Annotated in this window: 62 protein-coding genes and 1 riboswitch (2 of these 63 cut by a window edge); of the genes, 28 read left to right on the top strand and 34 right to left on the bottom strand. The window is 38.6% G+C overall.

Features of this window, described 5'->3' with window-relative positions:
* On the top strand, positions 1–515 hold the 3' portion of the coding sequence (locus ACFS5O_RS01020) for an amino acid ABC transporter permease (protein WP_205724595.1). The gene continues 139 nt to the left of window position 1, outside the view; only the last 515 of its 654 coding nucleotides appear in the window; its start codon lies off the left edge, out of view; the stop codon is at positions 513–515.
* Positions 516–549: 34 nt separating this feature from the next.
* Here ACFS5O_RS01020 and ACFS5O_RS01015 read toward each other — a convergent pair whose 3' ends face one another.
* Together ACFS5O_RS01015 and ACFS5O_RS01010 are read right to left on the bottom strand one after the other, a co-directional pair.
* Entirely contained in the window at positions 550–798 is a 249-nt protein-coding gene (locus ACFS5O_RS01015; RefSeq protein ID WP_153239418.1) for a hypothetical protein, read from the bottom strand.
* Positions 799–870: 72 nt separating this feature from the next.
* Positions 871–1,065 carry an alpha/beta-type small acid-soluble spore protein gene (locus ACFS5O_RS01010; protein WP_066239924.1) on the bottom strand — a complete coding sequence of 65 codons (195 nt, stop codon included), beginning with the start codon at positions 1,063–1,065 and terminating at the stop codon, positions 871–873.
* A 188-nt stretch (positions 1,066–1,253) separates the two neighbouring features.
* On the opposite strand from ACFS5O_RS01010, the gene ACFS5O_RS01005 reads away from it, so the two are divergent.
* Positions 1,254–1,562, top strand: coding sequence for an ArsR/SmtB family transcription factor (locus ACFS5O_RS01005; RefSeq protein ID WP_066391336.1), 309 nt, complete (start codon positions 1,254–1,256; stop codon positions 1,560–1,562).
* Positions 1,563–2,051: 489 nt separating this feature from the next.
* Here the strand turns inward: ACFS5O_RS01005 and ACFS5O_RS01000 are convergent, their stop codons facing one another.
* Entirely contained in the window at positions 2,052–3,413 is a 1,362-nt protein-coding gene (locus ACFS5O_RS01000) for an aldehyde dehydrogenase family protein (RefSeq protein WP_318300089.1), read from the bottom strand.
* A 15-nt stretch (positions 3,414–3,428) separates the two neighbouring features.
* Positions 3,429–3,569: a hypothetical protein gene (locus ACFS5O_RS00995; RefSeq protein ID WP_318300074.1), complete on the bottom strand. Its 141-nt coding sequence runs from the start codon at positions 3,567–3,569 to the stop codon at positions 3,429–3,431.
* A 142-nt stretch (positions 3,570–3,711) separates the two neighbouring features.
* Here ACFS5O_RS00995 and ACFS5O_RS00990 point away from each other — a divergent pair, with 142 nt between their 5' ends.
* The 4 genes from ACFS5O_RS00990 (at position 3,712) to ymzB (ending at position 7,133) form a co-directional block, all read left to right on the top strand.
* The gene (locus ACFS5O_RS00990; protein WP_318300073.1) at positions 3,712–4,494 is read left to right on the top strand and encodes an SDR family NAD(P)-dependent oxidoreductase; all 783 of its coding nucleotides are present in this window, start codon (positions 3,712–3,714) and stop codon (positions 4,492–4,494) included.
* Positions 4,495–4,692: 198 nt separating this feature from the next.
* Positions 4,693–5,931, top strand: coding sequence for a DUF2157 domain-containing protein (locus ACFS5O_RS00985; RefSeq protein WP_205724593.1), 1,239 nt, complete (start codon positions 4,693–4,695; stop codon positions 5,929–5,931).
* Positions 5,924–6,445 carry a GDYXXLXY domain-containing protein gene (locus ACFS5O_RS00980; protein ID WP_205724592.1) on the top strand — a complete coding sequence of 174 codons (522 nt, stop codon included), beginning with the start codon at positions 5,924–5,926 and terminating at the stop codon, positions 6,443–6,445. Before ACFS5O_RS00985 ends, ACFS5O_RS00980 begins: the two co-directional genes overlap by 8 nt.
* A gap of 355 nt (positions 6,446–6,800) precedes the next feature.
* A complete protein-coding gene (gene ymzB, locus ACFS5O_RS00975) occupies positions 6,801–7,133 on the top strand; it encodes a protein YmzB (protein ID WP_205724591.1) in 333 nt (110 codons plus the stop codon).
* 26 nt (positions 7,134–7,159) lie between these two features.
* Here the strand turns inward: ymzB and ACFS5O_RS00970 are convergent, their stop codons facing one another.
* Positions 7,160–8,482, bottom strand: coding sequence for a protoglobin domain-containing protein (locus ACFS5O_RS00970; RefSeq protein ID WP_205724590.1), 1,323 nt, complete (start codon positions 8,480–8,482; stop codon positions 7,160–7,162).
* Between the two features lie 164 nt (positions 8,483–8,646).
* On the opposite strand from ACFS5O_RS00970, the gene ACFS5O_RS00965 reads away from it, so the two are divergent.
* Positions 8,647–8,799 (top strand): hypothetical protein, encoded by a 153-nt coding sequence (locus ACFS5O_RS00965; RefSeq protein WP_194270893.1) that lies wholly within the window; start codon positions 8,647–8,649, stop codon positions 8,797–8,799.
* 51 nt (positions 8,800–8,850) lie between these two features.
* Here the strand turns inward: ACFS5O_RS00965 and ACFS5O_RS00960 are convergent, their stop codons facing one another.
* The 8 genes from ACFS5O_RS00960 to ACFS5O_RS00925 all read right to left on the bottom strand — a co-directional run bounded on the left by ACFS5O_RS00960 (position 8,851) and on the right by ACFS5O_RS00925 (position 19,475).
* Complete coding sequence (locus ACFS5O_RS00960) at positions 8,851–10,875, bottom strand: ABC transporter ATP-binding protein (protein WP_205724589.1); 2,025 nt, start codon at positions 10,873–10,875, stop codon at positions 8,851–8,853.
* Positions 10,876–10,877: 2 nt separating this feature from the next.
* Entirely contained in the window at positions 10,878–12,635 is a 1,758-nt protein-coding gene (locus ACFS5O_RS00955; protein WP_205724588.1) for an ABC transporter ATP-binding protein, read from the bottom strand.
* Between the two features lie 760 nt (positions 12,636–13,395).
* Entirely contained in the window at positions 13,396–13,863 is a 468-nt protein-coding gene (gene ribH, locus ACFS5O_RS00950; protein WP_066239884.1) for a 6,7-dimethyl-8-ribityllumazine synthase, read from the bottom strand.
* Between the two features lie 15 nt (positions 13,864–13,878).
* Complete coding sequence (locus ACFS5O_RS00945) at positions 13,879–15,072, bottom strand: bifunctional 3,4-dihydroxy-2-butanone-4-phosphate synthase/GTP cyclohydrolase II (RefSeq protein ID WP_205724587.1); 1,194 nt, start codon at positions 15,070–15,072, stop codon at positions 13,879–13,881.
* 11 nt (positions 15,073–15,083) lie between these two features.
* Positions 15,084–15,731, bottom strand: coding sequence for a riboflavin synthase (ribE, locus tag ACFS5O_RS00940; RefSeq protein WP_205724586.1), 648 nt, complete (start codon positions 15,729–15,731; stop codon positions 15,084–15,086).
* A 178-nt stretch (positions 15,732–15,909) separates the two neighbouring features.
* Positions 15,910–16,057: riboswitch (FMN riboswitch) on the bottom strand.
* A 54-nt stretch (positions 16,058–16,111) separates the two neighbouring features.
* Positions 16,112–17,479, bottom strand: a complete 1,368-nt coding sequence (locus ACFS5O_RS00935) for a TrkH family potassium uptake protein (protein WP_205724585.1) — start codon at positions 17,477–17,479, stop codon at positions 16,112–16,114.
* Positions 17,480–17,582: 103 nt separating this feature from the next.
* Positions 17,583–18,659: a hypothetical protein gene (locus ACFS5O_RS00930; RefSeq protein ID WP_205724584.1), complete on the bottom strand. Its 1,077-nt coding sequence runs from the start codon at positions 18,657–18,659 to the stop codon at positions 17,583–17,585.
* Between the two features lie 87 nt (positions 18,660–18,746).
* The gene (locus tag ACFS5O_RS00925) at positions 18,747–19,475 is read right to left on the bottom strand and encodes a YwaF family protein (protein WP_205724583.1); all 729 of its coding nucleotides are present in this window, start codon (positions 19,473–19,475) and stop codon (positions 18,747–18,749) included.
* 123 nt (positions 19,476–19,598) lie between these two features.
* Here ACFS5O_RS00925 and ACFS5O_RS00920 point away from each other — a divergent pair, with 123 nt between their 5' ends.
* From ACFS5O_RS00920 to ACFS5O_RS00895, 6 genes are all read left to right on the top strand, one after another.
* Positions 19,599–20,219 carry a YhbD family protein gene (locus ACFS5O_RS00920; RefSeq protein WP_205724582.1) on the top strand — a complete coding sequence of 207 codons (621 nt, stop codon included), beginning with the start codon at positions 19,599–19,601 and terminating at the stop codon, positions 20,217–20,219.
* A 20-nt stretch (positions 20,220–20,239) separates the two neighbouring features.
* Complete coding sequence (locus tag ACFS5O_RS00915; RefSeq protein WP_205724581.1) at positions 20,240–21,025, top strand: polymer-forming cytoskeletal protein; 786 nt, start codon at positions 20,240–20,242, stop codon at positions 21,023–21,025.
* 184 nt (positions 21,026–21,209) lie between these two features.
* A complete protein-coding gene (locus ACFS5O_RS00910; protein ID WP_205724580.1) occupies positions 21,210–22,697 on the top strand; it encodes a spore germination protein in 1,488 nt (495 codons plus the stop codon).
* 30 nt (positions 22,698–22,727) lie between these two features.
* A complete protein-coding gene (locus ACFS5O_RS00905) occupies positions 22,728–23,873 on the top strand; it encodes a Ger(x)C family spore germination protein (RefSeq protein WP_205724579.1) in 1,146 nt (381 codons plus the stop codon).
* Positions 23,874–23,890: 17 nt separating this feature from the next.
* A complete protein-coding gene (locus tag ACFS5O_RS00900) occupies positions 23,891–24,121 on the top strand; it encodes a hypothetical protein (RefSeq protein WP_205724578.1) in 231 nt (76 codons plus the stop codon).
* A 14-nt stretch (positions 24,122–24,135) separates the two neighbouring features.
* A complete protein-coding gene (locus ACFS5O_RS00895; protein ID WP_205724577.1) occupies positions 24,136–25,230 on the top strand; it encodes a GerAB/ArcD/ProY family transporter in 1,095 nt (364 codons plus the stop codon).
* Positions 25,231–25,268: 38 nt separating this feature from the next.
* Here the strand turns inward: ACFS5O_RS00895 and ACFS5O_RS00890 are convergent, their stop codons facing one another.
* Entirely contained in the window at positions 25,269–26,477 is a 1,209-nt protein-coding gene (locus ACFS5O_RS00890; protein WP_205724576.1) for an MFS transporter, read from the bottom strand.
* A 155-nt stretch (positions 26,478–26,632) separates the two neighbouring features.
* Between ACFS5O_RS00890 and ACFS5O_RS00885 the strand changes: the two genes are divergently transcribed.
* On the top strand, positions 26,633–26,989 hold the full coding sequence (locus tag ACFS5O_RS00885; protein WP_066391295.1) for a winged helix-turn-helix transcriptional regulator: 357 nt from the start codon (positions 26,633–26,635) through the stop codon (positions 26,987–26,989).
* 120 nt (positions 26,990–27,109) lie between these two features.
* Complete coding sequence (locus tag ACFS5O_RS00880) at positions 27,110–28,570, top strand: flavin monoamine oxidase family protein (RefSeq protein WP_205724575.1); 1,461 nt, start codon at positions 27,110–27,112, stop codon at positions 28,568–28,570.
* A gap of 66 nt (positions 28,571–28,636) precedes the next feature.
* Here ACFS5O_RS00880 and ACFS5O_RS00875 read toward each other — a convergent pair whose 3' ends face one another.
* Complete coding sequence (locus ACFS5O_RS00875) at positions 28,637–29,158, bottom strand: DinB family protein (protein ID WP_205724574.1); 522 nt, start codon at positions 29,156–29,158, stop codon at positions 28,637–28,639.
* Between the two features lie 233 nt (positions 29,159–29,391).
* Here ACFS5O_RS00875 and ACFS5O_RS00870 point away from each other — a divergent pair, with 233 nt between their 5' ends.
* From ACFS5O_RS00870 to ACFS5O_RS00835, 8 genes are all read left to right on the top strand, one after another.
* Positions 29,392–30,858 carry a SulP family inorganic anion transporter gene (locus ACFS5O_RS00870; protein ID WP_205724573.1) on the top strand — a complete coding sequence of 489 codons (1,467 nt, stop codon included), beginning with the start codon at positions 29,392–29,394 and terminating at the stop codon, positions 30,856–30,858.
* Positions 30,859–31,190: 332 nt separating this feature from the next.
* Positions 31,191–31,946 (top strand): GTP cyclohydrolase II, encoded by a 756-nt coding sequence (locus ACFS5O_RS00865; RefSeq protein WP_066391291.1) that lies wholly within the window; start codon positions 31,191–31,193, stop codon positions 31,944–31,946.
* Positions 31,939–33,027 (top strand): bifunctional diaminohydroxyphosphoribosylaminopyrimidine deaminase/5-amino-6-(5-phosphoribosylamino)uracil reductase RibD, encoded by a 1,089-nt coding sequence (gene ribD / locus ACFS5O_RS00860; protein WP_205724572.1) that lies wholly within the window; start codon positions 31,939–31,941, stop codon positions 33,025–33,027. Before ACFS5O_RS00865 ends, ribD begins: the two co-directional genes overlap by 8 nt.
* 13 nt (positions 33,028–33,040) lie before the next feature.
* The gene (locus ACFS5O_RS00855) at positions 33,041–33,619 is read left to right on the top strand and encodes a 5' nucleotidase, NT5C type (protein WP_205724571.1); all 579 of its coding nucleotides are present in this window, start codon (positions 33,041–33,043) and stop codon (positions 33,617–33,619) included.
* 107 nt (positions 33,620–33,726) lie between these two features.
* Complete coding sequence (locus ACFS5O_RS00850) at positions 33,727–34,011, top strand: hypothetical protein (RefSeq protein ID WP_205724570.1); 285 nt, start codon at positions 33,727–33,729, stop codon at positions 34,009–34,011.
* A gap of 231 nt (positions 34,012–34,242) precedes the next feature.
* Entirely contained in the window at positions 34,243–35,307 is a 1,065-nt protein-coding gene (locus ACFS5O_RS00845) for a GerAB/ArcD/ProY family transporter (RefSeq protein ID WP_205724569.1), read from the top strand.
* Between the two features lie 10 nt (positions 35,308–35,317).
* The gene (locus tag ACFS5O_RS00840) at positions 35,318–36,790 is read left to right on the top strand and encodes a spore germination protein (RefSeq protein WP_205724568.1); all 1,473 of its coding nucleotides are present in this window, start codon (positions 35,318–35,320) and stop codon (positions 36,788–36,790) included.
* Positions 36,780–37,904 carry a Ger(x)C family spore germination protein gene (locus tag ACFS5O_RS00835; protein WP_205724567.1) on the top strand — a complete coding sequence of 375 codons (1,125 nt, stop codon included), beginning with the start codon at positions 36,780–36,782 and terminating at the stop codon, positions 37,902–37,904. The genes ACFS5O_RS00840 and ACFS5O_RS00835 overlap by 11 nt, the downstream gene beginning before the upstream one ends.
* A 20-nt stretch (positions 37,905–37,924) precedes the next feature.
* Here the strand turns inward: ACFS5O_RS00835 and ACFS5O_RS00830 are convergent, their stop codons facing one another.
* Complete coding sequence (locus ACFS5O_RS00830) at positions 37,925–38,749, bottom strand: STAS domain-containing protein (RefSeq protein WP_205724566.1); 825 nt, start codon at positions 38,747–38,749, stop codon at positions 37,925–37,927.
* A 510-nt stretch (positions 38,750–39,259) separates the two neighbouring features.
* Here ACFS5O_RS00830 and ACFS5O_RS00825 point away from each other — a divergent pair.
* From ACFS5O_RS00825 to ACFS5O_RS00815, 3 genes are all read left to right on the top strand, one after another.
* Complete coding sequence (locus ACFS5O_RS00825) at positions 39,260–39,568, top strand: PadR family transcriptional regulator (RefSeq protein WP_205724565.1); 309 nt, start codon at positions 39,260–39,262, stop codon at positions 39,566–39,568.
* 13 nt (positions 39,569–39,581) lie between these two features.
* Positions 39,582–40,769: a chromate transporter gene (locus tag ACFS5O_RS00820; protein ID WP_205724564.1), complete on the top strand. Its 1,188-nt coding sequence runs from the start codon at positions 39,582–39,584 to the stop codon at positions 40,767–40,769.
* Between the two features lie 193 nt (positions 40,770–40,962).
* Positions 40,963–41,523 carry a YdhK family protein gene (locus ACFS5O_RS00815; protein WP_205724563.1) on the top strand — a complete coding sequence of 187 codons (561 nt, stop codon included), beginning with the start codon at positions 40,963–40,965 and terminating at the stop codon, positions 41,521–41,523.
* A 154-nt stretch (positions 41,524–41,677) separates the two neighbouring features.
* Here the strand turns inward: ACFS5O_RS00815 and ACFS5O_RS00810 are convergent, their stop codons facing one another.
* The 18 genes from ACFS5O_RS00810 to arsC form a co-directional block, all read right to left on the bottom strand.
* Positions 41,678–42,748, bottom strand: a complete 1,071-nt coding sequence (locus tag ACFS5O_RS00810) for a HAMP domain-containing sensor histidine kinase (protein WP_205724562.1) — start codon at positions 42,746–42,748, stop codon at positions 41,678–41,680.
* Positions 42,741–43,436 (bottom strand): response regulator transcription factor, encoded by a 696-nt coding sequence (locus ACFS5O_RS00805; protein ID WP_205724561.1) that lies wholly within the window; start codon positions 43,434–43,436, stop codon positions 42,741–42,743. The genes ACFS5O_RS00810 and ACFS5O_RS00805 overlap by 8 nt, the downstream gene beginning before the upstream one ends.
* 93 nt (positions 43,437–43,529) lie before the next feature.
* The gene (locus tag ACFS5O_RS00800; protein WP_205724560.1) at positions 43,530–44,345 is read right to left on the bottom strand and encodes an SDR family NAD(P)-dependent oxidoreductase; all 816 of its coding nucleotides are present in this window, start codon (positions 44,343–44,345) and stop codon (positions 43,530–43,532) included.
* A gap of 37 nt (positions 44,346–44,382) precedes the next feature.
* The gene (locus tag ACFS5O_RS00795; protein ID WP_205724559.1) at positions 44,383–45,078 is read right to left on the bottom strand and encodes an SGNH/GDSL hydrolase family protein; all 696 of its coding nucleotides are present in this window, start codon (positions 45,076–45,078) and stop codon (positions 44,383–44,385) included.
* Between the two features lie 12 nt (positions 45,079–45,090).
* Positions 45,091–45,678 carry a TetR/AcrR family transcriptional regulator gene (locus tag ACFS5O_RS00790; RefSeq protein WP_205724558.1) on the bottom strand — a complete coding sequence of 196 codons (588 nt, stop codon included), beginning with the start codon at positions 45,676–45,678 and terminating at the stop codon, positions 45,091–45,093.
* 333 nt (positions 45,679–46,011) lie between these two features.
* Entirely contained in the window at positions 46,012–46,623 is a 612-nt protein-coding gene (locus tag ACFS5O_RS00785) for a DedA family protein (RefSeq protein WP_198766160.1), read from the bottom strand.
* An 88-nt stretch (positions 46,624–46,711) separates the two neighbouring features.
* A complete protein-coding gene (locus tag ACFS5O_RS00780; protein WP_205724557.1) occupies positions 46,712–48,019 on the bottom strand; it encodes a hemolysin family protein in 1,308 nt (435 codons plus the stop codon).
* A 99-nt stretch (positions 48,020–48,118) separates the two neighbouring features.
* Positions 48,119–48,520 (bottom strand): MerR family transcriptional regulator, encoded by a 402-nt coding sequence (locus ACFS5O_RS00775; RefSeq protein WP_269148790.1) that lies wholly within the window; start codon positions 48,518–48,520, stop codon positions 48,119–48,121.
* 360 nt (positions 48,521–48,880) lie between these two features.
* Positions 48,881–49,882, bottom strand: a complete 1,002-nt coding sequence (locus ACFS5O_RS00770) for an ABC transporter permease (protein ID WP_205724556.1) — start codon at positions 49,880–49,882, stop codon at positions 48,881–48,883.
* Positions 49,882–50,748, bottom strand: a complete 867-nt coding sequence (locus tag ACFS5O_RS00765) for an ABC transporter permease subunit (RefSeq protein ID WP_205724555.1) — start codon at positions 50,746–50,748, stop codon at positions 49,882–49,884. Before ACFS5O_RS00765 ends, ACFS5O_RS00770 begins: the two co-directional genes overlap by 1 nt.
* Positions 50,749–50,871: 123 nt before the next feature.
* Complete coding sequence (locus ACFS5O_RS00760) at positions 50,872–51,018, bottom strand: hypothetical protein (RefSeq protein WP_171005538.1); 147 nt, start codon at positions 51,016–51,018, stop codon at positions 50,872–50,874.
* A gap of 34 nt (positions 51,019–51,052) precedes the next feature.
* A complete protein-coding gene (locus ACFS5O_RS00755) occupies positions 51,053–51,919 on the bottom strand; it encodes a permease (RefSeq protein ID WP_205724554.1) in 867 nt (288 codons plus the stop codon).
* A gap of 21 nt (positions 51,920–51,940) precedes the next feature.
* On the bottom strand, positions 51,941–52,105 hold the full coding sequence (locus ACFS5O_RS00750; RefSeq protein WP_205724553.1) for a hypothetical protein: 165 nt from the start codon (positions 52,103–52,105) through the stop codon (positions 51,941–51,943).
* Between the two features lie 97 nt (positions 52,106–52,202).
* Positions 52,203–52,538, bottom strand: coding sequence for an ArsR/SmtB family transcription factor (locus ACFS5O_RS00745; RefSeq protein WP_144703056.1), 336 nt, complete (start codon positions 52,536–52,538; stop codon positions 52,203–52,205).
* Positions 52,539–52,631: 93 nt separating this feature from the next.
* Positions 52,632–53,132 carry a GNAT family N-acetyltransferase gene (locus ACFS5O_RS00740; RefSeq protein WP_205724552.1) on the bottom strand — a complete coding sequence of 167 codons (501 nt, stop codon included), beginning with the start codon at positions 53,130–53,132 and terminating at the stop codon, positions 52,632–52,634.
* Positions 53,133–53,275: 143 nt separating this feature from the next.
* Positions 53,276–54,685, bottom strand: a complete 1,410-nt coding sequence (locus tag ACFS5O_RS00735) for a SpoVR family protein (RefSeq protein ID WP_198766153.1) — start codon at positions 54,683–54,685, stop codon at positions 53,276–53,278.
* 154 nt (positions 54,686–54,839) lie between these two features.
* Entirely contained in the window at positions 54,840–56,060 is a 1,221-nt protein-coding gene (locus ACFS5O_RS00730; protein WP_205724551.1) for a TolB family protein, read from the bottom strand.
* Between the two features lie 89 nt (positions 56,061–56,149).
* Positions 56,150–56,551: an arsenate reductase (thioredoxin) gene (gene arsC, locus ACFS5O_RS00725; RefSeq protein WP_205724550.1), complete on the bottom strand. Its 402-nt coding sequence runs from the start codon at positions 56,549–56,551 to the stop codon at positions 56,150–56,152.
* Between the two features lie 138 nt (positions 56,552–56,689).
* On the opposite strand from arsC, the gene ACFS5O_RS00720 reads away from it, so the two are divergent.
* Complete coding sequence (locus ACFS5O_RS00720) at positions 56,690–57,010, top strand: ArsR/SmtB family transcription factor (RefSeq protein WP_205724549.1); 321 nt, start codon at positions 56,690–56,692, stop codon at positions 57,008–57,010.
* A 38-nt stretch (positions 57,011–57,048) separates the two neighbouring features.
* Positions 57,049–57,671, top strand: partial view of an arsenic transporter gene (locus ACFS5O_RS00715; protein ID WP_379838569.1) — the beginning only. It continues 670 nt past the right edge of the window; 623 of the gene's 1,293 nt are visible here — the first part of the coding sequence; the start codon lies at positions 57,049–57,051; its stop codon lies off the right edge, out of view.

The raw sequence follows: 57,671 nt of genomic DNA, 5'->3' as shown, positions 1-57,671 counted from the left end.
CGAATAAATTCTTGTCAGGGATTGCTAAGGGGTATATTTCTTTCTTTAGAGGAACGCCATTATTAATTCAATTATTGATTCTCTACAACGGTTTCACGTTTATCTATGTACCAGAAGGATGGCAGGCAGCTCTCGCTGGACTCATTCTTCATTTTAGTGCCTATATTGCAGAATCCTATCGCGGAGCCATTCAATCGATCGAAAAAGGCCAATGGGAAGCCGCATTCTCACTTGGAATGAACAGATATCTTACCTATAAGGAAGTCATTCTTCCCCAAGCATGGAGAATCTCCATCCCATCCGTTTGGAATTCATTGATCGATATCGTTAAAGCCTCTTCATTAGCATCCGTCATTACAGTACCAGAGCTTACCTTGGCGGCAGATCAGATCAGTGCCTCACAATTGATCGTACTTCCTGTACTCTTAGAAGCTGCAGTGATCTATTGGATTTTAACGTCCCTTCTGGATGGCCTTCGCGTGCTGCTTGAAAAAAGAATCCGAATCAGCCATTAATCCTTCATGTCTCTTTTAGATATGAAGGTTTTTTTTATTCCCACTCACCTATAAAAAATAAAACTTCTTGGTGACAAGCATCACAATAAAACACATGTGGGCACTGACTTTCTGCAAAATTATCGGGATATCCATCCTCAAGCTTGAGTTCATCTACTTCCATATAAGGGCTGTAATCATCGAAAAAATCACTCACTCTTCCTTGATCTTGAACGGCTCTTCCGCATTCCGGACAGCGAACGTTTATGGTTTGAAAATTATTACAGATCGGACACATCGCCATCACTTTCAACTCCTGTATGATTTAAAAAGGGAGCGGATTCCTCCACCCCCTTTGTATCAACTTCATGTTAAATTAGCGATTACCGCCACTTAACTGTTGCTGACCCATTGCGACTAAACGTTTTGTCATTTCCCCACCAACCGAGCCATTCGCACGAGCAGTTGTATCTGGGCCAAGTGTAACACCGAACTCAGATGCGATCTCATATTTCATTTGATCAATTGCTTGCTGTGCTCCTGGGACAACCAATTTGTTTCTTCTTGCCATGTGTTTCACCCCCTTGTTCTTATTGTGTATCTCGGTGGTTTCTCTATTCGCTCTTATCACTGGCAATATATAGCGTTGTTCCCACTACAAATCGATGGATGTATTCAAAAAAGTTGTCTAGTTGGTTTATACTGAATTATAGTAAGGAAAAATCATGTGATGATTATGAATAAAGTTGGTGAAAGAAAATGTCAAATGAATATGCAGTAGAGATGTTTAGAAAAACAATACCTTTATTTCAAGCATTGGGTGATCCAGTCAGACAAGACCTTGTCCTGCTTTTAGCTGAAACCGATAAAATGAATGTTACCGATATTGCCAGTCAATCTCCAATGTCACGTCCAACCGTATCCCATCACTTAAAAATTTTACGAGAAGCTGGAATTGTTGGGACTGAGAAAAAAGGAAAAGAGATTTTTTATTTCTTAACGCTTGATCAAACCGTTGTTCAGCTCAAACAACTCATTCACATTATTGAAGAGGAATGTATTTTGTGATTTTTAGTATTCGCATGCAATGTTGCTCTTGTAAGTAGTTGATTTCCGTTCCAGGTTGCTCGCTTTCCGGGGGGTGTGCGGTGAGCCATCTTGCCGCTTTGCGCCATAAGATGTCTCACCTGTCACACTGATCCCCCAGGAGTCTCCCACCTTACACTACAATCACCCTTTCAAAGATGCTTATTGAAAACTAAAAGGAACAGCTATTTAAAGAACTAAGCTTTCAATTTCTATTGAAAAAAATACTTCTAAAAAACGATTCAGCATGATTGGCTGAATCGTTTTTGTTTTGGCTAACTTTTTTTGTTATTTACTTCTTTGACAAGTTGATTGAAGTGGAAGTTGCGAGACTCCTACGGGACGAGCGGTCAGGTGGAGACTCCTAAGGGCGCAAAGCGGCAGGAGGCTCACCGTTCGCCCCGTGGAAAGCGAGCAACTGTAACGTAAATCAACTACTTCAAAAACAACTCTGCAATGCTAAAACAGCTCTTATTTTTTCCGAAGCTGTTTGATGCCTGAACGTATAAGTTCCGCTCTCCCTTTACTGTTTGAAAAATAAGCTTTGATCAATGTTCTTATGTTTGAGTACTTATTTTCATACGGATACCAATTGATCTCTCTTTGTTTGATACCCGAATCCTTCATCACAGACATCTGACGAGTAAAGATGAACAATCCTTCGTCTCCATGATACCTGCCTACACCGCTGCTTTTCACACCGCCAAACGGCAGATGAGGATTCGCTACTGAAACCAACACATCATTTATGACTGCACTACCTGTTACAAGTTTGGATGTCACACGATTCGCTTTTGTAGCGTCCTTTGTCCAAACACTTGCATTCAATCCAAATTCCGTGCTGTTCGCCCTTTCAATCGCCTCTTCCTCTGTTGAAAAGGATATTACAGGCAGGACCGGTCCAAACGTCTCTTCTTTAACGATGTTCATATCTTCCGTAACATTCGTTAAAATCATTGGTTCCAAATACATGCTTTCTCCCCACTGATCTGGATCTTTACCAGTAAGCAGAAGAGCACCTTTATCTAATGCATCCTTCACGTGACTTCTGATGATCTCTTTTTGATGAGAAAAAGTTAATGAACCTATATCTTCTCCAAGTTTCAGCTTTTTCGTTTCTTCTACAAGACGGTCGATGAACTCTCCATGAATCGCATGTTGCACATAAACTCTTTCGATCGACATGCAAACTTGCCCCGCATTGGTGAATGCACCCCAAACCGCCCCATTCACTGCTCTTTTAAGGTGAGCATCTTCAAATACGATCATAGGATCTTTTCCACCAAGTTCGAGTGTATAAGGAATAAATCTCTTACTTGCTTCAACTCCAATCTTACGTCCTGTTTCTACAGACCCTGTAAAAAAGATGCCATCTGGTGTTCCAGAAACTAATGCCTGGCCAAGCTCTTTTCCGCCATGCGCAACTTGAAGAACATTCTTTGGGAGATTGACTTCTCTCGCAATTTTTTCAATCAATAATCCAATCGTTGGTGTCACTTCAGATGGTTTTAAAATGACGGAATTTCCCGCAATCAAAGCAGAGATTATCGGTGTCATCGATAATTGAAAAGGGTAGTTCCATGGTGAGATGACTAAAACTGTTCCTAAAGGAAAATAATCCATGTATGAAGATTTCCCTATAAAAAGAAGTGGTGTCGAAACTTTCTTTCGCTTTAAAATTTTGGGTGCTCGCTTTTCATAGTGCGCGATTAGGTCAATGACAGGCATTAGATCTGCTGTTAGAGCTTCTGTCTTTACTTTTCCAGTCGCAGCACAAATTTCATCTACGATTTCATCCATGTTTTCTAACAGATGCTGCTTGATCTTTTTAATAAACGTTAATCGAGCTTATAATGATCGAGTGGACCAATATTGAAAAGCAGCAGACGCTTTCTCAAACATTTCAGGTATTTGATTTTCTCCCGTTTCTAGCCACTGATCGATGGTTTCACCTGTTGCTGGGTGTTTTGCAACCACTACATTTTTCATTGTGCGCGCCTCCTTTTTCGAAATATTCATATTCCTTTTATCATACCTTTTTTGATTGGTTAGTGTTTATTTATTTTTGTAGTTATGATATCATGTTGATATTCTTAAACATATAAACATGATATCAGAAAGGATGTTTCTTATGATAAATAATAAAATTGTACTTATTACAGGAGCTTCAAGCGGAATTGGTCTTGAGTTTGCCGATCTCTTTGCAAAAGACGGCTATCATTTGGTGCTTACAGCTAGAAATCAGATGAAGCTTGATGAGCTTGCTGAGCAGATGTCTAAAAAATATGGTGTTCCCGTTACAGTAATCCCTAAAGACTTAAGTCGCCCAGATGCCGCAGAAGAACTGACTGCAGAGATTATCGCAAAAGGTATTGAGATTGATGTTCTGATCAACAATGCAGGATTCGCTGCATACGGACCATTTAATGAGACATCATGGAAAGATGAAAAAGATATGATTCAAGTTAACATTACAGCTTTAACAACACTGACAAAACAACTTCTTCCTGGAATGATTAAACGTAATCGAGGGAAGATCTTAAACGTTGCCTCAACTGCAGCTTTCCAACCTGGACCACTAATGGCTGTCTATTACGCAACTAAAGCATATGTACTCTCCTTTTCAGAAGCCATCAACTATGAATTACGCCATACCGATGTCAGTGTGACAGCTCTTTGTCCGGGTGCTACAGCTACAAACTTTGAAAAACGTGCGAGCCTTGAATCTTCTCGTTTGTTCCAATCAGGTGCGATGGATGCGAGCGATGTTGCACGATCAGGCTACAAAGCGTTAATGTCTAACGAAGCATTGGTGATTCCAGGGTTTAAAAATAAAGCTTTGGCTAACATCGTTCGATTCTTACCCCGGAAAACAATTTTAAAAATTGTGCATTATGTACAAGACAAAAAATAAATGTAATAATTTTGGGAACAGCATAGTTAGCTGTTCTTTTTTTCTTGAACTATATCTAAACATAAGACTTCGTATACTCTTTTCAATTTATTGCTTGATAACATAATTTCTGTTGTGTAAAATTACACCAAAAGAGAATATTGTGGTTTCGTCTGAATGTTTATGGCTCTACATATACATGAATTGAGGTGGTATAACATGAACAAACAATGGATGAGAAAAGAAGGTCAAAAGTGGATCGCTGACAACATTATTTCCGAAGATCAGCTAGATTTAATCCTTGAAAGATATCCTGACTCGATTGACAATCGAAAAGTTACTGGTGTATTACCTATTCTAGCTAGTGTATTAATCGGCATAGGAATCTTGTCTTTCATCGCATCAAATTGGGGAGTAATCTCACCAATCGCTAGGCTTTCCCTACTTATCGTGTTTATGCTCGGTTTTTACTATTCAGGTGAACGGAATTTGAAAGCTGGCCATCGTTCATTAGGTACTTCTCTTAATCTTCTTGGAATCATTACTTTTGGAGCAAGCATCATTCTTTTAGGTCAAACTTTTAATCTTAATGCAGCGGATGCCCGTCTATTCGTTTTCTGGAGCCTTCCTGCCATCTTTTATTTGTTTAGAGATCGTCACAGGCTATATTTCTTCCTTCTTGGGCTTTTAACAGTCGGAGGACAACTTTACAGCATAAGTGAATTTCAAAGCTTTAGTTATCTTTTATGTATTCTTTTTATCACAGCGGTAGGAGGCTTTGTTTTCTTGTATCCGTCCACTCTAAAATCTTGGATTTTTACGATTGGACTTAGTATTCAAGTTCTTATGTTTATTACGGTAAACGATATTAATCTACTTTGGTTCTTCTTAGTTGGCTTCGCTTTATTTACAAGCTCTTTATGGGTTGAAAAGAAAGTATTCAAACAACCGTTTAATCGCCTAGGGACACTTATCGCCTTTGGTTTTGCTTACGGATTATATTTCTTACTTACAAATGAATTTTCTTCAGACTTTGATCTACCTAAACCTTTTCTGTTCATCCCTGTATTGGTGGTGCTGTTCGCTCTATCAGTCCTCGGAAAACGTCAGGAGAATGTATACATGCACGCATGGGAACTATTGATTTTCATGCCTTTCTTTTACCTTGTCAAAGTAACTGATCCATTAATTGTAGGCATTGTCTATTTAATCATTATGTTCGTTTATTCAGGCTTCAAACTTGCTGAAGGCTATCGTAACGAAAGTCGTTCACAGATCAATTTTGGTATCATACTTTTTCTGCTCGTTTGCTTAATGGGTTACTTTAATCTGGCTTGGTCCTTTATGCCGAAGTCCATCTTCTTCTTACTTGGCGGCGTTCTTTTATTCATACTTAATGCATTTCTTCAACGTAAGAAAAAGCAGATCTTAAAGAACGGAGGTCCGCATCATGATTAAAAAAAGAGGTTGGATGATCGCTGCCCTTCTGCAAGTTCTATTTCTCATCTTTATCGCAGGAAGTTATTACAGCATCGATTATTTTGGAAAAGAGATCAAGATTAAGACCGTTCCCGTAGATCCCAGAGACCTTTTGTATGGTGATTATGTAACACTTCGTTATGATATTAGTACAACGCCACTTAAAAACTATAGGGGAGATGCAGCTGAACTCGATCGAGGTCAACAAAAAGCCTATGTTGTTCTACAGCCTAACAAGGAAGGTTATTATGTTATTAAGAATGTTTATTCTAAAAAGCCAGATGTAACGAATAACCAAGTTGTGTTAACGGCAAAAGCTGAAAAGGTCTGGGGGGAAAACTCCTTTGATCATATTCAGCTTACTTATGGATTTGAGAGGTATTATGTTCAAGAGAACACAGGAAAAGAACTTGAACAGCAAGCAAAAGACATGGATGTAATCATAAGTGTGGCACCTTGGGGAGCTCATAAGATCGTAGAGCTAAACCCTTAAATGCTGAACGACTCATAAAGAGCTGAAAATGCTTTTTATGAGTTTTTTTGTTTATTGCTGGGAAGCTTTTGTCGAAAATCTGATAAATAATTTTATCTACGGAATTATCGAGGATTACCTCGTATAAAAATGGGTTTACCTCGTAATAAAAAGAGATTACCTCGTAATGTGTGTCTCTGGTTCTCCTCTTATGGACATTGCATCCATAGTGTCCTGCCGACACACACTACAACATCCCTATTACAATATCCAAAAGGTAAATAACGCTCCTACATCTATTTTTATAACGAATTACTCATTATTCGCCGGTTTAAGTTTAAGGATTACGGGAAAATTGAATAATGAGGTGAAAACAATGTCAGATACTAAAATAATCGAACTAAAAGATTTACTAAATGGGTGGGCTGGTAACCAGATTTCTATTCGTAAAGAAGAAGCTGGAGATCTAGATCAAATCAGGATCTCACTGGATAAGGCAACCTTTGAACAAAGAGACGCACATGATGACTATTTAGGAGACCACATATTGTTTTTACACGGTACAGCTTATGTAGCAGAAGATGGTTCACAAGTAGAGCTACCAACCATTACGTACGAGATACCCATCGATGGAATCAATGATATTCGAACAGACGAAAACATCGTTTCATTCGAAACGAATAGAGCACAATATGTTATCAATAAATAAAGAAGCGATCCCGTGGGATCGCTTCTTTATTCTTGTTGCATGGTTTTCGTAACATCTGTTAACGAATCGGCTGAGACCGCAATCTGTCCTACAGCATGACTCAGTTCTTCTATTACTTCAGCCATCACTTCTACTTCTTTTTCTAGCTTTCCGCTTCGATCCGTACTCTCGTCCATCTTAGATAGGATTGCAACAAAGAAATCTGATATTTCCGTAGCTTCACTGACACTATCGTTTATATAATGATGAATACTTTCTACAGATTGAGTAACAGCTTCTATTCGTTTGTGTGTATTTTTTACAAGTTCGGAAACACCTGAAACAGAAGTCTTTGTTTGATCTGCTAACTTTCTAACTTCATGTGCTACAACAGAGAAACCCTTTCCTGCTTCTCCAGCTCGAGCAGCTTCTATCGCCGCATTAAGGGATAGAAGATTCGTTTGTTCCGCAATCGCTGTAACGATATCTACAACATCGTTAATTTTAACAGTTGCTTGTTCCAAGTTGATCAGTTCAGCTGTAATTTGTTTGGATTGGTCTTTTACTTTTAGAATCATTTGCTGATGATCATCTAATTTTTCCTTACCTGCTAATGAATGATTAGAAACCTGTACAGCAGATTCTGCTGTGCTCTTTGCAAAAACGACCACTTCATCTGCCTTTGACGTTAACTCTTCCAGGGCTGCACTTGTCTCTTCTGAGATACTCGCTAGTTCTTCCACAGAATCCCCGACTGATAATGCGATCTTCCTTTTTTGCTCTTCATGTTTTTCTCTTTGTTTGATCTGCTCTGATTCAAAAGCCTCTAAAACAATCTGTTGTTCAAAGTTTAAGATTTTTGTTACTGCTTTAACAGCGAGTTGATACTCCTTTTTATTCTCAATATGTTTGTCTAATATCGATAAAAAGGACAGCAACATATCTTGAAAAGAACAGATGTACCATTTCGGCTGCAAACCGATCTTAAAGTGGATGTGGGCGATTACTTTTCTTTGTTCGATATAATTTGTATCAATAATACCATCAAACATTTCTTGTATATGCTTAATCAGCGTTAATTGGAGCTTATTAACCGAGCTATGTTTTTGAATAATTTCCATCAAGCCAGGAACGTGTTCAATATTTTTATAAAATTGGTCCACGATCTCTTCTATATTCTCAGAGATCAACGGCTTGATCGAGCGAATGATCGCTAAATCATCCACTGTTAATGAAATCATTTTCAGTTGCTTCTGCCACTCACTGTTAGGAGAAACTAAGATTTTCACTTCTTCTGTAACCGTTTTAGTAGGATTCAGCACGGTTGTCGTACTCTTCTTTTTTGTTAAGATGCTTAAAATAGATGCCATTTCAATTTCCTTCTTCCTGATAATCACTTAGATTTCATCCAATTTGATGCATTTACATGCGACTAATCGCTCATTTTGTATATTCATATGTTTTATCGACTTCATTTAGGGAATCTTTCACTAAACAAAAATAATTTCAAAAAATGAAAAGAGGAGTGGTTCACATGTGGAAAAAGAGATGGGTAGCTGGTACATTGGCAGCCATGTTAACGTTAGGTGGATTAACTGCTTGTGGAGACGGCGTTGATCAAGACAACGGCGTAGACGATGGCGAACAAAACGATGAGATGGATGAAAAGAATAAAGAAGAAGGTTAATATTCTATCAATAAACGAAAGAAAAGAAGCCCCTTAGGAGCTTCTTTTTGTTTAACTTACTGCACGTGTTTCTGTTTTTCCTTGTTGTAGCTGATACATCTGGAAGTAACGTCCCTTTTCTTTCATCAATTCATCATGACTTCCACGTTCCACGATCACACCACGATCGAGAACGAGAATTTGATCAGCACTCTTAATCGTAGAAAGTCTGTGTGCAATAATAAAAGTGGTTCTTCCTCTCTTCAACACATCTAACGCCTCTTGAATCACAGCTTCTGTTTCTGTATCGATACTTGCCGTTGCTTCATCAAGAATTAAGATAGCTGGATTGTACGCTAACGCTCTTGCAAATGAGATTAATTGACGTTGACCAGATGAAAGGGTACTTCCCTTTTCAATAACCGGTTCATCCAACCCTTTTGGCAGATTGTTGATAAACGGCATAGCTCCTACATCCGTCAGTGCCTTTTCAACTTGTTCGCGCGTGATTTCAGGATTATCTAAGCTTACATTGGATGCGATCGTTCCTGTAAACAAGAATGGATCTTGTAGAACGATTCCCATATGCTGACGAAGCTCCTGTTTAGAAAGCTGCATGATGTCTTGCCCATCAATCATGATCTTCCCTTGTTTAATGTCATAGAAACGGAACAACAGATTCATGATTGAACTTTTCCCGGAACCCGTATGACCGACAAGCGCCACTGTTTCACCTTGATTTGCTTCGAAAGCGATATTTTTGAGGACAGGTTCACCTTCTACGTAACTGAACGTGACATCTTGAAACGCTACATTCCCTTTATATCGTTCGATCTCAGATTCAGTCACTTTCTGTCCTGGCTCATCCATCAATACGAATACTCGCTCTGCAGAAACAAGTGCCTGCTCAAGCTGTGCAAGCTGATTAACCATACCTGTTACAGGATGGAACATACGGTTCAAATAATCTACAAAGGCATACAGAACACCGATTGAGATAACGGAACCTACGCCAAGCGCCTGCCCACCAAAGTGCCAGATGAATGCCATGAATGCAAGGTTCTTTAATAACAACACAAGGTTATGTCCCGTCATGGCGTTAAGACTTAAGAGCTTATTTTGAAAGGTAAAATATTCTTTATTCATCGTTTCAAATTCTTCTGAAGTCTTATTTTGTTGTTTAAATGCTTGAATGATCGTCATCCCATTGATCGATTCGTTTATCATTCCGTTAATGTCACTAAGTGTAGAACGAATCTTATGATTGTATTTAGACGCAAACTTTCTGTAAACAATGATCCAAACCACAAGGATCGGGACCAGGATCAAACAGATGGTTGCAAGCTTAGGATCAAGCAAGAACAATGCGATGAATATCCCTGTCAAATAGATGATTCCTGTAAAAAAGTTTGCTAGAACATTAATAAATAATTCTTTGATCGCCTCTGTATCATTGGTAATACGAGATACGATTTTCCCTGCAGGTTGATTATCAAAATACGTAATGGCTACACGCTGAACGTGAGCGAACACATCTTGACGAATCTTCTTGATAACCAGATTAGAAGAGCGCTGTAACATATAGCGCTGACCATACTGAAAGAATGCTGCAAAAACGAGAAGACTTAAGTAGATCATGGTCAGTTTCATGATTCCTCTGATCTCTGGCTTGTAAAAAGCAAATGTTTCACTCGTACTTAATTGATCTGCCGGATAGGTTTCTGATTTTCCTTTAAAAGAAATCGTCACCTCTCCGTTACTCGCTTTTCGTTCCCCATCAAAAGCTATCTTGTTTGGTACAACAAAATAGTCTCGTTTCACTTGTATAACCCGTATCTCTTTTCCTTTATCTTCTCCAGGATCAAAATGATCACTTCGCTTATACCAGTTTCCATCGTATTTCACTGCTTCTTTTTCTTTACTATCCACTTGATGCCATGGCCGCTCGATACCAAGAATATGGTCATCAATCATCGTCTTTGCGATGAACGGTCCAGTTAGCTCCGCTCCAATGGCAACAGTAAGCATCAGAAGCCCGAGAATAAAATTCTTTTTATAGTGAAGTGCGTATTGAAACAGGCGTTTTCCAACGTTCATGGCTACACCGCCTTATTATCGTTTAAGTTTTGTTCGATCTGTTGACGTTCGTGTTGTTCTTTATACCAGCCGTCTCTTGCTATTAAATCCTCGTGTCTGCCTTGATCCACGATCGCTCCGTCATCGATCACGATGATCCAATCTGCATGTTCAACTGCTGACAATCGGTGTGTTGTAATAAAAGTGGTTTTCCCAGCGCGTTCTTTACGGATATTACCGATGATCGCCGTCTCCGTTTTCGCATCAACAGCTGAAAGGGCATCGTCTAGGATCAAAATCTCCGGATCTACACACAATGCTCGTGCAATAGACACACGCTGTTTTTGTCCTCCTGATAGGGCCACACCTTTTTCACCGACAAGCGTGTTTAATCCTTCCGGAAGGTACTGAACATCTTTTCTAAAGGATGCCATCTCCATAACATGATTCAGCTTATCAACACCTGCAGTACTATTTCCAAATAAGATATTCTCCTCTACGGTTTTGGAGAAAAGAATAGCATCCTGTGGTACGTATCCGATCCATCCTTGCAAATCTTCTAGAGCGATATCTTCAATGCCCACACCAGAGAATGTAATGTTTCCTTTTCCGGACGGATACTCTCTTAAAAACTGTTTAAGAAGGGTTGTTTTTCCACTTCCCGTTCGGCCAACAATTCCGAGGGTCGCACCTTTTTCAACCTTAACGTTGATGTTTTTTAAGTTATCTGATTCAGAAGAAGGATATCGGAATGTCACATCTTCGAATGCAATCGTTCCTGGATCTTTCAATGGCACAAGGTCTTCTCTATCCTTCACATCCGGCTCGTAGCTAAGCGTCTCATTCACACGATCAAGTGACGCACTTCCACGTTCCATGACATTAATTAGCTCACCGATCGCGATCATCGGCCAGATCAGCATACCTAAGTAAACGTTGAAGGTAACTAGCTCACCTAATGTGATCGCCTTATGGAATACCATGTAAGCTCCATAACCTAAACCGATCAAATAACTGATACCTACTAAAACCTTGATCGTTGGTTCAAATAGCGCATCGATTCTTGATACAGCCAAGTTCTTTTCAAATACATCTTCTGTTACTTTATTGAAACGCTCTACATCCTCTTCCTCTTGAACATAAGCACGAATAACACGTACGCCTTGAATACTTTCCAGAACGGAATCGTTCATTTCTCCAAAAGCGTCTTGCGCAACAGTAAAACGCTGATGTACTTTTTTTCCGTATTTCTTAATGATAAAAGCGATGATCGGCAGTGGAATGAGCGCTGCAAACGTTAATTTCCAACTGATCATGAAACCCATCACAAACAGGATCGTCAGCATGAACAAACTAGAATCTACAAGTGTCAAGATTCCAAATCCAGCAGTCATCGAGATGGCTTTTAGATCGTTTGTTGCACGTGCCATCAAATCTCCTGTTCTATTTTTCTCAAAAAACGTAGGGGTCATCTTTAATAAGTGACGCATAAAACTTGAGCGCATCGAGCGCTCGATGATAAAGGCGCCTCCAAAAAGCTGATACATCCAGATATACATCGTAATGTACATGGAAACGAGAACAGCTACAAAGATTCCAAGAGTCTTCATCATGTCTTCTTTTGTGATCGTGCCCATATGAATGGAGTCAATGATGTTACCGATAAGTTTCGGTGGGATGATCTCAATGATCCCAACGCCAGTCAGCAACACGACTGCAATTGTGTATCGTATCCAATGTTTCTTAAAGAACCATGCTAATTTGCCTAAAACTGAAAACATAATGTCTCTCCTCTCGATCTACCTTTCTTTTAAACAGTTGTTTAACGAAGCTACCCAAAAAGTGTATGATCCTTGCGTTCTAGCCACACATTCAATAATTTTCTTTTCATTTGTTCTCCTCCTCATGTTTAGTGAATCTATTGCAACAAGAAGAGTGATCTCTTCTATGCAAACAAAAATAAAAAAGCATACCATTCGAACTCGGTATGCTTTAAAAATCATAAAAAAACACACGTCACGACTGGGGTGACCTGCGTACAAACATGTATATAGAAATGGCTAGATATGTAGAATAATAATTCTAATACATCTCTTCCGGCAGGCCATGGTATGCAATTGTAGAGTCGTTGTTCATTACAACAGTGACCGCAATTTGAGTAACAATCATTTCTTTCACCATGACACAACCATCCTTTCCATAATTTTGTAGTTTGTAACTTTGGTAATCTTAACACTATTCTAATAACTATGTCAATTGCTTTTAGATATGCTTAAAATTATTTAAATTGCTGTTAATTTATACTTCAGAAGGGTGTCAGGCTAGTCGTTTCAGCCCTCAATCCGAAAGTTTCAGCCCTCAATCCAGAAGTTGTAGCATTTAATCCACGAATTTTTACCTTCAATCCACAAATTTACGCACTCAATCCACGAGTTTTTACTCTCAATCCAAAAGTTACCCTCGAATCGACACCCTTCGACTAACTCAAAAAAAAACCCGCCACTAAAAAAGTGACGGGCTTCCACAAACATGCAACTTATCTTATCCTAATTGACGCGTTAAGTTTGCCATTTCAATCGCAGATACAGCTGCTTCCCAACCTTTGTTTCCTGCTTTCGTTCCAGCGCGTTCGATCGCTTGTTCAATCGAGTCAACGGTTAACACGCCAAAGATTACAGGAACACCGCTCGTCATAGATGCTTGAGCGACTCCTTTTGCTGCTTCATTACATACGTAATCAAAGTGAGGTGTTGATCCGCGAATTACCGCTCCTAGCGTTATAACTGCATCATAGTTACCGCTATCTGCCATCTTTTTCGCGATCAAAGGGATCTCAAACGCTCCAGGCACCCAAGCGATGTCTACATCATCTTCAGAAATACCGTGTCTCTTGAAAGCGTCTTGTGCACCAGATACCAATTTATCAGAAATAAAATCATTAAAACGCCCTGCTACGATCCCTACTTTTAATCCTGTACCAACTAAATGTCCTTCGAATAATTTTGCCATGACTATTCCTCCTATTTAGAAATGAAGCATATGCCCCAATTTGCTCTTTTTTGTTTTTAAATAATCTTCGTTGTTCTTGTTATGTGGCATTTGAAGCGCCACACGGTCTGTCACTTCTAAGTCGTAACCTTTTAATCCAGCAATCTTTCTTGGATTATTCGTCAACAGCTTCATCTTACTGATACCTAGGTCCTTTAAAATCTGAGCACCTATGCCATAGTCACGCAGATCTGGTGCGAACCCAAGCTGTTCATTGGCTTCAACCGTATCTAGACCTTCTTCTTGAAGTTTATAAGCTTTCATCTTATTGATGAGTCCGATGCCGCGGCCTTCTTGTCTCATGTACAGCAGAACACCACGTCCTTCTTTCTCTATCTGAGAAAGTGCTGCATGAAGCTGTGATCCACAATCACATCGAGCAGAACCGAATACATCACCTGTTAGACACTCAGAATGAACGCGTACTAAAACTGGCTCTCCTGTTGTAACATCACCCTTTACCAATGCTACATGTTCTTTTTCATCTAATACATTTGAAAAACCGATCGCTTTAAAATCCCCGAACTCTGTAGGCAGGTTGATCTCTACTTCACGCTTCACCATCTGCTCTGTTTTGTTTCGGTACGTAATGAGGTCTTTGATCGTGATCAGCCTCATATTATGCTGTTTCGCAAGCTCAACAAGTTCAGGAACACGAGCCATCGTTCCATCTTCTTTCATGATTTCACAGATCACACCAGCAGACTTGCTGCCTGCCATTTGAGCGAGATCGATGGCAGCTTCAGTATGCCCTGCTCTTCGCAAGACCCCTCCTTTTTTCCCGATCAACGGAAAAATATGTCCGGGACGCTTAAAATCCGAAGGCATGGAATCTACATTTACTAACTCACGTACGGTTGCCGCTCTTTCTTGAGCCGAAATTCCTGTCGTGGTTGAAATATGATCGACACTTATCGTAAATGCTGTTCCATGTGAATCTGTATTGGTAGTTACCATGGGTGAAAGGTCGAGCTTTATTGCAATTTCCTCAGAGATCGGTGTACAGACTAATCCTCTGCCGTGTGTCACCATAAAGTTAATCGTTTCAGGAGTGATCCCGTCAGCGAGTGCTACAAAGTCTCCCTCATTTTCACGATCTTCATCATCGACTACGATTACAATTTTTCCTTCTTTAAGATCTGCAACTGCTTCTTCTATGGAGTGAAACATGAACTCTCCTCCTAAAATCCGTGCTCTTGCAAGAAATCAAGAGACAGCTTCGATTTTTGTGTAGTTTCTTCTTTCGGCGATAGCATATTGTGTACATATTTTGCGAGCATGTCGCATTCAATGTTCACGATGTCACCCGTGCCTTTCGATCCTAAAATCGTATGTTCTGCTGTATGAGGAATTAAAGAAACCGTTATTGTACTTTCGGTTACCTCAAAGATCGTGAGGCTCGTCCCATCTACACATACAGAGCCTTTTAACATGAAATAGCGCATCAGATGATCAGGCAACGCTATCGTATAGTAGATGGCATTTCTTTCTGGACGCTTCTCAATGATTTTTCCTGTCCCATCCACATGCCCGGAAACAAAATGCCCACCGAACCGGCCACCAGCAGCCATCGCTCGTTCAAGATTGACCGAATCACGGTTGTTTAAGAGGCTCAATGTGGAAGAACGAAACGTTTCAGGCATAACATCTACGGTGAACTCCCTCTTATTAAAAGAAGTCACCGTTAAACAAACACCGTTTACCGCTATACTATCTCCAAGGTTTACATCTTTCAGTACTTCTTCAGCTGTAACGGTAAGTACGATCGTTTCGTTACCTTTAGAAATTGATTTTATCGTCCCTTTTTCTTCAATAATGCCTGTAAACAATAAGATTTCCCTCCCTCGTATGACGTTGATATCATCGTAAATATGCTAAGCAGGAGTCCTTTTTTTCATACAAATAACCCCGGAAACGAATTGTCTCCGGGGTTTTAAAATGTTAAGGATATCACGAAATAAACCTTTAGATATACCTATTTCAAACACAGGTATTCTAAAAGTGTTCACGTTCCTTCTCCCATCCAGACTATACTGTCGGCTTCGGAATTGCACCGAATCCACCGTTTCTGCTACATGCAAAACCGGGTCACGGACTAAGAGGCTCTGGCCTCATCACCGCCGGTTGGGAATTTCACCCGACCCCGAAGGACTTATTTACTTATGTTCATTATAAGTAAACATCAAACTGAATTCAAACGTGATCACTTTTATTGACCAATTATTAATTTTTCTTTCGGATAATGAATATGTTCTGTTACTGTTTTCCCTCGAATGATAAACAAGAAGGATAAGACACCGATCCTACCGATAAACATTAGAAGCATAAGGATCACTTTACCTGTTGCGCTCAACTGGCCTGTAATTCCAGTCGAAAGCCCCGTCGTTCCGAACGCTGAACAAACTTCGAAGAATAAGTACTCGATCGGCATAGGATCGGTAATCGCTAGGATGATGGTGGATGATGTACATAGCACCATCGCTACAATAATGACGATAAATGATTTTTGAATGTCTTCTGGATAGATCTCTCGTTTAAAGATCTTAATCGTGTTTCTACCTTTTGCATAAAACAGGATCGCTAAAAGAGCAACGGCAAACGTTGTTGTTCTGATACCTCCACCGACTGAACTAGGCGAAGCCCCAATAAACATCATGATCGATAGGAAAAGCATAGTTGGTACGGTTAGTTGCGAGATGTCCATCGTAGATAAACCGCCACTTCTAGTGGTTACAGACTGAAACATCGAATAAAAGAACGATTCATGCCAAGACTTACCTTCAAAGAAAGCGTTCATCTCTAACACATAAAAACCTATGGCACCTGTTACAACTAAGATAGCGAATGTAGTTGTAGTGACTTTTGTAAAAAGAGTGAATGTGTAGCGTTCTAGATATTTACGCTCTTTTATAAAATTATTGATTTCGACTAAAACAGGGAATCCGATCGCACCTGATGTAATCAATAACATCGTTACGATTTGAACGAGATAATCGTGACGAAACGGGATTAACGAGCTACCCGTTATATCAAAACCAGCGTTCGTCGTGGCAGTAACTGCCGCGAAAAAGGCGTGGTAAAGCACCTCAACTTCTGTATCATAATAGGACTGAAACAAAATGAAGAACAAAACCGTTCCTACTACTTCAATACCAATGATTAACGCTAAAATTTGCTTCATCAACTGGACGAGTCCAGCAAGTGTTGATTGGTTCTGATCCGTCATGATCAATTGACGTTCTCTCATCCCAATCCTCTTTCCTATCAATAACCAGACGGCTGTACCAAGCGTCATTACACCGATACCACCAATCTGGCAAATTAAAGCGAGCAGTATGACTCCAACGTGATTGAACGTTTCTGAGATACTAACAGAAGTTAGTCCTGTTACACTAACTGCACTCACCGCTGTAAACAGAGCATCGATAAATTTCAACTCTACTCCTTCGTTATGTCCAACCGGCAAGCTTAAGAGGATCGTCGCTACTAGTACGGACAACAAGTAAAAGATAACGATGAGTTGAACGGAAGTGAGGAATGATTTTTTATGTTGTGTAGTTGCTGTATTTTTAAACATATATTTTCACCTGTCGAAAGGATTTTTCTGTAACCTTCTGAAATCTTAACAATAGCATTTCCATTTAACAAGGTGAAATTGAACATTTGCAAAAAAAAGACTGTTAATCTCCTAAGTTACTAGCATCTTCAGCCATTCTCTTGTCAATAAGCCTCATTAATTCAGCCGGTTCATCTACTTTAATAACTACCCTTGTCACGTCCTTCTTAAATCCATATATGATCTCTGACCTTACAGGTATTTTCAAAAGCAACTCAATATTCGGTTTTTCCGGAATAAAATCACTTACTCTTGCTTCAAATGTGTACTTCATTTCAGCTGCACTCAACTCATCTGGCCCTTCATACGTTTTCCATTCTTGAATGTATTTAAACGGAAGATCAAGGCTTTTAATAAATCCTATATTCAATATCAATGAGTGTTCCGTAACAATTACAGGCACTTTTTTCACTGCTTGCATTTGGCCGATAAGAAAGAGAATAGAATAGATGTTTATAAATAATAAAATCAGAGAGACTGTATGGTTCCACTGGCTGAAGAAATAATGAAGACCTACTGATTCAATGATCAGCGCGTGAATCAGCATGAGCTGAAGAGCTACATAACTGGTATTCTTATGATAGGTAAAAGTTTGTTCGTTTATCATAGGTGCTCTGTGCCAGGAGAAGAAGGCATAATAGAGCATCGTAACCTCACTAATGAGGGAATCGATTAGGCGACTTTTCATAAAATGGAGGTTAACTGCCTGTTTGATTCTCAATAAAAATGGTAGTTCACCATTTATTTCTTTGTACGTCTTCTTTACTTTAGGAAGCTTTCTGCACACGATAAACAATAGGTATAGTTCTATAGAGATGAAACCTGCTTCTAGAAGCAAGAGTGCTTTCGGAATCAATGATACAGATTTCATGAGATCATCCGGAATGATCCATGAGGCGAAAGCATAGCTCACTAATGCGACTAGCAGCGTTAGCTTCCATGAGTATCTTTTGCGGATAATAAAGTAGTAGGTAAGTAGAGGAATAACGAGAAGAAAATCAAACATCGAGCCAATGAGCACTGACGTGGGTACTGGTTGAAAATAAGTTGTCTGATATAGAATTACATTGCTTCCAATGATCAATAAACTAAGAAATAGATAAGGTATCCACCTGATCGGCCTATTCATGGTTTTAATCATAATATCCCTCCTCACTTCTATAATACAATAAATTCCATTATTTTCTTCTTTTTCGTATTTTTGTCACAAAAGGTACAAAAAGAGGACCTACGCCTCAAACGGCGGATGGCCCTCTGTCGTGTGATTTAGTTTTTCTTTAACCGGAATAAAAACAAACAGACATAAAAATAAAGCGACTAGCTCTAGTGAAAGGATATACCAAGGATAAGGCCCCATGTAATCCATGAGAGAAGCATTTGATGGTTTTCTTAGCAAGAACATATAATTTGCACCAATCGCTACATCTACAACGTACACACCAAGAGCATAGATGTTCAACCAAAAAAATGATTGGAAAAGAAGCTGCCAGCTAATTGTATAAGACCTGATAATTGCATAGTAAAGAGCTGTCCAAACAATAAAGGCATGCGCCACAAAGTATTGAATAAAACGAAAATGCCATGGTTCCTGAAACAGCTCTGGTGTCAACAATCCTTGTATAGCACCTGTTAAACCAAACAGATAGACAAAAGCAAACAGTCTCCGATTATCCGTTATGAGTAACAACACACATAGTAGAATATTGAAACTACATAGCTGCAAAGGAAGGAAAATATGAATATCCCATAAATTATTGTAAACGGCCCATATGTGATACGTAGTCTCAGAGACGATAAGTCCTGTAATTAAGATCTTCTTCCATATGTGCATCTTCCTAATCCTATTACGGTAGCCATACATGATAATACTTACAAGGAATATAAAAACTAATAAAAGAACATGCTCCCACTGAAACATCTTAAAACCCGAAGCTCCCGCACTAAACCAATTCTCCATTAACCCCTCCACCTTCTACCTAATACTATTCAAAAATCTTTGTGCACTTTCCTTTATAAACTTTTAAAAATTATTTGTACAACGTAACAGTGTTATGTTACATTGTGAACAAGGAGGTTTACAATGGAAAATCTAATCTCAAAAAAGGATCTTTTAGAAGAAGCAAATATCTCCTACGGCCAGCTATACAGATGGAAAAGAAAGAATCTGATTCCCGAGAACTGGTTCATCCGAAAATCCACCTTTACGGGGCAAGAAACATTCTTTCCTAAAGAAGATATCTTGCTGCGCATTGAAAAAATTAAAACGTTAAAAGATGACTTATCACTCGATGAACTAGCTGATATGTTCTCCCCTTCCCCAACACTCACATCATTATCAGCAGAAGAACTTACTAAGCGCAACATTGTTTCACAGACGGCGTTAGATATGTTTAATAATTTTCATGGGCCGAATCAATCCTTCTCATTTAATCAATTAGTAACCCTCTATGTATTGAATTCATTGTTGCAAACAGGCGATGTAAACCGTGCAGAAGGCATTGACTTGTTACAGCTCTTTCACGATCAAGCACAGACCGTTAACAATGCTGGAAGTGAATTAATTTTCATCAGAAAGATGGGCGTCTCTTTTTTTATTCTCACCCCTGAACCAGCCAATCTTTTCATAGAACCTCAAGCTAAAAAAATCGCTCACTACAAAATAAGTCAGTGCATACAAGAACTAAAATTAAAGCTTTCTTAATCATTGAAGGAGGAATAGCCATGGAACGAACTCAGTTAAAAAACATTAGCATTTCTGGATCAGGGACTTCATCTGGTGGCGAGTATGATCAAGTAAAAGTTAACGGATCTGCACATATACACGGTGACCTTATTTGTGAACAGTTCAAATGCAACGGAAGCGCCCATCTTGAAGGAAACATCACAACGGATACTGCTAAGATCAATGGATCCACTCACTTTGAAGGCGATGTAGAAGTGAAGGAAATGACGATTAACGGCAGTACGGATATCGACGGTAACCTTTTATGTGATGAATTAAAGGTTCAAGGCTCTTCTACGATTAAAGGAAATGTTAAAGGAAAAGAAATTATCGTTCGTGGATCTGCCTCTGTAAATGGAAATGTTTCGAGTGACGAAATTGATGTGAAAGGGCAAGTGAAAATAAAAGGAGATTGTGAAGCTGAATCGTTTGAAGCTCGTGGTAATTTTAAAATTGATGGCCTCGTAAATGCAGGTACGATCGACGTGGAACTTTTACGTCATTGTGAAGCAAAAGAAATCGGTGGCGAGAACATCATGGTAAAAAAGACACGTGATGCATCTGGCTTTAAAAAACTAATCAAGTTTTTTATGAGTAACCACAACGATCAACTAACGGCGGAAGTGATTGAAGGCGATAACTTGTACCTTGAACATACACATGCTGAAGTCGTTCGAGGCAACACGGTAGAAATCGGACCTGGCTGTGATATTAAAAGAGTTGAATATAAAACAAGTTTAGAGATTGATCCGGACGCAAAAGTGGGATCACAGGAAAAGATTTAAACTTAATATCTCTTATTCATTTTTAAAGCTACCACACTTGAGGTAGCTTTTTTTGTTTGGCTATTTCGAATTCAATGTTTTAAAAGTAGTTGATCAAAAAATCCTTCAAACCTTTCCATGGTAAATAATGTATAGATTTCTATCCTTCATCAAACATTAAAGGATAAGGCAGGTGTTAATCATCATGGATACAGATACAACAAAAGTGGAAGTTCCCATAAACAAAGACCTTCAAGCAAATGACGAGTATATGCGTAACCTTTATAAAAACTGTGATGACATCAAGATCAGACATTTTCAATTTGGTTCAGATTATAAACAAGAAGCTCTTGTTGTACACTGTGATTCTCTCGTTCAAGAAGAAAAATCGAACCTGCTGCACCAAGTTATCAAGGACATGCCTGATTTTGAGGCAGCCCTCTCTCTCTCTGTTTCCGTTCAGCAGATAAAAGAGTTTTTTGAGAATAAAGGCGTCTCATCAAGGCCAGTCATGCTTTTAAAAAACTACAATGAACTAAATGCCAACATCGTGAACGGCCATATTGTCTTGATTTTCGACAAATGGGACTTAGCACTAAGCTTCGATGCTTCTTCAGTAGAAAAAAGAAGTGTAGCTGAACCACAGAACGAGGTAGTCGTTGTTGGCCCACGAGAAGGAACGATCGAAAACCTTCAAAAGAACCTTGGCTTGATTCGTTCGCGATTAAAAACTCCCGATCTTAAATTTATTTTTAAACAAACAGCTAGCAAGTCTAACACGAAATTTGTTTACGGCTATTTAGATGGAACCGTAAAAAAAGAGATGCTTGAAGAATTTGAATCGAGAATCAACAAGATTAAACAGGAAGAAATTCTAGAAACGTCCTATATCGCTGAATTAATCGAAGAGTCTTCGGTCACCCCCTTTCCTCAATATCGATTTACAGAAAGACCAGATGTGGCTTCAGCATCTTTGTTAGAAGGTAAGATTATTATTTTAATGGAAGGAACAGGAACGATTGTCATCTGTCCTGGCCTCTTTAATGAATTCTTCCAATCTGCTTCAGATTATTATCAACGATCTGTTTTTTCATCGATTATCAGGTTGGTAAGGTTTGTTGGTTTTATTTTGAGCTTAGCTCTGCCTAGCATCTATATCGCTTTGACTACTTTTCATTCTGAACTTATACCGACTGTTTTGTTGATCGCCCTGTTGGATACACGTGAAGGCATCCCCTTTCCTGCAATTATAGAAGCTTTAATCATGCTGTTTTTTTTCGAACTTTTGCAAGAAGCAGGTGTCCGGCTGCCAAAACCCATTGGGTCAACCGTAAGTATCGTTGGAGCATTGATTATCGGAGAAGCTTCTATTAACGCTGGACTCGCCTCTCCGATCATGATCGTGGTAATAGGGTTAACTGGGATCGCTTCCTTTTCTATCCCTTATTATGATTTTGGCTTTGCGGCACGTTTATTGCGAATACCGTTGATGTTTCTTGCGGCAATCATGGGAGGCTTCGGTCTATTCTTAGGATTTATTCTCATATTCCTGCACCTATCCAAATTGCACGTTTTGAAAGAACCTTACCTTGGTACGTTCACACTTAACAGCACCTCCTTACTAAAAGACGGTTTCTTTCGATTGTCATTAAAAAAATTATTGAAACATCGAAGCACAGGTAAAAACGTTTAGGGCGTTTACTTATAAAAAGGTGGGGTTTGTATGCAAAAGTTAATCAAATACATGGTTGCCTCTTCCCTCCTTTTTTTATCCGGTTGCTGGGATCATGCTGAACTTACTGAATATGTTTTCGTCCAATCACTTGCCATTGACCAGAAAAAGGATGGAAGAATTCAACTTACCACTCAGTTTTATAAGCCTGCTCCTAAGATCGCTTCAGCTGGAGGTGGTGGAGAGTCTTATTTCGAGCTTGAAACGGAAGCGAAATCCGTTTTTGATGCGATAAGAGATGTGACCATCCATTTAGGTAGAAAAGCAAACTGGGGACATGTGCGTTTTATTGTTATAAGTGAGAGAGTGGCTAGAAAACAAAACCTCGGTTCTGTTCTAGACTTCTTTTTCCGAGATCATGAGCCAAGACTCTTAACAGGAGTTGCAGTTACAGAGGGAACTGCTGCTGACTACATCAAAGTAAAACCTCATGTTGAAAATACAGTAAGTGAACAGTTAAATGAGGTGACGAAAACCGGGAGTAAATTCAGTGCAAAAACGTACCCTGCGAATTTATTTTCGATTGGTAAGCAGCTTCACAGCGAGGTCGATACGGTCTACGCCCCTTTCCTAAAAAAGGAAAAAGATAGAGAAAAAAGCATCTACGTAGATGGACTGACTATCTTTAAAAACGGAAAACTAAAGACGATTATTTCAAATAAAGAAACGAAGTCACTCATGCTAGCTCTCAATGATTTTCAATTTGGTATTATCGGTATCACTTGTAAAGGAAGTAAATTGCACGAATCATTCGAAATTACGGAATCTCATACCAATTCATCTCTTAAAATAAAAAACGGAGTAGTCCATTACTCTCTTCAACCAAAGCTTCAAGCTAGTATAGGAGAATTAGAATGCTCGACGATCGAAACGAAACAACAACTAGAGGTTGTTCATAAAAAATTAGAAAAACAAGTGAACAGGAACATGATGGCATTATTAAAGCAATCACAAAAAAAGAATATCGACATGATTGGTTTGGGAAACCACATCTATCGCTCAAACCCGAAAGAATGGCAACGAATGAAAAAAGAAAAAGTACCGTACTACAAAAATGCCGTCTTTCATGTTAAATCAGAAGTTAACATCTTGAATACTGGGACAGATATAAGCAAACCTTTTCACAAAAAAAATTAGAACGATGAGGAATCGCGATGATTGAAAAACTCATTATAGGAAGCTTGATCGTTTTATTGTACTTCGACTATCAAACGATCAAACAAGATAACAAATCAAAAAAAATCTATTTATTGCTCTCCATTCCTGCAGGATACATGCTTTATTCTTATCTAACTGGACGAAACCTTCCTAACTTAGATGATGGATTTCAGTTAATCGTTGGTCCTATGGCTGAAGCGATCACCTCATGGCTACAAGTAAAATAATAAGGAGTACCTTTATGCACACAGGAAAAATTAGTTATTGGCAGATGGCAGTCTTATTTCAAGTGTATATGACAGGTTCAGCTCTCATTAATATCCAAGGGCCTATGTTGGCTGCTGCTCATAACAGTGCCTGGTTCGCCATGCTTCTCGCTAACTTAGTTGGTTTTGTCATCTTATTTCTTGTATTATCGCTTCATAATGAGTACCCTGATCAATGTTATGTGAATCAAGTTCGCCTAACCCTCGGAAACGTAATGTCTTATGTAATCATCATTCCTTTATTCTTAGTCATGTTGTATATCACAGCAAACATTGTTTATGGCATGGGTCAATATTTTACAACATCGATGATGAGAGAAACCCCACTCTTTATCTTTCACTTGTTCATTTTAATCACTAGTAGCTTAACCGCAAAAGCTGGAATCGAAGTGATGGGTCGCATGTTTCATCTATTGATGTACATTTTGCTATTCATATTCATCATCATGTTAATTCTGCCCTACAACACGTATGAGATCACCAATCTTCTTCCTTTAGCTCCATTAGGTTTTAAACCGATTCTACACGGCGTTTATGTCGGTATTGGATTTCCTTATATGGATGTTCTCTTTTTTGCTATGATCATCTATCTGGTAAAGCAAAAACCCGGGCAGTCTATCAACAAATGGCTCTATTTAGGACTATTCATTAATGGAATCGTACTCAGCTTAACCATTCTCTGTTCGTTATTAGGACTTGGCACTTTAGTGTTTCTAAAGAAATTTCCGCTTCATGTTCTTGCTCAGTTGATCAGCATTGGAGAGATTGTTGAACGTGTAGAAGCAGTATTTGGCATCGCATTAATTCTAGGAACGTACATGAAGATCTCCTTATTACTTTTTATACTTGATCAATCTCTTTCTACGTTATTTAAAGTAAAAGCTGCACACTTTATTAATATCATCACAGTCGTCGTGTTCTTACTTTCTCTTACGATGTACAAAAACGAAATCGAATTAGGTGAATCTGGATCTTTCTTGCAGACCCCTGTAACGTTTATTTTTGGATTTTTGCCCCTTTTATTTGTAGTGATTGTGGCTAAAGTGAAGAAAAATAAAAAAACAGCTTAAAAAGAAGGCAACCAAATTGGCTGCCTTCTTTTTTAACTTTATACCGTTCTTTTTTCAAGTGATGCGCTCCATGCAGTCAAGAGAACAGCACCAAATACCATCACTCCGCCAATCCAAGGTGTGTGAATAATACCGATCGAATCGACGATCAGTCCTCCAACTGATGCTCCAATCGCGATACCTAAATTAAATGCAGCAATATTGATGGCTGACGCAACATTTACCGCAGATGGTACATATCTTTCAGCCAATTTCACAACATAAACTTGTAGACCTGGCACATTCATAAACGCTAAAAGTCCTAATAAGAAAATCGTAATCGTCCCAGCAATTTTAAAAGGTGCTGTAAATGTTAAAATCACTAGAATAACGGCTTGAACAACAAACATCCAAAATAAAGCTTTGATCGGATTCTTATCTGCGGCTTTACCTCCTACCGTATTCCCGATCGCGACAGCAATTCCGTATCCTAACAAAATCCAGCTGACTGCTTTAGGAGCATAGCCTGTTACATCTTCTAGGATCGGTGCTAAATACGTAAATGCTACAAACGTTCCACCATAACCAAGAGCTGTAATCGCAAAAGCTAATAATAAGCGACCGTTTTTAATGATCTTGAGTTGATCTTTTAAGCTTGATGGCGGTGCTTCTTTCAGATTCTTTGGAACCAAAATAGCACTAGCGATAATCGCAACAACACCTAGTAGAGCAACTGCCCAAAACGTAGCTCTCCATCCGAAGGTTTGTCCGATAAATGTTCCAAGTGGAACCCCTGTTACCGTAGCAACAGTAAGCCCTGTAAACATGAATGCGATCGCACTTGCACGTTTATGTTCAGGAACAAGATCCGCTGCGATCGTTGCACCTATTGAGAAGAAAACACCATGAGAAAAGGCTGTAATGAATCGCGCGATCAATAGCAGCGTAAAACTTGTAGATATTGCTGCAACCATGTTACCTGCAATAAAAACGACCATTAACAGAAGTAACAACGTCTTTCTGTTCATTTTATTCGTTAATGCTGTAAGAACGGGTGCTCCGAATGCCACACCCATCGCATATCCAGATATGAGTAATCCTGCGAGCGTGATCGAAATGTTAAGATCAGAGGCTAATGAAGATAAAAGTCCTACAGGTACAAACTCAGTTGTACCAATACCAAATGCCGAAATGGCTAATGCTAATAACGCGGGAAAACCACCTTTTGACTTCGATGCGTTTTCCGTTTGAACGGCTGTTGAATTCATCTATTGTTCCCTCCATTAATTTTTAGTTGGTGAATGAACTAGTCATTCGGATGACTTGATGCTATTATGAAATATACGCAAACTAAAAGTAAGTACGCACTTTTAAGTAATGTAGGTACTTTTAAGTAACAATTAAGGGATAGAGGTGATTATGGATGAAAAAATACAACATACCTGTTGAAGCTGCATTAGAAGTGATCGGCGGAAAGTGGAAAGTCGTGATCCTCTGCCATCTTATAAAAGATAAACGAAGAACCGGTGAGTTGAAGCGATTAATGCCAGGAATCACACAAAAGATGCTCACACAGCAACTTCGAGAACTAGAAGACGACGGAGTAATCCTTCGTGAAGTTTATAATCAGGTTCCACCACGTGTTGAATACTCTTTAACTGATTACGGTTGGTCGTTAAAAGGGATCTTGGATTCACTCTGCGCTTGGGGTGAGCAACATATCGAGAAGACTTATCCGAATAAAGATGATGTTTTAGTTCAGACAGAGGAACTCGTATAAATTTAGAGAAATGGCAGCCATCATTGGCTGTCATTTTTAGTTTTAATTACAAAATAATATTCTTTAATAAATTTTAATACATTGTTAAAAGGAATGAACGTTCATTTAGGGGGACTTGTGATGAATTCAAACCGTTTAACAGTTGAGAGAATGCTGGATATTATACAGAACGGTTTACCCATGACAAGCTCTCCAAAAAGGATGATTGTCGTTGGTGCAGGAATGGCCGGGCTTGTCGCAGCCACACTTTTAAAGAACGCTGGACACGAGATCATCCTTCTAGAGTCTACTCACAGAGTTGGCGGGCGTATTTACACAGTCAGATCACCTTTTACCCACGGTAACTATTACGAAGCAGGTGCGATGCGAATTCCTGAGATGCATAAACTTGTTTTAGCATATATCGAGAAGTACAACCTAGAGATTAATGAATTCGTAAACAGCAATCCTCATGACCTTCTTTTAGTCAATGGCATTCGGACCACCTATAATGCTTATGAGAAAAATCCTGATATCTTAGGATTTCCAGTCTTAGAAAATGAAAAAGGAAAAACGGCTGAAGAGCTGATTGCTTATGCCGTTCAGCCGATTGCAGATTTCATAGATCGTGATCCTGATAATAACTGGCCGATCATCATTCAGAATTTTCAACAGTACTCCCTTGATAACTATCTACGTAATAACCCTTACGGAAGATCTTTATCAGCTGGAGCTATAGATATGATTAAAGTACTCCTGTCACTAGAGGGGCTTCCGGAGCTCTCTCTTTTAGAGATGCTTCGAGATATTTTAATCATCTTTAAAAAACCTCCACTCAAATATTTTGAAGTAACAGGCGGCTACGATCAGCTGCCTCGTGCTTTTCTTCAAGAACTACGGCATCATATCTATTTTGGACAGAAGCTAACTCGCCTTGTGCAGACAGAGTCTACCGTTAAACTATATACAGAAAGTCCTCAAACACTACATCGTTTTTCATTTGAAGCAGACAAAGTTTTAATTACCTTGCCTTATTCCGTTCTTAATTTTGTGGATTTTGAACCATACGATTCGCTCTCCTATTTAAAAAGAAAAGCGATTCGGGAACTTCATTATGTACCCTCGATTAAGATTGGCATTGAATTTAAACATCGCTTTTGGGAAAAAAATGGCCTTTCTGGTGGAAAAACTGTCACTGATCAAGCAACACGTTTCACTCATTATCCGAGTCATATCCGTCAAGACATCCCATCCGGTGTCGTGATTGGAAGTTATACGTGGGAAGATGATACGTTTCCTTGGAGAAGTTCGTCAAATGAGATGAAGATTAAAGAAACATTAAAATATCTCGCACAGTTTCACGGAGATCACATCTATCAACATTTTGTTACAGGGTTTAGCCATGATTGGTCAACAGACCCCAATGCAGGTGGATGCTTTACCATGTTTAAGCCCTACCAAGAATTAGAGTTATTTGAAGCGATTAAAGCGCCTGAAGGAAGACTGCATTTTGCAGGGGAACATACAACACTCAAGCATGGATGGGTGGAAGGAGCCGTGGAATCGGGGGTCAGAGCTGCGATTGAGATGAACGTCATTTAGCCCTTCAATATGTACACAAAAACGAGCTGATCTCATGTGAGGTCGGCTCGTTTTTTAAACAAATGTTTAATTTTTCGATAAGTATCGCTCTCCTATAATGTTACGATGGTGTATTTCATGACCTGCTATAATCATCATTAGGGCACGAGTGCTAACTGGATGACCATTTGCTGTTCCTTTCCTTTCTAAAGCCTTTTTGCTCAAACTCTTAATAAGCTGGATTGTCGCCAAGCGAACTGATACAAAATGTTCCAATAAATCTCTTACCGGAATATCATCAAAGCCTGCTTCCTCTACATAAGCATTTTCATCATATCCAGGAAGTGAGGTTGTTTCCCCTCGTGCGATCGATAATAAACGATAGCTCATGATCCTCTCCGTATCTGTAATATGGCCGACTACTTCTTTGACGCTCCACTTCCCTGCTGCATATCGGTAGGAAAGCTGCTCATCATCTAACATGCTGACGATTTCCACTGTATCTTTCATTTGATCTGATAGGATTTGAATGATATCCCCTTCAGGTACTAACTCTACATACCCCTTATAATAATCTGCATACTCATATCCTTCTGATTTTTTATCCATATCCTCATCCCTTTCCTTTATGTATAACGTATAGTTGTATTTTTCTACTAAAGCTATGAAAAAACAAGAAATTCACGATAAACGTGAGAAAAAACCATATTTACGCGCTTACATTCCGTTACTTCCTTTCTTTTATCCATGTTATAATCAAACCCGTTGACATCGGACCCGACTTTCATGAGAGTTGAAAGTCAAAAAACAGTTTTCAAAATATAGAAAGAGGTGTGTTATTGTTGGATTACAATAAAATAAAACAGGAGTGGTTCGGGAACATTCGAGGAGATGTTCTTGCAGGACTTGTAGTCGGATTGGCTCTTATTCCAGAGGCGATCGCTTTCTCCATCATTGCAGGTGTAGACCCTATGGTTGGTTTATATGCCTCATTTTGTATTGCCGTTGTAATTGCCTTTTTAGGTGGAAGACCTGGAATGATATCAGCCGCAACTGGAGCTATGGCTCTTGTCATGGTAACTCTTGTTGCAGAACATGGACTGCAATACCTTTTAGCAGCAACCGTTCTTACAGGTGTGATTCAAATTCTAATCGGGGTATTAAAGCTCGGTAAATATATGAAATTCATCCCTAGATCTGTGATGGTCGGATTTGTTAATGCGCTAGCCATTCTCATATTTACTGCTCAGCTCCCACATTTCGTAGGAGAATCATGGGTCATGTACGCGATGGTCGCGGGGGCATTAGCCATCATTTATCTTTTTCCGAAAGTGACAAAAGCGGTTCCGTCTCCTCTTGTCGCCATAATCGTAATCACGATCATTGCAGTAATATCAGGGTCAACTGTTCGAACTGTCGGTGACATGGGTGAATTAACTCAAGCTCTACCATTGTTCTTAATTCCTGATATCCCCTTAACGCTTGAAACGTTTCAGATTATCTTTCCATACTCATTTGCTCTAGCCCTTGTTGGACTTTTAGAGTCTCTATTAACCGCACAGATCGTAGATGATATGACAGATACGGATAGCGATAAGAACAGGGAAGCAAAAGGACAAGGAATCGCTAACATTATTGCGGGATTCTTTGGAGGTATGGCCGGCTGTGCGATGATCGGGCAATCTGTTATCAATGTTAAATCAGGTGGTAGAGGAAGACTTTCTACATTTGTTGCTGGGGCATTCTTAATGATTCTTATAATCTTGCTTAACGACTTGCTCTCGATGATTCCAATGGCAGCTTTAGTTGGAGTTATGATCATGGTATCCATTGGTACCTTTGATTGGTCTTCTATAACAAAACTTTATAAGATGCCTAAGACCGATGCTGCGGTTATGATCGTAACAGTCGTTACAGTTGTGCTCACTCATGATCTTTCAAAAGGCGTTCTAGCCGGTGTTATCTTAAGTGCCCTGTTCTTTGCGGCTAAGATTTCAAAAGTTGAGATATCTTCTAATATGGATAACAACACCAAAGTATATGTAGTAAAAGGTCAGTTATTCTTTGCATCGGTAACAGATTTCGTTTCTCAGTTTGACTTCTCAGAACGTGTCGAGCTTGTTACGATCGACTTGTCACATTCTCATGTTTGGGATGATTCTGCTGTAGGTGCCATTGATAAAGTCGTTCTAAAATACCGCCAGAACCAAACAGACGTTCAAATTATTGGTCTAGATGCCTCTAGTAACAAACTTGTAAAAAAATTAGCTGTTTACGATAAGCCAGAATCTAATATCATCGCTCATTAACTTTTTATAAGATACACTTCATGGTGTATCTTTTTTTACGGATTTTTAGCCCCATACATAAGACCTCCCCTCTTTAAAAGGTAACTTTTTAGGACAATTAGTCTAATATCCAATCTTTTTTTTTACATCTACATAAAATAAGAACAGATATATCCATTTTTAAAATCAATAGAAAAATGCAATGGGATGGATCTCTCGATTATTTGGTTTCCATGCTTTTTTTTTCCATTGAGAGCAAAACACTACTTTCAATCGAATTATCTGGTATAAAATAAACATATTCACCGAAGTAACCGACAAAATACGTATGAACTATAAAAAGGGGTATAAGTATGTTACAAAGTAAAAACTTAAAGCAAAAAGTTCTTTCCATACTTGAAGATAAAATACAACTTATAAAAAAAGACGAAGGTGCGATTTATTTAGTTGGTCCCATTCGTCTGCCTGTTAATCTTTATGGAGATACCGTTGTTTTCAACTGGTACTGCTGGCTTGAAGGCTGCGAACAGACAGAAAACTTTGAAGAAGTGATCGACAAGCTTTCCTCTGCCAACTTGGCAGAATATCAGCAATCCAGTGTTTTAGTTTATGGTGACTTTGCGTACAATGATGAAGCGCTTATTCGCATGCACTCCATCTGTCACACTGGTGATATTTTTGGTAGCAAACGATGTGACTGCGGATACCAGTTAAAGCAGTCGATGAAGATGATTGTAGAACATGGGACTGGTGCACTCTTTTATTTAGCAAACCATGAAGGCCGTGGTATCGGTCTATTTAGTAAAGCGATGGCTTACCTCCTTCAGGAAAGTGGACAAGATACTGTAGAGGCGAACGAAAGTCTTGGATTTGTAGATGATTCCAGAAATTACGAAGACGCTATTGAAGTATTAAAAGCATTGCGTTCAAAACCTGTTACACTCATTACAAACAATCCGAAAAAATTAGAAGCACTTCATCAAGCTGGTCTTTCTGTTACAGCAAGAGCACCGATTTGGGGTGACGTTTCTGAATACAACGAGAAGTATCTTCAAACCAAGATTAAGCGATCTGGTCATCTAGATGAAGGAGTATTCACGAATGAGTAGTCACGAATTCTACATGCAACTCGCCCTAAATAATGCACGAGCGATGAAAGGTCAAACAGATCCCAACCCTTTGGTGGGGTCTGTAATCGTAAATCACAACGAAATCGTTGGGGTTGGTACACACCTTAAAGCTGGTGAACCTCACGCTGAAATTCATGCCATTCGTATGGCTGGAGAGAAAGCGAGAGGCGGTACGATATATGTTACACTTGAACCCTGCTCTCACCACGGACGAACGGGACCTTGTGCTGTAGCGATCGTAGAAGCTGGAATTAAGAAAGTAGTCATCGCTGCATTAGATCCGAATCCGCTTGTATCCGGAAAAGGCGTACAAATTTTAAAAGATGCTGGGATTGAAGTGGAAACTGGAATACTTCAAGAGGAATCAGAGCGAATGAATGAAGTGTTTAACAAGTTTATCGTTCAGAAAATCCCTTTTGTAACTTTGAAATCTGGCATCACGCTTGATGGAAAGATTGCGAGTCATACGAATAACAGCAAATGGATCACATCACCAGAAGCACGAGTAGATGTTCATAAATTGCGAAATGAAAATCGAGCTATACTTGTTGGTGTTAATACGGTTATTCATGATGATCCAGAATTAACGACTCGAATTCCAAACGGACGCAACCCACTTCGAGTGATCATGGATTCGACACTTAAGATCCCTCTACAGGCTAAAGTGGTAACAGACCATCTAGCGGAAACCTGGGTATTTACAACCGAAAATCACAACAAGCAAAAAAAGCTACAACTCGAAGCTCAAGGTGTAAAAGTTTTCATTGCAGGTGAATCACGCGTTGACCCGCTTGAAGTTTTAAAAACACTAGGAAGTAATCTGATCTCTTCCCTTTTGATCGAAGGTGGAGGTACGATTAACGCAGCTTTTCTAGAAAACAAGCTTGTTGATAAAGCCGTTTTTTACATCGCACCTAAACTAATCGGTGGACAGCATTCACCATCATTTTTTGGTGGGACTGGAATCGAAAAAATGTCTGATGCTATCCAGCTGAAAGATCTTACAGTTACACAAATCGGCCCTGATTATAAGTTTACAAGTTATCCTAAATACGAATAAGAGGTATATATACATGAGATTTGGTTTTGACATTGATGATACACTGATTAATCTTCGCCAACATGCCTTTCATATCTACAATAGAAAATTAAAACAAGATGTTCCAATCGATGTTTTTGACACGATTGAAACTCTGGAGATTCACGAACCGTTCGGTCTCTCCAAAAAGGAAGGCAATCAGATGTGGATTGATTCTATGGAAGAGATTTATTTCACAGATTGTCCTGCTTATCCTGATGCCATTGAAGTGTTACAAGAACTCGATAGAGAGGGTCATGAGATTTTCTACATCACAGCAAGACCTGCAGAACATTGTGAAGAAACAAAGAAATGGGTCGAGAATGCTGGATTCCCTGTTCAAGAAGGTCGTTTCTTCTGTGGAATGAAAGATGAGGAGAAAATTCATACGATCAAAGATCTGAAGCTGGACTTTTACTTTGATGATAAGCCTAATGTCTTAAATACGCTAACGGAAGAGCCTGTTCAGCTATATGTTAGACATCAGAATTACAACAAACATTTGGACATGCCTCGTTTGACGAATTGGTCTGAATTAAAAGATATCATCGAAAAACATAGCAACAAAAAATAGGACGCAGTCATTTGTTTGATGTTTCTTAAGATAGCACGTTAAAAAACGTGCTGTTTTTTTATACGCTCGTTTTGGTGTATGGTAATAAGACTGGAGGTTATAATGATATGCTGCTATTCTTATTGCTTTGTTTACTCACTGCAGGTTTTTTTATAGAGATCTTTCAAAAGCATATTTTAAGGGTGAAAGACCCTGATATTCATGAATTGTGGGCAGAGCTAGAAAACGAAGAATGGTTCCAAGAATTAAACGATATCCCTGAGACCAAGAAGTGGATTGAACTAGATAAACAGAACGGCTTATTGAAAGATTCCTATTATGTACGAAAAATAATTGATCAAGGCGGACATCGTGAAGGTTACATACGCTACATATTAGATAAAACGAAGTAATGGCTCAAACAAAAGGTTGATCTTTTGTTTGAGTTTTTTCGTTTGCCTGACTGGTCCATTAGCAACTTGCGGAATTAAGTTGAAAATTTGCGGGATTCCATCCAAAATTCACGGGAAAAACTATAAACTAACGGAAAAAAATGTGATTAGCTTAAGAATTGTATTTACCTATAGAATAATGCCTTTGAGTTAAAACAATACTAATTCATATTCAATTAACCGGAGGAACGTATGAGAATTCAACCTGGTGTAGCTCCAATTCATATTTATGTTCTTTTAATTCTTTCATCCGGCCTCGTAAATCATGTTCTGATTATACCCGTCATCTTATCAGCTTCAGGAAGAGATGCTTGGGTAAGTATTCTTCTTTCAATTATTCCTTACATCCTTTTTATTTTGCTTATTGGTTCGGTTTTAAAAAAAATAGGAAATCAAAATATTATAGATTTTATAAAAAAACGACTCAGTCCTGTCCCTGTCTATCTGCTCAGCGGTGTATTTATCCTTTACTTTTTCTTAAATGCTACAATCACTTTCCGAGATACCATTACATGGACAAAAACAAATTATTTAATGGATACCCCAGCTCTTGTCCTATGTATTTTATTAGGCGTGCTCTGTTTTTTTGGGACTTATAAAGGACTTCAGGAGTTAAGCATGGTAGCTTTGATCGCCTTACCTTTAGTTGTAACATTCGGTTTCTTTATTGCGATTGGAAACATTCCGCATAAAGACTATTCCATGTTATTGCCGATTGCAGAAAATGGCTGGTCTCCTGTGTTAAAAGGCGGAGTTTATGTTTTATCAGGGTTGACAGAGTTAAGTACGCTTTTATTTCTTGTACATCACACTCATAAAATGCTTAAGTGGAAACACATCATTTTTGTAAGTTTTGTTTTAGTGGGTCTTATGTTAGGACCGACAATGGCAGCCATTGCAGAGTTTGGCCCTTACGAAGCCAACAAATTGAGATACCCTGCTTTCGAGCAATGGAAGCTTCTAACGATTAGCAAAGAGATTACCAGGATGGACTTCCTTTCCATCTTCCAATGGATTTCTGGTGCTTTTATTAGAGTAAGTCTATTGATGTACTTAGTTACAAAATTGATTGATGTAAAAAAACACAGGATATGGCTAGTTGCTTCCCTATATATACTTGCGATTGCTTATGCCCTTGCTCCTATATCAAACATCTCTGTTTTTAACTTTTTGTATCATTACTTCTTTCCGATACAGATGTATGTGATGATGCCAATTATAACGATATTCTGTCTTTATGTTCTAGTTAAGAAATGAGGAATCTGTGATGAAGTTTATCCACCGAAAAGAAAATACTAAAATTCATGAACTTCTTAGCTGGTTCAGTCATTCTACAGACGTAGTGGTAAAAAACGATTTATTTGCAGAAAAAACAAATGATGCATATACCCTATTGTTCTGTAAAGGGCTAGTTGATACCCCATTATTAGAAGAAAGCTTGCTTCCCTTCTTAAATGACATCGCTGGGCAGGATGATGTTGCTATGGTTAACTCTTTAAAAAATCGGTTTGTGGTTCATGAAATCACTATTGATTCTGAAAATAAAAGAAAGATTGAGCATAGCTTATTTTCAGGACAAGTACTGTTAACCGGTTCAAAAAATTCTCTATATGCCATCAATCTTGCTAATATGCCAAAGCGAACACCAGAAGAATCGAATACGGAGATTTCAATCCGTGGAGCGCGTGACGGTTTTATTGAAGATTTGGAAATCAATTTTGCTTTAATCCGAAAACGTCTAAAAACATCTTCACTTAACAGCAAATCTTTTACGATTGGTAGAAGGAGTCAAACGGCTATTTCCTTACTATTTATTGAAGACATTATCGACCCTGATCTCGTCGTACGCGTAGAGCAGCGTCTTTCTAAGATTGATATAGATGCCCTTGTATCAAGCAGTGAACTAGAAGAAGAATTATCTGATTCCGTTTTTTCCATTTTCCCTCTACTTGATAATACAGGTCGTCCCGATTTTGCGGTTCAATCATTACTACAAGGAAGATTTGTTATTATTGTAGACGGTTCACCTACAGTGCTCATTGGTCCCGCTTCACTTGCGATTACATTGAAATCTCCAGAAGATGCTCATGCCAGTTTTTACATGGTCTCTTTTGAACGAGTCCTTCGATTTACTGGACTTTTTACAACCGTATCCTTACCTGGCCTCTGGATTGCATTGACAACCTTTCACCCAGATCAGCTTCCTTATCCCCTTCTTGCAACGTTAACACTCTCTCGAACAGGATTACCGTTATCGTTGCCACTTGAAATGATGATTATGGTCGTTTTGTTTGAATTGTTTAAAGAAGCAGGAGCAAGACTTCCTAGAGCTGTTGGGCAGACCGTAGCGGTATTAGGCGGATTAATCGTTGGGGATGCGGCAATCCGGGCAGGGTTAACCTCTCCTACCACACTTGTTGTTGTAGCTATAACAATGATTGCCAGTTATACGTTCGTTAACCAATCATTGAGTGGGAATCTGCTTTTCTTACGAATATATACCCTCCTCATGTGTGCAACATTTGGGCTGTTTGGATTTTTTATATCTATGCTTAGTATATTCATGTTAGTCAGTTCCCTTCGTTCCTTTGACTATCCTTATATAGAATCTTTAGCTGCACCAAATGCGGCTGATACGTTTAAAACATTTTTTAAAGCTCCTTTTACTCTTATCAAGAAAAGATCTTCGTATCTGTATCCAAAAGACGCTACTCGCCAAGGTGATCGCAATGAGAATTAAGCCAAAGATCATGTTCATGTTGTTGATCTTGCTTCTTATGTTAACAGGTTGCTGGGGCTCAAGGGGCATTAATGAGCAGCTCTATATTGAAGCCTTAGGTGTGGATTATAAAGATGGTAAGTATATCGTTTATACCGAATCCGCTGTCTTCTCATCAATCGCTAAACAAGAGGGCGGTGGCGCTCAGGCAGCTGACTCTCCTGTTTTAGTCGGCAGAGAAGAAGGAGATACGCTTACAATGGCTTTCAGGAAGTTAGAGAAATCTTCCCAGTTCCCACTATATTACGGACACGTGCAAGTAATACTGTTTAGCGAGAGGGTAATTAAAGAAAAGCTGAGTGAAGTAATTTCTCACATCGGTCACGATCCTCTAATTCGATTTACAGCATGGATTTTTGGTACGTCAGAAGAAATAAACGAAGTATTAAAGGCAAAATCTCTTTTTAAGCAAGCACCAACATACAAAGTTTTGTTTCATCCAGGTAGTATGTTACAAAGAAACCATTCGGTTAACCCATTATCTATGCAGATGCTATTAAGAGATGGCAGCGAACCATTCGGATCAGCCATAATTCCTAATATAAAATTAGTAAAAGGAAAGTGGCATGAAGATAATGATAAACCCATGTTACCCACTATTAATGGAGGCTATGTACTTAATAGTATGAACTTTAAAGGAAAGCTGAATGATGAGGAACTTCATGGATTGGAATGGTTAACGACAGAAAAAAAAGAGAACAAGCTTGAGATTTCATTAGGGGACACTGTTGTTGAACTTGACGTAAAAGGATATAAAATAAAGCTGAATAAGCCCGTTCAAAATGAACTTAAGTATACAATTGACGTCAAAGCAAAAGCAACAATCGATGAAAATTTAGATATTGTTCCTCGTAAAGAACTTGAAAAGAAAATCGTCCAAAAAATGAAGAAGGATATTGAGCAGACTTATTTAAATGGACTTTCTATAGACAGTGACATTTATAATTTAACCCGTTCTACTTATCGAAAGTCACCGTCTTTAGTTAAAAAGTATGCTTTGCAGAACGATTCTTTGGATTCAGTCAAAGTGAAAGTTCAAATCGTTCATGCAGGAAGTCAGAAGTATAAAGACTAACGAAAAAACTAGCACGCATGCTAGTTTTTTTGTTTGTTACTTTCTATCGCTTGTTTTACATTCGCAAATGTTTCTATTGATGAAAAATCGATACCTTCAGAAACCGCACTAATCGCTAGCTCAGGACGTAAACCAGTCACCATAACGTTAATACCAAGTAATGCCAAAACACGGTATACATTAAAAATATGAGATGCCACTTCAGTATCAATATCGACGATTCCTGAAAAATCCATGATTAACCGTTCAACTTGAAGTTCAGGGATTTTAGGCAGCACATGATTCATAAGATGCTCTGCCCGATCAGCGTCTATGGTGCCAATCAATGGTAAAACAGCCAGTCCATTCTCGATAGGAACGACAGGTGTTGAAAGCTCACGAAGCTCTCTCTTTGTTTTCTCTAAAATCTCCTCTGACTTTCGTTCAAATGCAAGAACCGTTTCATTAATGCTTACGTCCAGCATATGATGAACACGCTTAATGATTAATACGACATCTTCCGTAGAAAGTCCGAAATCAATGCTTATATTTAAAATAAAATCCGCAAACACCATTCGAGTGTCAGGATAACGGATTAATATATCAGAGATTCGATGATGCTTTGCTGCTGTTTTCTCTCCATTTTCTCGACTCCACTCCAACAGTTCTTCTGGGACAGAACCTTCTTCACAATCGATAGATTCACTTAAAAAGGATAGGAATTCGGCATACACTTTTCTGGCCTGACTAATATCAGTCTCGCTTACCTGGAAACCAAACTGCCCAATAATATCATCAACGATTTTATTAGCTAGAAGCTCTGCATTTTCTTTTAGATAATGGGCAACCGTTAATGTTGACTTCATCTTCTTCACTCCATATCAAGAAAAATAGTTTTATTATCATACCTTCTATGATTTTATCACTAAAAAACCAGTAATTGGCTAAACTGTGAAAATAATAACAGAGATAAGTGTTGAAAGATTTTAAAAGAAAGTATTTTTCGCATTGATGGTTGTTCTTAGGTGTAGTTGTTTTCTGTTTCAGGATGCTCGCTTTTCGCGTTGCGTGCGGTGATACACCATAATGATAGACATTCAAGAGATTGTACTTGCTCCTAATATACACGGCAATGCTTCATATGTGAGCTTTCTCATCGCATCATTGGCTAGATTCTTATCTGTTACGTAACCACGCACTTTCCTCCGTTTTAAGAGATGCAATCGAATAAAACCTTCAGTAGACCTCAAGGTAAATATAAAGAGTATGTAAACTTTATAGTGATCAGGTTGAAAAGAAAAGGAACTCATGTTATTTTTATTTCGAAAACCGATATAGGTAATCGATATTGAGATGCAAATATAGGTGGTGATTATATGGAAGAGAAAACGTTACGAAAACTTTTTCTTGGTTTCATACAAATACACATTCTGCATCATGCGCTTGAACACCCGATTTATGGCGTATGGATGCTAGAAGAACTCAGAGAACACGGCTATAACATTAGCACAGGTACACTATATCCGATTCTTCACTCCATGGAAGCAGACGGACTTTTGACAAAGGCAAACAAGAACGTTGAAGGAAAAATTAGAAAGTATTACACCGCAACTGAAAAAGGACAGATCGTCTTATCAGAAGCGAGAGCAAAAGCTTATGAACTGTTTAAAGAAATCAAAGAGTAAGAGGTGATCATACATGACAGAAAACAAAAGTCTACTTAAAACACTATTAGAAATTTTGATGGTTTCAACAAGGCTAGGCCTCACTTCTTTTGGTGGACCCATCGCACATCTAGGTTATTTTCATGAAGAGTATGTAAGAAAACGTAAATGGATGGATGAAAAAGGCTACGCAGACCTTGTAGCTCTCTGTCAGTTTCTCCCTGGTCCGGCGAGTAGCCAAGTTGGAATAGGAATTGGTGTTATGCGAGGAGGCGTATTAGGAGGAATCGTATCCTTTATCGGCTTTACACTCCCTTCCGTTATTGCGCTTATCGTTTTCGCACTTATCCTGCAAGGATTAAATGTTTCTGACCTAAGCTGGATCCACGGATTAAAGCTCGTAGCCGTTGCTGTTGTGGCACATGCTATTCTAGGAATGGCCGAAAAGCTAACACCAGATCTAAAAAGAAAAACCATCGCACTGTTAGCACTAATTGGAACACTATTGTGGCAGACTGCGTTCTCTCAGGTGGGTGTCATCCTATTAGCAGGCTTATTAGGATTTTTATTATACAAAGACCAAACAGATAACGATGAAACAAAATATGAATTTCCTATCTCAAAAAAGTTTGCTGTAATCTGTTTGAGTTTATTCTTTGCGTTACTTCTTCTGTTGCCGCTCTTAAGAGATTTAACTTCTAACAGTTGGATCGCGATCTTTGACAGCTTTTATCGTTCTGGATCACTTGTATTCGGAGGAGGACATGTGGTTCTTCCGTTACTTGAGCGTGAATTCGTACCATCCGGCTGGATCAGTGAAGAAGCATTTTTGGCAGGTTATGGAGCAGCACAAGCCGTACCCGGTCCTCTGTTCACGTTTGCAGCCTATATTGGTGCAGTGATGAATGGCTGGCAAGGTGGATTACTTGCTACAATCGCAATCTTCTTACCTGCTTTTCTGTTAATTCTAGGCGCCCTTCCCTTTTGGAACTTGCTTAGACAGAACAGAAAGATCAAGGGAGCGTTAATGGGTGTTAATGCTGCAGTTGTTGGAATTTTAATCTCCGCCTTCTATCAGCCTATTTGGACAACGACGATTCTTAAACCGATTGACTTTGCATTTGCAGCAGTACTTTTCAGCATGTTGGTATATTGGAAACTGCCACCATGGGTGGTTGTTGTTACGGGTGCACTTGGCGGTTTATTGATGTCATTGTTATAAAATGAATTAAACGGTTGTTTAAATGTCTGTAAAAGAAACTGCTCGAGTTCTTATTGAACACAGCAGTTTCTTTTCTCTTTTAATTATCATTCTCTTCACAACTTCTACATAAGTGTCCTTTATGCTAGTCATATGTTCATAAAGTTCTCATGAAGAAGAATACTAACACTAGCCCATATAGGAGGTTTTATTAATGGTGAAAAATAAACTATTTATTACAATGTTGCTCTCATTCTCACTCGTTCTTTCAGCATGTGGAAAAGATGAGGCAACAAAAAAGCATGAAGACAGTCAAAATCATGCAGATCACGGAGAAATGAACCATTCAAGTTCAGGTGAAGTTCCTAAAGGACTTAAGGAGAAAGCAAATCCAACATATGAAGTTGGAAGTAAAGCCGTTATTCGTGCAGATCATATGAAAGGTATGAACGATGCAGAAGCTACAATCGTTGGCGCTTATGATACAACCGTATATACCGTAAGCTACACACCTACAACAGGTGGAAAAAAAGTAAGAGATCACAAGTGGGTCATACACGAGGAGATCAAAGATGCAGGTGATAAACCTCTAACTTCAGGAACAGAAGTTACCCTAGAGGCAGACCATATGAAAGGTATGAAAGGTGCAAAAGCTACCATTGATTCTGCAGAACAAACGACTGTCTACATGGTGGATTATACGCCTACAACAGGTGGGGAACGGGTTAAGAATCACAAATGGGTGACAGAAAACGAGCTATCTGAGGTCAAATAATTTTTATGGGCCCTAAATTGGGATTTATGGGCCTTAGAAATATTTTATGAACCCTTAATCTCCATTTATAGTCCTTCAAAAAAGTTTATAGGCTTTTCGACAAAAGGACAAGTGAATATCAAAAAAGCCGGCGTCCCAAATCACGCCGGCTTCCTTATCTGAAAAATTTTATGTTCACCTCAGTACCTTGCTTGTACTCCCCATTTATCCAAATTTGTCCACCGTGAGCTTCAACAATTCTTTTTACAATCGTCAAACCGATCCCGCTGCCCCCATGTTCTCTGTTCCTTGATTTTTCTCCTCGATAGAATCGTTCAAACACGTGTTTGCTCTCTTCTTCTGAAATACCCATTCCTGTATCTCGTATAGTTATCAACACTGATTCGGTATCAACATGAGTCACAACCGTAACTTCTCCCCCTCTAGGTGTATACCTTAGCGCATTGCTGAACAGGTTCATAAACACTTGAGACATTCGTTTGGCATCTATATTTATTTCAAGATCACTATCCAATTCACTTTGAAGTAATATTCCCTTCTGTACAAATGCTCCTGATACGGCATCCACACTTTTTATGAGAATATGGTTTAATTGTTGTGGTTTCTTATTTAGTGAGAACTCAGGTGCTTCCATGGCTGTTAAATATTCAAGATCTTGCACGATTGTAATCAGCCGATCGATTTCACCTGTTAATGACTGTATACGAACTGTAGTTGGCTCGAAAACCCCATCTTCAAATGCCTCTAAATGACTTTTAATTGTCGCTAAAGGGGTTCTGAGCTCATGAGCAATATCTGAAGTCATATTTTTACGGTAAGTTTCCTGCAATTGCAGTTTAGCGGCAAGCTGATTTAGCGAGTTACCCAGCTCATTGAGCTCATCATCTCCAAGTGACTTCACTCTGACTTGAAGCTCTCCCTTAGCCATCTTTTCTGCCGCTTTTCTCATCTCTACCATAGGTCTTGATAGGTTCTTAGCCACAAAATAACTAATGAGACATACTAACATAATAGCACCGAGCGACGTCCAAAGAACTGAACTTAACAGCGCCTTTTCAAAGTGATGCGTTAAAGGCTCTATACTATTAAATTCCGGTACATCTTTTTGAAACATCGTAAAGTGGAAATGGACTTCGTACATGATGATAAGACCGGCAATAATGAGAATGGATGACGCAGCCAATATAAAAATGAGTGTCAGTCTTGCATGCAGACCTTTAAACATGGCTGCCTCCAGTAAACTTATATCCTACCCCAAACACTGTAACGATATAGCGTGGGTTCTTAGGATCTGTCTCAAGTTTAGACCTTAGATTTTTGACGTGTTGATCGATCGTCCTGGTGTCACCTTCATAATCGAATCCTAAAATCTTCTCCACTAATTCCTCTCTCGAAAAAACACGATTCGGATGTCTGGCAAATGTCAGCAATAGTTTATATTCATTCGGTGTAAGATTGACAAGATCGCCATGTATGTATACTTCTTGTTTGCGAGCATCGAATTTAAGCTCTCCTTTGTTATAAGTAATATGCTCAGCCAATAAGCCCTCATCTCCTGTTCGGCGCAATATCGTTTTAACCCGTAAAACAAGTTCGCGCGGACTAAAAGGTTTCACCATATAATCATCAGCGCCGAGCGATAATCCGTTGATGCGATCTTCCTCACTTACCTTTGCAGTCAGCATTAAAATGGGTAATGTATGGGTCTGTCTAATTCTCTGACAGAGTGCTTCTCCGCTCATATCTGGCAACATAAGGTCAAGAATGACAAAATCTACAGAGTTATTTTTTATAAAATGGATTGCTTCGTTAGCAGTAAGAGCTTCTAAAGTGTTAAACCCTTCCTTCTTCAGATAAGAAGAGACAACTTCCAATAGCTTTGGTTCGTCCTCCACGATTAAAATGGTTTTCACGGTTACTCCTCCAAAAGTTAGATTACTTATATTATAACGAAGAATAAAAAAATGAACTGCTCTAGAACGTTAGCAGTCCACTTTATGGGTTTTTTAAGTTAGCCTCGCTTTTCTGCTTACTCTGCAAACTAACCTCATTAATCCTCTATGCGCTATGGGGACTAGAGTAAAAAAAACGTCCATCGTTCTACGCATCGGCAAAGGGCATATGATAGGCTTATTTTTATGTATGCCATCGATTGTTAGTTTTGCTAGTTTTTCTGGAGACATCATCTTTTGTTTTTGAAATTGCTTCATAATCACATCTTTATCTATATGAATAGCTTTTGCTTTCTCGAAGATTGGTGTTTCCACGAACGTAGGACAAAGTGTACTCACTTTAATGCCGAATTCTTCTGCCTCATAATGAAGAGAAGTAGTTAATCCAACTACTGCGTGTTTCGTGGTTCCATAGGCTGCAGAAACGGGAGATGGACCTAGTCCCGCAGCAGAAGCTGTGTTTACGATATGGCCGAACCCTTGTTGTTTCATTACTCGATATCCTGCGTTAGTCCCGTGTATAACTCCCCAAAGATTAACATTCATAATGGTATGCCAATCATCTAGAGTCGTATCATACAATTCTCCATACATCGCGATGCCAGCATTATTAAACAAATAATCTAGCCTTCCAAACTCCGTATATATATCTTTAATAGCGTTCTCTACACTTGTAGCATCCGTTACGTCTAAAAATTGAAATCTTGTATTTCGGGCTCCATTGTTTAATTTTTCTTCAGCCTGTATACCTAATTCCTTATTAATATCAGTGATGATGACAAACACGTTTTGTGAGACGAGCTCCTCACAAAGTGCGTAACCGATCCCCGAAGCTCCACCTGTTACAATCGCAACTCTCTGCTCATCCATCAGAACAACCACCTCTTATGTTAATTAGTCATAATCCCTAAAGCATAGCGTTCTTATTGGTAAATTGATGTTGATCGATAATTGTTGCATATTCCTCTGCAACAATTTGAGCGCCTTTACTATTCAGATGAATGCCATCAAGTGTTAGATGCAACCCACGTTTCTTTGACAACTGATCGATTCTAGATGTTTTTTTATAAAAAAGAACATCTTTCATAACTGTTAATACTTTTGTACTGATATAGTCGGAACTCTTTATTGAAGAAAGGTGTTTTTCAAAAACGGTGTGTAGATTAAGTGTGGAAACATTTTTATGTTTGTGAGCGATGGATGTGATGAGGGTATTTAATTGTTTAATCTCTTGATTCGAGACATTATTCAAATCCTCTCCAACTATTGCTGGAGTAACCGTAATTACAAATTTTGAGGAAGATAAGACACACTCTAAAACTTTTTGATAATACGCTGTAAACTCTTCATGATCTTTTGCAACAGGCTGTGCTTGAACACTTAGTAATTTTGAATAGACATCATTAACACCGATCCAAAGGAAAGCAAGATTAAAGGTCTCTAACTTCATTTTTGTTAGGCGGTTATGCAAGCTTTTAACAGACTCCCCTGGTTTGCCCTGGTTTACAAACGTCATGTGGGGATATTGTTTCTGTAAGAGTTTTAAAAAAGAAACACCAGGTCTTCCTTCTGTCAGACTGTCACCGATTAACCCAATCTTCATATCGTTTCCTCCTTATTTTTGGATGGATCCTAAAAAAATACTTACAGCATTCTTAAAAAGCCGCTCTAAGCTATGAAGTTCCTGAGTATTCGTAAGCTGACAAAGTCCACCAAGCCATGTGCCGATTAACACCGTCCATTCTTCAACATTGCCTTTCTTAAATTCTCCTTCTTCTATCCCTTGAACGAGAATTGCACGATAGGCACCCATTGGAATGACCGCTAATTCGTATAGCTGCTTAACAGATTCATGACTAGATTCAGGGTTGGAAGCAAGCTCTTGTCCTCCTTTTAAAAGAGGAGTTTGGTAATTATAAAGAACATGCAAAGCCATTCCATACAGCTTATCGGATGCACAAGTAAAGTCAGGTTCTTTATCCATCCACTTCAAATACCATTCCTTCATTGTTTGTTGAGCTAATAGTACAAACAACTTTTCTTTATTCTCAAAATGATAATAAATGTGTCCTTTGCTATAACCAGAAGCTTTTGAGATATCAGAAACCGAAGTTTGTGTGTAACCTTTTTGCGAAAAGAGTAAAAAGGCTTTCTCCATGATTTCGAGTTTTGTTGTTTCACTGTTGTATCTTCTTTTGTTCAACGGTTTAATTCCTTTCTATAAATTGAACGACCGTTCTATTTTTATTATACATTTTTTAACAGATAATAGAATGCGTTTTCTTAGATATTCACAAAATTGTAAATAATAACAAAAAAAACACTCGCTAGGAGTGTTTTAAACAACTGTTTAATGTTCAAGCTTTCAAAGCTGTAAAGGTCACTTTCGTTTCTTTTAGTCGCATACTTTTTTTCCTTGAAGAATGTGAGGTCTTTGAAACAGCCAACTCCACATCATATTTTACCTCAAAAAAAAGAACCCCCTATCGCTAGAAGATTCATAAGAATGAACAATTATTTTTCTTAAAGAGTAAAGTTAGCTATTCTGTCTGCGTTTTCGAACATAAAGAATGACAACAGAAACAAAGAGTAACGCCAAAACAGCGTAGATGATTTTAGAGTAAACATCCATATACCCTACGATGACTTCCCAAGAAGCTCCAAAATACGCACCCAAATTAACGAGAGCGATGTTCCAGATCAGCGTTCCGAATGTTGTAAGAACAAGGAATAAACCAAAATTCATATTGGACATGCCCGCCGGAATAGAGATTAAGCTTCGAATCAACGGAATGAAACGGCAAAAGAATACCGTCCATGGACCATATTTATCAAACCAAGCATCTGCCTTATGAATATCCTTTTTCGTTAATCGAAGGATGTGTCCCCATCTATCTATGATTTTTTCCATTCGTTCAACATCAAGCTGTAATCCTACACCATATAGGATGACTGCTCCTAGGACAGAACCCACAGTTGCCGCTAGAATGACCCCTACTATATTTAAATCTGAAGAATTCGTCATGAATCCTCCAAACGTTAAAATGATTTCAGATGGAATCGGAGGAAAGACGTTTTCTAAAGCAATTAACAGTAGAATTCCCCAATATCCAAATTCGTTCATAATATTGATCAACCAATTTTCCATAAATAACTCCTTTGTCTCTATCACTAAACATCTATGTGCAACTTCTGCTTTTTATAAAAAAGACGTGCAGAGCTTGCACGTCTTTTGATTAGTTTAACGATTCTTCTTTCACTTTTAATACCTCAAGTGATTTAACATGATACCCATCGATTTCTAAAATCTTGAAACGATAGTTTTCCACAGACACTTCATCGCCCATGTTAATCTCCATCTTCTCAGATAAAATCCATCCACCGATCGTATCAACATCTTCATCATTAATGGACAATCCAAAAAGGTCATTCACTTCCGAAATCAAAACTTTACCGTCTAGGATTGTTCTGTTTTCATCAACCTTCTTAACGTCTGGAACTTCGTCTTCGTCAAATTCATCTCGAATTTCACCTACGATTTCTTCAAGAATATCTTCAACGGTCACGAGTCCTGAAGTACCGCCATATTCATCGATCAAGATTGCCATGTGAACACGTTCTTTCTGCATTTTTAACAATAGATCGTGTATAGGAGTAGTTTCAAAAACCTGAATAACAGGTCTTATATACTCTTCGACTGAAGCATCTGGATTCTTACCGTTAACAAAATCTGTTAATACTTGCTTCATATTTACCATACCGACAACACTGTCTTTATCTCCATCTACAATTGGATATCGAGTATAGTTCTCTTCAGTTACAACAACGATGCTTTCTTTTACTGTCTCTGATTTATCAAGTGTTACCATGTCAACACGAGGTACCATAATCTCTTTTGCGGTACGGTCGTCGAATTGGAAGATGTTATTCACATATTTAAACTCTGACTGGTTGATCTCACCGCTTTTATAACTCTCAGAAAGGATGAGTCTTAATTCTTCCTCCGAGTGAGCAAGTTCATGTTCGGATGCTGGCTTCAAACCAAACCATCCTGTAAAAATACGTGCAGATCCGTTCAATGTTTTAATAAACGGATACATGATCTTATAGAAAAACATGATTGGTTTTGCGACTCTTAACGTAACAGCTTCTGCCTTTTGAATAGCAAGTGTCTTCGGAGCAAGCTCACCAATTACGACGTGTAAGAATGTAATCAATGCAAAGGCGATAATAAATGATAAGATACTTGAAACTGATTCAGAAAGTTCAAACTCTACAAATAGAGGGTGCAACAAGTGCTCTACCGTCGGCTCTCCTAACCACCCTAACCCTAATGCGGTGATGGTAATACCAAGTTGACAGGCTGAAAGGTATTCATCTAGATTTCCGACAACCTTCCTCGCTGCTACGGCTTTCATATTTCCTTCTGAAACCAGTTGATCCAATCTTGTCGTACGAATCTTTACTATCGCGAATTCGGTAGCTACAAAAAAAGCAGTCAACGCGATTAAAATAGCTACCATAATTAAGTTAATAATCTCCAAATGTTCTCCTTATGGTTAATCAACCACAAGGAATACACCTCCCAGGTTATAAAGAATAGTTTTTATCTTTTAGGTCAAAAGATATCTCTCAACTATTATTTACCCGAAAAGTAAAAGTAATGAATGCGCTAAAGTCATACCTTGAGGTGAAACTTTGTTTAAGAGTAGCTCTTTTTGCTTATCGTTTAAGCTCTCCATGATCGGCTTGATCTCTTTAATCTCAGCCTCTAGGTGTTTCATGAGCTCTGCGATCTGGTCCACGTATTTCTCGACGTGTTCATTTTCAGTACTTTTCAATTTGACTAGTTCAATCACAGACTTGATTTCATGTAAGGGCATGTTCAGTTTCTTATAATGTTCGATCAACCCTAATACATGAATCGTCTCTTCGTCATATAATCGATAATTCGAATCCGTTCGAAGAGGCTGGAGTAAACCAATCTGGGAATAATAGTCGATTGTTCTTTTGGATACATTTGTTACCTCTGCTAGTTCACCAATACGATACGCCTTCCCAATATCCTCACCTCTTCCTCTTGATAATTACATACAATGTACAATAGACAAAACCATACAGTCAACTGGACAGTTCTACCTGTCACGAAACGTTCAAAAACGAATGGATGTTACGTAGACTTGTTGTTTGTGAAAGACGTTGATTTCCGTTTCAGATACTCGCTTTCCGCGGGGCAAGCGGTGAGCCACATTCGTACGTTTCACTCTTAAGTGTCTCACCTGACCGCTTGTCCCGCAGGAGTCTCGCATCTTCCACTTCGATCAACTATCAAAGGAGATAAATTTTGAAAGTAAATATATATTAGAAAAAAATTATAAGAAAAAGGGACATACTGCATACGTTTGTTAATCTCGTGTTACTACTTTGAAGTTAAATTCTTTAAGTGCTACCTTTTTGATTTCCTTTTGCTTTAACCTCTTTGTTTGAGTGGCTGGCTCAGAATTCATATTCTTTTCTAGACCTTTTACAATAAGATTCAAGGAGAGAATCGTTAAGGTAAAAGCGCCGATTGGAACAAGTGGAATCCACGGATATACAATGAATAGATCAAAATAATCACCAATTAAACCTGACCATTCATATGTAGTGGTAATCGGAGCAGCTTTCATGATGCTATAATCAATTTTTGTTCCACCAAGATAAAGTTCGAACAATCCTAAATGAGCTAAGATTAATAAGACCTGTATCACTTGCTGAGTGAAGATGATCAACAAGCGACGATATATATGTACGATGACGTGCTTACGAAGGATGAAGAAAGAACTTGCTCCAAGCGTTTTAGCACTGTGGATAAACTCTTTTCTTAGAATAATTGAGATTTCGTTTCCGATTACTAAAGAGACTGTTGGAAGAGCCAATAGAATAAGCAAGATAATTTCATACCATACTCTAGTTGCAAATGAATACTGAAAGCCTTCAAAAGCTTGGTTTAAAACCGGCCTTAATAGAAAATATGCCAATAGCACAACCGGAATATATTGAAATGCATTACTTATTGCGGATAGAACTCTTTGGTATTTTTGCAGGTACAGCGCATAAATCGTTCCTAGAACAAACGAGAAAAACATTCTAAAGATCGCAATCAATAAACCCAAACCGATCGTATACTTTGCTCCTTCTATGATGACATGTAACAAGTGCCTTCCGTTCGTATCTGTTCCTAGCCAGAAACTTTGCGACGGTTTAAATGGAGCTGCATCTACAGGATAAGCATCTACATATATAGCCTGCGTCTGTTTGATCTCCCCGTCAAAGAACACACCATTTATACAACTTGCTAACAAAACGCCAACTATAAAGCTAGATCCTAATAGGATATAAAAATTCCGCACAAAAAATGTTTTCACTATAGGACCACCTCTTCATTATTGAGTTTTTTTATAAAAATTTTAAAGACAAGCAATAACAAATAAGTTGGTAAAAGTAGCATAATGAGTCCTACAACAAAAAGTTCAGGAGACAAGTAAGTAAAAATAAACGAAGTAAATCCATTCATATTCAAGATATATTCCAGTACTAAAAGGTTAGAAAGCATCATCCATAAAATCGATTTTGATTGATAAAAGATGCTCATCAATGTGTTTCGATAAACATGGAAAGGAAGGATCTCGATGAATGGCATACCTTTTGCTCTTGCAAAAACTACATAATCCATTTGTACTTCTTCTTCTAAAGAAAGCATAAACATTTTGAAAAATTGAACAGTAGGTAGAATCGATAGCGCTATAATAGGAATGAAATAAGATCGTTCATCAGGGAGAGAGGTAAATGGCATTACAAGAATTCCAGTTTTCTTAAAGAACCAAACCACCCCCATTTGTATCATGACGACGATAAACAGATCAGGCAATGATTCTAAAACAAACACAATAAACGATATGAACCTTTTTGCCGACTTTGAAAAAAAGTTTATCGTGACAAAACTCAGTAGTAGTCCAAGCAAAATGGAGAGGAAAAAAGCTAAGAAATAAATGCTCATGCTGTAAAGGTAAGGATTAAATATCTCTGGGAATAGCGGACGTTCTGGTTTTGTAATGAAATAGGTGATTTCATATGGTTGAATCAGGCTAAGAATCAGATTCTTCGTTTCTATTACATAAGCACTAAAGTGGATCTCAGTTCCCACAATAAGGATAGGTAAGGCTCCGAACAATACAATCATACAAATCGTTAGAAATACTGGAACAGCATTTTTAAAAAGTTCCACTTTCATGCAAACATCCTTTCTAACAAAACTTTATTATTAAGACGTATGTCATGTATGTTCTTATTCATAAAAAAACATCCCTGTAGCAGGAATGTTTTTGATGAATATATGGGGATTAATTAGTTTGGTTTATACGCAACATTTGTTTTGATCTTTACTATTCTCTGTTTCACAACATACTGTTTCTTCTCTATCACTTACTTCAACAATTTGAACGCTGCAGCAGTTAGCTTCTTTTTCATTTTTGTTTCCGAAGAAAATTTTTATGAAACTCATTTATCTCACCCCCTTTCAAGCTTTGTGAAAGATCTTAAACAAGATAGAAAATAAAACCAGAAATTGTTGACATGGTAATCACAGATAGGACAAACATAATGACGAGTTCTTTCTTAAAAATTGACTTTAAGAGAACAACCTCTGGAAGGCTCGCACCAGCTGATGAAATCATGAGTGCCATCACAGGGCCAAGCGCCATTCCTTTTGCGATCAGAACTTGAGAGATCGGAATCATGCTCGATAGCCTGATGTATAAAGGAATCCCTACAACCGCCGCTATCGGAACGATCCACCAGTTATCGCTGCCAAACGTACTTGCAATCCAATTTGTTGGTACCAATCCATGAATAACAGCTCCAATAGCTGCTCCGAGTAAAAGATAAGGATAAACACTCCTCATCAAATTCATTGTTTCTAAAAGAGCAACTTTCACATCAAACTTTTTCGTTTCTTTTTGATACCCTGACATCACGACGTTCTTTACTGATTTCTCAAATCCTAATGCTTCAAGTGCAAAACCGATGATCACAGAAAATACCGCTGTGATGATGGTGTAGAGGATCGTTACTTTCCACCCTAATAACACTCCCATAATAGTGATGATCGTCGGATCAAGTACGGGTGAGGAAAAAAGAAATACCATCACTATGGAAAAAGGCATTTTCTTTTTCAACATGTTCACAACAACTGGTATGGTAGAGCAAGAACAAAAAGGGGTTACAAACGCAAAGAGTAATGCGAATAATGCTCCTATTCCTTTGTTCTTTCCTCCCAAATATTTCTCAACTTTTTCATAAGGGATATAAGCTTGAAGTAAATTGATAACAAACGAGATCACTAAGAACAGAATCGAAAGTTCAATGGCTATACTTAAAAAACTTTGAAAGGTATCCATCCACATAATATTTCTTCTCCCTTTTTATCAAGCGCAGCATACTTGATTTGATTGTGTTGTTTCCCTCTTTATAAAGGGTGATCTACTAAAAGTGTTTAATTTTATTTGTTTTGGTCTGCCATTTTCTTTTGCAAAATTTTCCACTTCTCTTTTCTTCATTTCAATCATCTTTTCAAGAAAATAAATATTCATAAAAATCGTCCTCCCTTATATCAAAAATAATTGATTTATACATCAAAAAAATTTGATGTTTTATGTAAAATGAAGCACTACAAGCGTAGTACGTCATTTAACAAGATGATGGTAAAAACACACAGCATAATTGATCTGATAAAATTCCTTTTAGTTCACTTACATTCAAAGAATAATAGTTCCAGGTACCTTGTTTTTCCTTTTTTATTAAGTCTGCTTCTAACAGAATTTTTAGATGATACGATAGCTTGGATTGCGGCATGTCAATAATCGGCGTGAGATCACAAACACATACACTTTCTTTAACAGCCAGGATATTGATAATTTGCAGTCGCTGCTGATCAGCGAGCGCTTTAAACTTTTGTTCATATTTCTCTAAATCTTGGTTTGATGCTGTAGTTATGGTATTCAATAAAGGAATTTCTTTTTTCATTTGTATCACTCCTAACATCAAAATTATTTGATGTAATTTCATTATATCCTTTATTTACTAATTTGCAACTAATAAATCAAAAAAAATTGATTTTTATACTCCAACTTTTTTACTTCTTCGTTCCAGCAAGATGACGTCACGCCACACTCCGTTCATCTCACCAATTTTCTCTCTAAGACCTACTTCTCTAAATTCCCACTTTTTATGTAGAGCTATGCTCGACTGATTTTCAGGAAAAATCCCTGCTTGTAATGTCCAAATCCCATTTTCCTCACTGGTTTCAATAAGGTTCTTCATTAAAGAACTTCCAAGCCCTTTCCCTTGATGAACAGGATCTATGTATATACTTACTTCAGCCACTCCCGCATATACACATCTGCTAGACACCGTACTTAAAGCAGCCCACCCCAATACTTGAGTGGTAGAGCGAGCAATGAAACGACAACATGATAAATGACTGTTATCCCATTCATTCCATGAAGGAGCTTCCTGCTGAAAGGTAGCATTACCTGTAGCAATACCTTTTAAATAGATGTTTCTTACATGTGGCCAATCATTGGTTTGCATATTATCTATAAAGTAATAACTGCACATACTATTCCAACTTCCTTTCAAACTATTTGTATTAAAAATAGCAAAATACAAACATGTTTGCTGAGTTTATATTTTCTTGTACAGAAAAAAAGCACACTTTTTTAAGCGTGCTTTCCCTCGTGAACATTAAACACTTGTTTAATCTATAGATACTTACGATGCACCGTTTTCCCATCATACGTGAACAATACAGGCTTCTGCTCAATCCTCGTTTCCATATGAACAGGTCGCCCCCAGAGATAATGAAGATGCGGAAGCACTTTTTCAAGATATTTCACATCCAGCTCCATGTCTTCAAAACTATGATTAAGGTAAAGCTCTCCGTTCTTCATATAATCTGCGTCGTTCACTGTGATGTAAGGAAATCCGCCATTTACTCTCATACTCACAAGTTGGTCACGCACTTCTTCCCACTGCTTGTCGACTACCTTGTATTCTTTGCCCTGCTTTTGGAATAGATACATATCTTCCCGCTGAGCGAGATCTTTGGTCAGGTAATTTCGGATAAACGACATATCCGATTCCAGTTCGCGGACTTCGAACATCTTTTCACGTCCTGACCCTGGTTTAACACCTTGTCTGATCAGCTCTTCATTTGGGTTATTGTAGCGTTCTTCAATGTCTTTGAAGATTTGTAGCCCTAAATAATACGGGTTGATCGAAGTCTTCGAAGGTTGGACAACACCCGCGTTCAGTTTAGCGAATTCAATCGTCTCATGAGAGGTCAGGTCCATTTCTTGTAGAATTTTGGCGTGCCAATAGCTAGCCCAGCCTTCGTTCATGATTTTTGTTTCCAGTTGTGGCCAGAAGTAAAGCATCTCTTCTCTCATCATGGATAAAATATCGCGCTGCCATTCTTCAAGCTCCCGGCTATATTGCTCAATAAATAATAAAATGTCCTTTTCAGGCTGTGGTGGAAATGATTTTTTCTTTTTTAACGCTGGTTTTGGACCTTTCTTATCGTCCAGCTTCCATAGATCATCATAAGGTGTTTCTTTCTTAGGTGTAAGGTCTTCCTCGTCTTCAAATACATAATTTAGTTTGTTTCGCACAAGGGACGGATCGATATGTTCTTGTATGGCGAGAACAGCGTCTAAGAACTGTTCGACCTCTTTCTTGCCGTATAGATGTTCATATTGAGCTACTCGTTCGGCTGTAGCCGTCATGCATTCAACCATGTCTCTTCTTGTATTGGAAAAGCGAACGTTGTTCTTGAAGAAATCACAGTGTGCAAGTACATGGGCAATGATTAATTTATTCTGGATAAGCGAATTCGTATCTAGTAAGAATGCGTAACAAGGATCTGAGTTGATAACGAGCTCATAAATTTTACTCAATCCTAAGTCATACTGAAGCTTCATTTTATGAAACTGTTTGCCGAAGCTCCAATGAGAGAAACGGGTTGGCATTCCGTACGCACCAAATGTATAAATAATATCGGCAGGACATATCTCATACCGCATCGGGTAAAAATCAAGGCCAAAGTGGTCAGCAATCTCGGTAATTTCAGCTATTGCTTTTTCTAGCTCCTTATTTTGCAAGTCCCAGTTCATATTTTCCCCCTCCTGCTATTTCCTTACTTTTAACTGTATGAAACAAAACAGGCATTCATGAGAAAACAAGTGAAATATTGGACGGGTTTTATAAAAACTCATCTTATTTTAAAAATAAATAGGCGAACCCACTTTCACGGATTCACCTTAGTTTTTATCTTGCTTCATATATATCTAACGTACACGACCACCCAGCACATTCTTTTGGCGTTTGCAGATTATTTATCCATAACGTTTCAGGTGAATCTGAACCTTCTTTTACCATGACTTTTGCACTCTGGGTATTTGTACGAATCCATGTCAGTTGTTCACCTGGTAATGTTTTTGGATAAACATCAGCTTCCCCACGAGCTGGATTCGTTAATCTCTTCGCACTTCCGTCATCTATTTTTACACTGACTAAGAAAGGCTTTGCCCTTTTTTCCTGAGGTACTCCATAGCCCCATTCAATCTGACGGCTTACTATGATGTTCTTATCATTCAACCAAGTAAAATCGCCGTCCGCATAACCGGTATAACTTAGATTTATCTCTTTACCGCTCTTAGGGTGCCATACAGTCAATCTTTTATTTTCAGATATCAGCCTTCCGATTCCTTTTATGTAGCCGAGCTGTTTGGTATTCGGCGACCAGTTGAACCAGTTCGGCTGATCCAACATGTTTCCAATCCTACGAGTTTTAGAGCCGTCTAAAGAAACAATCATTAACGTGTTGCTGTCTGCCGACATGGATGCTGTTGGACATGCGATGAACGCAAACCACTGATCATCCATCCCCCACTTGAATTCTGTAGTACCTATAGCAAAGAACGTCTCACTCATCTTAGGCAGCGTCGTAATGTTCTGTACTTTTTTTAAATCTCCGTTTGCATCTACAGGTACGTAGAAAAGTCGAACTGGACTCCAGCCATCAGGCTCTAAATTCGCAGAAGATGAGACAACAAACCCTCTCCCTTCAGGTGTCCAACTGTAGTTTCCTGTGCCTAGGATAACATTTTGAAAGGACGTTTCAGGTCTCGTTAGGTCGATCACGTTGAGCACACCCCCGCTTTTCCACGCAAGCTTGGATTGTGTCGGAGACCATCTCGTCAAACTCACATCGCCATCAAATACTTTTCTTTTTAAACGGGTTACACGGTTATAGACCCATAGCTCTTTTCCTCTATGCGCTATGTAACTGATGTATGTTCCGTTGCTTGAGAACGTTGGATAAGTAAGCCCTGAACCTTCAACAAGTTTTCTTTCTAAGTCACCTTCTTTAAGCCAAAGTCCATCATTTCTTATAAATGCCGCTCTTCTCTCAGTAGCTTCCGCAAAGTTTGTATGGCTAATGAATATACTTATAAATATCAATCCGCAAATAAATAGACGTTTCACCTGATCACCTCATTAGTAACATGAGCGAAAAGAAGAAAATCATACTAAAAAAGCTCAGGAACTATGAAGTTCCTGAGCTTTGTATACCTTTATTCTCCTGTTTCAGCAAAGCGTTTGATGCGTGCTGCGATCTCATCGCGAACGCGTTGGAATTCACTCCACTCTTTTCCTGCTGGATCATCGAATCCCCAATGTTCACGTTTTTTGTGAGGTGGTGTTGCTGGACATACATCGTTCGCATGACCACATAGCGTTACGACTAAGTCTGCTTTTTCTAGAATGTCTTTATCGATCACATCTGATGTCTGGTTCGTGATGTCAATATCCACTTCTTTCATCGCTTTGATCGCGTTTGGATTAACACCATGTGCTTCGATTCCAGCTGAGTATACGTCATATTTATCACCAAGGTAGTGGTGTCCAAATCCTTCTGCCATCTGAGATCGGCAAGAATTACCTGTGCAAAGGAAATAAATGATTGGCTTAGCCATGTTGTAAAACCTCCTGTAGTAAAGAACTTCTTTCGGAATCATCATAATATAAGTATATCCTTATATCAATATTTATTTATATATTCTTTGACATTTTATATAAACATATGGTTATATACTAATGAGGTGAAGTCAATCATGGAACTTGATCAGTTAACGGATTGTTATAAAGCAATGGCAGATAAAACACGATTGAATATATTAGCTTTACTACGCCACGAGGAACTATGTGTATGTGAGTTAGTTGATATCTTAAAAATGACACAGCCTAGTATTTCACAGCATTTAAGAAAATTAAAGCAGGCAAAACTCGTTAAAGAACGACGCAACAGCCAATGGATCTTCTACTCCATCGATGGAGAGATCTATCCATTCATTAAATCCAATTTAGATGCCCTGCCTGATATGTCATCTAAGATTGAAGAGTTAAAAGCTTCAGGTGGAAAAGTTTGTTGCTAACTTAGAATTACATATATGGGGGGATTTTTATGGACAGCATGGCGTTAATGGCCTTCGCTGTATTTTTGGTTACGATTATTTTTGTAATCTGGCAGCCACGGGGGCTTTCCATCGGTTGGTCTGCTACCGTCGGAGCCATCATCGCGCTTCTTCTTGGCGTGGTTTCACTCGCTGATGTGTGGACGGTTACCGGGATTGTTTGGAATGCTACATTAGCGTTTGTAGCGATCATCCTCATTTCAATTATTCTAGATGAGATTGGTTTCTTCGAATGGTCAGCCTTACATATGGCGCGACTTGCAGGTGGAAACGGTAAAAAAATGTTTGCTTATGTGATTCTGCTTGGAGCTGCAGTTTCAGCTTTTTTTGCAAATGATGGCGCAGCATTGATTCTGACTCCTATCGTACTTGCTCAAGTTCGTGCACTGAAATTAAAAGAAGCTATGATATTACCTTTTATTATGGCAAGTGGATTTATTGCAGATACCACCTCATTACCACTTGTTGTCTCAAACTTAGTAAATATCGTATCTGCAGATTTCTTTAACATCGGATTCGTTGAATATGCCAGCCGCATGATCGTGCCGAACTTTTTTTCACTGTTCGCTAGTATGCTTGTTTTGTTCCTCTTTTTCAGAAAAGATATTCCGAAGAACTATGA

Origin of the sequence: Fictibacillus nanhaiensis, assembly GCF_042686385.1 — a bacterium.
GTDB classification, from domain to species: Bacteria; Bacillota; Bacilli; order Bacillales; family Fictibacillaceae; genus Fictibacillus; species Fictibacillus nanhaiensis.
Note: the sequence above shows the minus strand (reverse complement) of the source record. Positions and strands in the feature narration are given on the sequence as shown.

Coding starts and splice junctions, on each gene's coding strand:
- ACFS5O_RS00960 (WP_205724589.1), bottom strand. CDS start 10,875: ATGAACGTTGGAAAACGCCTGTTTCAATACGCACTTCACTATAAAAAG.
- ACFS5O_RS00745 (WP_144703056.1), bottom strand. CDS start 52,538: ATGAAAAAAGAAATTCCTTTATTGAATACCATAACTACAGCATCAAAC.
- ACFS5O_RS00865 (WP_066391291.1), top strand. CDS start 31,191: ATGTTACAAAGTAAAAACTTAAAGCAAAAAGTTCTTTCCATACTTGAA.
- arsC (WP_205724550.1), bottom strand. CDS start 56,551: ATGGCTAAGCCAATCATTTATTTCCTTTGCACAGGTAATTCTTGCCGA.
- ACFS5O_RS00890 (WP_205724576.1), bottom strand. CDS start 26,477: ATGAATTCAACAGCCGTTCAAACGGAAAACGCATCGAAGTCAAAAGGT.
- ACFS5O_RS00835 (WP_205724567.1), top strand. CDS start 36,780: ATGAGAATTAAGCCAAAGATCATGTTCATGTTGTTGATCTTGCTTCTT.
- ACFS5O_RS00990 (WP_318300073.1), top strand. CDS start 3,712: ATGATAAATAATAAAATTGTACTTATTACAGGAGCTTCAAGCGGAATT.
- ACFS5O_RS00880 (WP_205724575.1), top strand. CDS start 27,110: ATGAATTCAAACCGTTTAACAGTTGAGAGAATGCTGGATATTATACAG.
- ACFS5O_RS00795 (WP_205724559.1), bottom strand. CDS start 45,078: ATGAAGATTGGGTTAATCGGTGACAGTCTGACAGAAGGAAGACCTGGT.
- ACFS5O_RS00855 (WP_205724571.1), top strand. CDS start 33,041: ATGAGATTTGGTTTTGACATTGATGATACACTGATTAATCTTCGCCAA.
- ACFS5O_RS00905 (WP_205724579.1), top strand. CDS start 22,728: ATGCAAAAGTTAATCAAATACATGGTTGCCTCTTCCCTCCTTTTTTTA.
- ACFS5O_RS00760 (WP_171005538.1), bottom strand. CDS start 51,018: ATGAGTTTCATAAAAATTTTCTTCGGAAACAAAAATGAAAAAGAAGCT.
- ACFS5O_RS00995 (WP_318300074.1), bottom strand. CDS start 3,569: ATGAAAAATGTAGTGGTTGCAAAACACCCAGCAACAGGTGAAACCATC.
- ACFS5O_RS00785 (WP_198766160.1), bottom strand. CDS start 46,623: ATGGAAAATTGGTTGATCAATATTATGAACGAATTTGGATATTGGGGA.
- ACFS5O_RS00980 (WP_205724592.1), top strand. CDS start 5,924: ATGATTAAAAAAAGAGGTTGGATGATCGCTGCCCTTCTGCAAGTTCTA.
- ACFS5O_RS00935 (WP_205724585.1), bottom strand. CDS start 17,479: ATGTTTAAAAATACAGCAACTACACAACATAAAAAATCATTCCTCACT.
- ymzB (WP_205724591.1), top strand. CDS start 6,801: ATGTCAGATACTAAAATAATCGAACTAAAAGATTTACTAAATGGGTGG.
- ACFS5O_RS00720 (WP_205724549.1), top strand. CDS start 56,690: ATGGAACTTGATCAGTTAACGGATTGTTATAAAGCAATGGCAGATAAA.
- ACFS5O_RS00955 (WP_205724588.1), bottom strand. CDS start 12,635: ATGTTTTCAGTTTTAGGCAAATTAGCATGGTTCTTTAAGAAACATTGG.
- ACFS5O_RS00820 (WP_205724564.1), top strand. CDS start 39,582: ATGACAGAAAACAAAAGTCTACTTAAAACACTATTAGAAATTTTGATG.
- ACFS5O_RS00850 (WP_205724570.1), top strand. CDS start 33,727: ATGCTGCTATTCTTATTGCTTTGTTTACTCACTGCAGGTTTTTTTATA.
- ACFS5O_RS00875 (WP_205724574.1), bottom strand. CDS start 29,158: ATGGATAAAAAATCAGAAGGATATGAGTATGCAGATTATTATAAGGGG.
- ACFS5O_RS00910 (WP_205724580.1), top strand. CDS start 21,210: ATGGATACAGATACAACAAAAGTGGAAGTTCCCATAAACAAAGACCTT.
- ACFS5O_RS00840 (WP_205724568.1), top strand. CDS start 35,318: ATGAAGTTTATCCACCGAAAAGAAAATACTAAAATTCATGAACTTCTT.
- ACFS5O_RS01005 (WP_066391336.1), top strand. CDS start 1,254: ATGTCAAATGAATATGCAGTAGAGATGTTTAGAAAAACAATACCTTTA.
- ACFS5O_RS00920 (WP_205724582.1), top strand. CDS start 19,599: ATGGAAAATCTAATCTCAAAAAAGGATCTTTTAGAAGAAGCAAATATC.
- ACFS5O_RS00815 (WP_205724563.1), top strand. CDS start 40,963: ATGGTGAAAAATAAACTATTTATTACAATGTTGCTCTCATTCTCACTC.
- ACFS5O_RS00755 (WP_205724554.1), bottom strand. CDS start 51,919: ATGTGGATGGATACCTTTCAAAGTTTTTTAAGTATAGCCATTGAACTT.
- ACFS5O_RS00965 (WP_194270893.1), top strand. CDS start 8,647: ATGTGGAAAAAGAGATGGGTAGCTGGTACATTGGCAGCCATGTTAACG.
- ACFS5O_RS00845 (WP_205724569.1), top strand. CDS start 34,243: ATGAGAATTCAACCTGGTGTAGCTCCAATTCATATTTATGTTCTTTTA.
- ACFS5O_RS00985 (WP_205724593.1), top strand. CDS start 4,693: ATGAACAAACAATGGATGAGAAAAGAAGGTCAAAAGTGGATCGCTGAC.
- ACFS5O_RS00740 (WP_205724552.1), bottom strand. CDS start 53,132: ATGTGCAGTTATTACTTTATAGATAATATGCAAACCAATGATTGGCCA.
- ACFS5O_RS00765 (WP_205724555.1), bottom strand. CDS start 50,748: ATGAAAGTGGAACTTTTTAAAAATGCTGTTCCAGTATTTCTAACGATT.
- ribD (WP_205724572.1), top strand. CDS start 31,939: ATGAGTAGTCACGAATTCTACATGCAACTCGCCCTAAATAATGCACGA.
- ACFS5O_RS00830 (WP_205724566.1), bottom strand. CDS start 38,749: ATGAAGTCAACATTAACGGTTGCCCATTATCTAAAAGAAAATGCAGAG.
- ACFS5O_RS00800 (WP_205724560.1), bottom strand. CDS start 44,345: ATGGATGAGCAGAGAGTTGCGATTGTAACAGGTGGAGCTTCGGGGATC.
- ACFS5O_RS01010 (WP_066239924.1), bottom strand. CDS start 1,065: ATGGCAAGAAGAAACAAATTGGTTGTCCCAGGAGCACAGCAAGCAATT.
- ACFS5O_RS00970 (WP_205724590.1), bottom strand. CDS start 8,482: ATGGCATCTATTTTAAGCATCTTAACAAAAAAGAAGAGTACGACAACC.
- ribH (WP_066239884.1), bottom strand. CDS start 13,863: ATGGCAAAATTATTCGAAGGACATTTAGTTGGTACAGGATTAAAAGTA.
- ACFS5O_RS00750 (WP_205724553.1), bottom strand. CDS start 52,105: ATGAATATTTATTTTCTTGAAAAGATGATTGAAATGAAGAAAAGAGAA.
- ACFS5O_RS01015 (WP_153239418.1), bottom strand. CDS start 798: ATGGCGATGTGTCCGATCTGTAATAATTTTCAAACCATAAACGTTCGC.
- ACFS5O_RS00885 (WP_066391295.1), top strand. CDS start 26,633: ATGAAAAAATACAACATACCTGTTGAAGCTGCATTAGAAGTGATCGGC.
- ACFS5O_RS00825 (WP_205724565.1), top strand. CDS start 39,260: ATGGAAGAGAAAACGTTACGAAAACTTTTTCTTGGTTTCATACAAATA.
- ACFS5O_RS00945 (WP_205724587.1), bottom strand. CDS start 15,072: ATGTTTCACTCCATAGAAGAAGCAGTTGCAGATCTTAAAGAAGGAAAA.
- ACFS5O_RS00925 (WP_205724583.1), bottom strand. CDS start 19,475: ATGGAGAATTGGTTTAGTGCGGGAGCTTCGGGTTTTAAGATGTTTCAG.
- ACFS5O_RS00900 (WP_205724578.1), top strand. CDS start 23,891: ATGATTGAAAAACTCATTATAGGAAGCTTGATCGTTTTATTGTACTTC.
- ACFS5O_RS00810 (WP_205724562.1), bottom strand. CDS start 42,748: ATGTTTAAAGGTCTGCATGCAAGACTGACACTCATTTTTATATTGGCT.
- ACFS5O_RS00915 (WP_205724581.1), top strand. CDS start 20,240: ATGGAACGAACTCAGTTAAAAAACATTAGCATTTCTGGATCAGGGACT.
- ACFS5O_RS00895 (WP_205724577.1), top strand. CDS start 24,136: ATGCACACAGGAAAAATTAGTTATTGGCAGATGGCAGTCTTATTTCAA.
- ACFS5O_RS00735 (WP_198766153.1), bottom strand. CDS start 54,685: ATGAACTGGGACTTGCAAAATAAGGAGCTAGAAAAAGCAATAGCTGAA.
- ACFS5O_RS00930 (WP_205724584.1), bottom strand. CDS start 18,659: ATGATTAAAACCATGAATAGGCCGATCAGGTGGATACCTTATCTATTT.